This window comes from Nocardia sp. NPDC004582, from assembly GCF_053602115.1.
The window spans coordinates 1-44,730 of the sequence record NZ_JBSGCY010000044.1; the positions used below are offsets into that span (position 1 = coordinate 1).

A 44,730-nucleotide genomic window follows, 5' to 3' on the forward strand; every position below is an offset into this window, starting at 1 on the left:
GGTCACCGCCGAAACCGCCGCCGCCGAAGCCGCCCATCGGGGCCGGCGGGGGCGGCGGGTTGGCGTTGCGGCGGCGCAGGAAGATCACGACCGCCGCGATGATCCCGCCGATGACCGCGATCGGGCACAGCCAGCCCAGCCAACCCCAGCCACCGCTCTTGGACTCGTGGTGCGCGGGGGCGGGGGCCGGGTTGGGGGCCTTGGCATTACTGGGCGCGGCCTGGTCGGCCGCCGACTTCAGCGCGCCCAGGGCGGCGATGGTCGCGCCGGTGTAGTCGCCGCTGCCGAAGGCGTTCTTGAACGCGGTCCCGGCGGGACCGGTGTCGCGGATATGGGAGTTCGCGCCGGTGCGGATGGACAGGAAGTGCGACTTGGTGTTGACGGCCAGCACCACGTCCGCGGGATCCTTGACGTGGCTCTGGGTCTCCTGATCGAACTTGCCGTGATCGTCGGAGAACTTCTCGGTGGTGAAGATCTGCACCGGATTCGACAGCTGGTTGGCCGCATTCGTCACCTTGGCGACGTCCAGCACCTTGGAATCGTCGTGGATGGTGACCGGTCCGGCCGCCGCGGGCCCGGTGGCCGACAGCAGCAGCACCCCCAGCACGGCCGTCAGCAGCACTACAAAACGCTTGACCATCTTGCCTTTTCCTTCCCGGGTGGCCTCCCGCCACCACGGCACCCGCGACACTACGGGAGAATCACCGCAGGGGCAGGGAAGGAGAGCGGCGTGACAGTGGTCCGGGCGACCATCAAACCCGGCAGCAAGAAAGGCCCGCTCGTCGAGATCCTCGACGACGGCGCGCTGCAGCTGTATGTCCGCGCCCCCGCGGTGGAGGGCAAGGCCAACAAGGCCGCCATCGAACTGCTGGCCGCCCACTTCGGCGTCCCCAAGTCCGCGGTCCGCCTCACCGGTGGCGCGACCTCCCGCTTCAAACGCTTCGAGGTCGACGACTAGTCAGACCGCGCCCGGGAATCCCAGCTGCCGCCAGGCCTCGTACACCGCGACCGCGGCGGCGTTGGAGAGGTTCATGGAGCGGCGGCCGGGGAGCATGGGAATGCGGAGCTGGTCGGTGACGCGGGGGTCGCCGAGCACGTCCTCGGGGAGACCGGTGGGTTCGGGGCCGAAGAGCAGGACGTCGCCGTCGCGGTAGGTGATCTCGGTATTGCGGGTGGTCGCGGTGGCGGTGAAGGCGAAGACCCGTCCGGGGGTGATGGCCTCCCAGGCCGCGGCGAGGTTCTTGTGCACGGTGACGACGGCCAGGTCGTGGTAGTCCAACCCGGCCCGGCGTAGCTTCGGCTCGGATAGGTCGAAGCCGAGCGGTTCGATCAGGTGCAGGGCGCAGCCGGTACCGGCCGCCAGCCGAATGGCATTGCCGGTATTGGGCGGGATGCGGGGTTCGAAGAACACGAGATGGAACACGGGATCCAGCATTGCAGAGCGGCGGTTAAGCTCGTGCGGTGAGTCCAGCCCATGCCGCACCCCAGAGTCGCAGCAGTCGTGCGGGGGAGTTCGCCCGCGAGAATCTGCCCATGCTGCTGGTGGGCGCGGTCCTGGTGGTGGCCGTGGTCTTCCTGGCCTGGGATCGCTGGCGGCGCGGAACGTTCTTCTTCGGCGGCGCGACGCTGCTCGCGGCGGCGCTGCGGCTGACCCTGCCGACCGACCGGGTGGGTCTGCTCGCGGTGCGCAGCAAGGGATTCGATGTCGTCTGGCTGACGGTGCTCGGAGTCGCGATCATCGTGCTGGCGGCGACCATCAGCAGCCTCGGCGTCACGTAACCGGAGCCGGGGCGGGGCCTCGCGAATCGCGGGGCCGGGGCCGCGACCGGAGTCGCGGCGCTGGAAAAGATGAGCGATTGTGCTGCCGCCGGGGCGAACCGGCGGCGCTGGGGGATAGCTAGACCGAGGTTATACGGCGGCCGAGTTCGCGCCGCAACACTTCCTGGTCCGGGAGTCTGTGCAGGACACGGAGTATGGCCGGGCGGAGTTCATGCTGCTCGTCCTCGGAGAGCAGATCGACGAGATCGCGGAGATCCATGTCATCGAATGCGGCGGTCATGCCGAATAGATTACGGCGGATACGCCCGTTGCACACGCATTCCGGAACTCCGGTTACGGAGGCGTCATACGCGCGAAACCGGAAGCGCTTCATGACAATTCGCAGGAAACAGGCGCGATACGTCGCGTAACGCGGATCCGGCTGTGGCAGCGGCCGGGCAGCGGACATACGGCATTCGGGCAGGGCCTGCCCACCAACTCCGGGCGGCGAGACCGTCCGGTGGCGGCGGTACCGTCCGATGGCCGCGATACCGCCGTCGCCGGGGACAGTGCTGGTTCAGTGACCCGGCGCGCGCTGGGCGCGGGCCAGTTCCATGGTCTCCAGCATGAGTTTGCCGACCGCCTCGGTCTCGGTCAGGAACCCGTCGTGCCCATCCTTGGAGTGGATGACCTCGAGCCCCTTGGAGCCGGGCAGCAGATCGGCCAGCTCCTGCAGGGTGCGCAGCGGGTAGAGCCGGTCCGAGTCCACTCCGCCGATCACGCACGGCACCGGCGTCGAGGCCAGCGCCGCCGCGACGCCGCCGCGGCCGCGCCCCACGTCGTAGCGGTTGATGGCCTCGGTGAGCAGCACGTAGGTGCCCGGATCGAAACGCGCGATCAGCTTCTCCGCCTGGTACTCCAGGTAGCTCTGCACCGCGTAGCGGCCGCCCGCGAGCGGATCCTCGTCGCCCTGGCCGTGATTCTCGAAACGGTGGTCGAGCTCGCCCTCGGCGCGGTAGGTCAGGTGCGCGATGCGCCGGGCGATGCCCATGCCGGTCGTGGGTGCGCGCCCGGTGCCGTAGTAGTCGCCGCCCTGCCAGTCCGGATCGGCCTTGATGGCGGCGATCTGGGTGGTCTGGGTACCGATCTGATCGGCGGTGGCGCGTGCGCCGACCGCCAGCACCAGGGCCGCGCCGACCCGTTCGGGCCGGCCGATCATCCACTCCAGCACCCGCATGCCGCCCATGGAGCCGCCGATCACGGCGGCCAGGCGGTCGATGCCGAGCAGGTCGAACAGCTTGGCCTCGGCGGTCACCTGGTCGCGGACGGAGATCGCGGGAAACCTTGTGCCCCAAGGCTTCCCGTCCGGAGCTAGCGAGGACGGGCCGGTGCTGCCCTTGCAGCCGCCGAGCACGTTGGTGGCGATGACGCACCATTCGCGGGTGTCCACGGGCGCGCCGGGGCCGACGCTGCCGTCCCACCAGCCGGCCTGGTCGTGATGGACGTCGGCGGGGCCCACCACGTGCGAGTCGCCGGTCAGCGCGTGCTCCACGAGCACCACGTTGTCCGCGTTCGCCGACAGTTCGCCCCACCGCTGGACGGCCAGTGTGACGTCGGGGATCACGGCCCCGCTCTCGAGTTCCACGTCGCCGATGGCGATGCTCCCGAGCGTCCCGTCGGGCGGCGGCAGCAAGCGCTCCGCCGCGTGCCGGGACGTTCGCGATTCGATGTTCACGGTCAATGTGCCGCCGCCGTCAGTCCGGCGCGCAGGTCCGCCAGGATGTCGTCGATGCCCTCGATGCCCACGGCCAACCGCACCAGACCAGGTGTGACGCCGGAAGCCAACTGCTCGGCGGGCGTCAGCTGGGAATGCGTGGTGGAGGCCGGATGGATGACGAGCGAGCGCACATCCCCGATGTTAGCGACATGGCTGTGCAGCACCAGCGCCTCCACGAACTTCTTGCCCGCGTCGACCCCACCGGCCAGCTCGAAGGACACGATGGCGCCGACACCCTTCGGTGCCAGCTGTTTGCCACGCTCGAACCAGGGCGAGGCGGGCAGACCCGCGTAGTAGACCTTCTCGACGCCGGGCTGTCCGGCCAGGAACTCGGCCACCGCCTGGGCGTTGGCCACGTGCCGCTCGATGCGCAGGCTCAGCGTCTCGAGACCCTGCGCGATGAGGAACGCGTTGAACGGCGACACCGCCGCGCCCAGATCGCGCAGCAGCTGCACGCGGGCCTTGAGCGCGTAGGCCGGTGCGCCGAGATCGGCGAAGACCGCGCCGTGGTAGCTGGGGTCCGGGGTGGTGAAGCCGGGGAAGCGGGACTCGCCCGCCTCGTTCGTCACCGTCCAGTCGAAGGCGCCGCCGTCGACGATCACACCCGCGACCGCGGAACCGTGCCCGCCCAGGTACTTGGTGGCCGAGTGCACCACGATGTCCGCGCCCAGCCGCAGCGGCTGGATCAGGTACGGGGTGGCGACGGTGTTGTCCACGATGAGCGGCACCCCGGCGGCGTGCGCGACCTCGGCGATGCCCGGAATGTCGAGGACCGAGCTGCTCGGATTGGCGACGGTCTCGCCGTAGAACGCCTTGGTGTTGGGCCGCACCGCCGCGCGCCACTGCTCGAGGTCGTCGGGATCCTCGACGAAGCTGACCTGGATGCCCAGCTTGGGCAGCGAGTAGTGCAGCAGGTTGTAGGTGCCGCCGTACAGGTGCGGGCTGGCCACGATGTGGTCCCCGGCCTCGGCGAGATTCAGGATCGCGTAGGTCTCCGCGGCCTGGCCCGAGGCCAGCAGCAGGGCGGCCACGCCGCCCTCGAGCGCCGCGATGCGCTGTTCCACGGCGTCCTGGGTGGGGTTCATGATCCGGGTGTAGATATTGCCCGGTTCGGCGAGCCCGAACAGCGCGGCGGCGTGGTCGGTGTCGCGGAACGCGTAGGACGTGGTCTGGTAGATGGGCAGGGCGCGGGCTCCGGTGGCGGAATCGGGAGCCTGGCCGGCGTGAATCTGTTTGGTCTCGAAGGACCAGTTGGCCGGATCCAGGGCGTCGTCAGCGGGGACGGCCGCGGGTGCGGTCGAGTCACTCATGTGTTCTGCTCCAAAAACAAGGTCGCCGAATGGCGGAGGTTTGACGTTATCGAGAAGCGAATGGGCTTCGACAACAACACATCTCGGTAGACCTCCTGGTTGCGCTTGCGTTCGGCCTTCGAACGCCCGGTCTGCACCCGGAGCACCCCACCGCAGCTGGAGGGTTGCCGATCAGCAAGCCGGGGCCTTATCGCTGATGCTCTTGACCTAATGCGGGATTCTAGCGGCCGATCGCCCCGATCTACCCAGTGGGGTTTGTCGCATTCACAGCGGTATTTTCCCCGTTTACGGGGGGAAATGTCGTTGTCGCACCGCAACAGACCCGACGGAATTCGCTGAATGCGGCCTGGACGCTGTCGGCGAGCACGCGGGCGGTGGTGACCGTGGTGCAGTCGGCGAACTCGTCCCCGTCGTCGAACTCGCATTCCATGCCGACCCGCACGATGCCGTGCCAGGTGGTGGCGATGAGCCGCACGGTGAGGTGGTCCTCGGGCAGCCGCAGGCGTTCGGCCAGCACCTCCGACACCGCCCGGGTCTTGGTGTCGGCCGATTCCATGCTGAGCGCGCGCACGGCGACGCTGTCGCGGGAGATGCGCTGCATCTGCTGGAACCAGCGGAAGGGCACGGGCGCGTCGGAGTCGATGATCTGGTCGACCACCGCCAGGAACGCGCCGAGCAGCGCTTCCATCTCGTCGCCGGAGATCGGTTGGGCGCGCAGCTGGTCGGCGAGGGCCTGTCCCCAGCTCTCGATGGGGGCGATGACGATCGCCTCCTTGCTGTCGAAGTACCGGTTCACGGTGCGCGGGGAGACATCGGCGGCGTCGGCGATCTGCTCGACGGTGGTGGCGTCGAAGCCCTGTTCGTCGCACAACCGCAGGGCGACGTCGATGATCCGGGCCCGGGTCTGCTGCTTCTTGCGCTCACGCAGGCCGGGGCGGTGACGCGAGATCACACCGATGTGACTTGACAACTCCGACATGCCTCCATCGTAGGTCCTTGATGCGTTTTCCTGTCCCAGTATGACAACTGTCGTAGTGCGACATTTTTCCCTTGACGCCAATTGTCGGTGGGGGTCACTATGGTGATGCTGCCTTCGAACTCCAGAGGAGAGGCTCATGACCGTAGCGACGGACGCTCTCGGTACAGACGAAAAAGCAAGTCCCGCACAAGATTCCAGGCGTTGGTGGGCGCTCGGCGTGATCGCCATGGCGCAGCTGATGGTGGTCCTGGACGCCACGATCGTCACCATCGCCATGCCGTTCGCCCAGCAGGATCTGCACATCAGCGACGGTGACAAGCAATGGATCTTCACCGCGTACACCCTGATCTTCGGCGGTCTGCTGCTGCTCGGCGGCCGCCTCGCCGACTACCTGGGCCGCCGCCGGATCCTGATGGTCGGCCTGATCGGCTTCGCCGCGGCCTCCGCGCTGGCCGGTCTCGCGCAGAACCAGGCCGAACTCTTCGCCGGTCGGGCGCTGCAGGGCGCGTTCGGCGCGCTGCTGGCCCCGGCCGCGCTGTCACTGGTGTCGGTGACCTTCACCGAGGCCAAGGAACGAGCCCGGGCCTTCGGCGTGTTCGCCGGTGTGTCGGCGGCGGGCGCCGCGCTCGGCCTGATCGCCGGTGGCGCGCTCGTCGAGTACGCGAACTGGCGCTGGTCGCTGCTGGTGAACACCCCGGTCGCGCTGCTGGCCCTGCTCGGCGCGTTCGCCTTCGTGGTCAAGGATGTGCCCGCGCCGCGCACCGGCGGTTACGACCTGCCCGGCGCGGTCACCGTCACCCTCGGCCTGATCTCGATCGTGTACGGCTTCAGCCGCGCGGCCTCCGACGGCTGGACGGCCTCCACCACGCTGGCGTTGTTCGTGGTGGGTGTAGCACTGCTGGCGGCGTTCGTGGCCATCGAGAGCCGCACCGCGAATCCGCTGCTGCCACTGCGTATTCCGGGTGAGATCAACCGCGGCGGGTCGTATCTGATCGCGCTGCTGGTGCCCATCGCCATGTTCGCCATGTTCCTGAACCTGAGCTTCTACCTGCAGATCGTGGAGCACTACTCGGCGCTGAAGACGGGTGTGGCGTTCCTGCCGTTCCCGGCCGGCATCGTGGTGTCGGCGGGCATCGCCTCGGCGGTGCTGCCGAAGATCGGGCCGCGGCCGCTGATGCTGGCGGGTTCGGTGCTGGGCGCCGCGGGCCTGGTGTGGCTGTCGCGGCTGGAGTACGGCGACAGCTACGCGACCGCCCTGCTGCCCGCCATGATCCTGATCGCGCTGGGCATGGGCGCGCTGTTCGTGTCCATGCAGACCACCGCGCTGCACCAGGTCGACGCCGAGGATTCGGGCGTGGCCAGCGCGCTGCTCAACGCCGCGCAGCAGGTGGGCGGTTCCATCGGCACCGCGCTGCTGACCACCATCTCGGTGCAGGTGGCCGAACGGTACGTGCGCAACAACATGACCATCGACCATGTGATGGAGCGGGCCTCGATCCATTCCTACAACGTGGCGTTCCTGATCGGCGCGATCTTCTTCGCGCTGTGTGTTCCGATCGCGGCGTTCATGGTCCGGGACAAGCCGCAGAACCTGCTCGAGGGTGACGAGCACGCCGTGCACGTGGGCGTGTGAACCACCGCGGGTGAGTCCGCACCGATGCCCGTCGCGAATCTCGCGGCGGGCATCGGGTCGGTGGCAGCATGGGAGGTTGCGGGATCTCGATCCGACCGAAGGAGTGTCAGGACGATGAGAACCATGCGGTCAGTTGTCGCCGACACGGTGGGAGAACCGTCCGAGGTGCTGCACCTGCGGCCCCGCCCCGTCCCGGAGCCCGGTCCCGGCGAGGTCCGGATCCGGGTGTCGGCCGTCCCCGTTCATGCCAGCGATCTGCACACCGTCCGCGGCAGATACGGATTCACCCCGGAGTTCCCGGCCGTGCCCGGTATCGAATCCGTCGGTGTGATCGACGAACTCGGTAGCGGCACAGACGGTCTCACCGTCGGGCAACGCGTCATCACGGTCGGTGTCCGGGGAACCTGGCAGGAGTACGTCGTCGCCGACGCCGAGCGGGTCTGGCCCGTTCCCACCGGCATGAGCGATTCCACGGCCGCCCAGGTCCTCAGCAATCCGCTCACCGCGGTGATCTTGACCGGAGCGGAACTCGATGTCCGACCGGGCGAATGGCTGTTGCAGACGGCGGCCGGTTCGACCGTGGGCCAGTCGGTCATCCAGCTCGGCACCCACGTCGGCTTCAAGACCCTCAATGTGGTCCGTCGCCGATCCGCGGTCGAGGACATCCTCGCCCTGGGCGGGACGGCGGTGATCTGCACGGAGGATGAGGACCTGCGCGAACGGGTGGCCGACCTGGCGGGTCATGACGGCGTGTTCAAGGCGATCGATTGTGTCGGCGGTCAGGTGGGCGCGGATGTGTCGCGGGCGCTGGGACCGCACGGTGAGCTGGTCGTCTTCGGTGCACTGTCCACGCACCGCCAAACCGACCCCGACAAACTCACCATCCCCGTCTTCGCGCGCTCGCTGATCTACGAAACCAAGACCGTTCGAGGGTTCTGGCTGCTCCGCTGGTTCGCCGAGACCCCGAAGGATCGGATGAACGCGACGATCGACCGGACGCTGCGGCTCGTCGACAGCGGCGCGTTGCGGGTTCCGGAGGGCCGGCCGATTCCCGTCGAAAAGTTCGGCGAGGCGGTCTATTCGGCCGAAGCGCCCGCGCACGGCGGCAAACCGCTGCTGGTGTTCGAGCCGTAGCCCGCCACTCTGCTTCGGCTCGGGCGGTCGTTCGGTTCACCCTTCTCGCGTCGGGTTTCCGCCGCGGTTGCGCGCTTCGATGGCCTCGACGGACTTCTGGAACGTCTTTCCCAGGACGCGCGTGCCGAAGAGGCCGAGCACCATCGCCAGGAGCCGTCCTCTGAGGTTCTTGCCGTCGCGGACCACGACGGCGTCCACGTCGGTCCCGCCCGAGGGCAGCTGCGTGAGCGTGTAGGTGTGGCCTGAGGCGCCACCCCACAGGTTGGAGTCGGTGGTCGTCATCACCACGTGATGGGGGTCGGTCCAGTCGTAGTGCAGGCGTTCCCAGATACCGGCCGAGCCCTCGGTGACATCGGCGTCGTGGGGGCCTTCGTGATGCACCTCGAGGTAGCTGTCAGCGCTGTTGCCGAAGAGCTCGTGCCTGCCCGGCCCGAAGTCGGTGAGACCGGCAAGGAATTGCTCCGGCGTCGCGGTCGTCGTCTGATGGAGATGGATCGTCGTCATGGCGCGCCTTCCTCGGACACTTGGATGATCCGGCCCGGCCGGAAGGCCGGAGTCGGTGACGCACTATCCAGGACACCACTCGCGGGACCGCGAGGGAAGAGCCCGGCCGGCCGGCGAGGCGTATGCCCCGGCGGGCCGGGCTCGATGGTGGTCGGCATACTGGTGACTGTGGGCCCGGTCACTCGCACCCTACTTGTGAGTAACTGAGGGCGGGTTCCCGCACAGCGGGGGCTGCCCGCGCGGTGAGGTCCATAGCAGCAGTACGCTTGTCTTGCTTGACGCCACATCGGACATGGACCTGGTACCACAGGTCCGGTGCCGGGCGTCATGCGTATACGTTGTCTGTTGAACAGCTGGGGTCCGCTACAAGCGGTGCTCACCGGCCGTGCAATGGGAGCACCACCTTCCTAGGAGGACACGAAGATCCATGTCCAAGATCAAGGTTGAAGGGACCGTCGTCGAGCTCGATGGCGACGAGATGACCCGGATCATCTGGCAGTTCATCAAGGACAAGCTGATCAACCCGTATCTCGATGTGAACCTCGAGTACTACGACCTCGGCATCGAAGCGCGCGACAAGACCGATGATCAGATCACCATCGACGCCGCGAACGCCATCAAGAAGCACGGCGTCGGCGTCAAGTGCGCGACGATCACGCCGGACGAGGCGCGGGTCGAGGAGTTCGGTCTGAAGAAGATGTGGCGGTCGCCGAACGGCACCATCCGCAACATCCTCGGCGGCACGATCTTCCGCGCGCCGATCATCATCTCGAACGTTCCGCGTCTGGTTCCGGGCTGGACCAAGCCGATCATCATCGGCCGTCACGCCTTCGGTGACCAGTACCGCGCCACCGACTTCAAGGTGCACCAGGCGGGCACCGTCACCCTGACCTTCACACCCGAGGACGGCTCCGAGCCGATCCAGCACGAGGTCGTGCGCATGCCGGAAGACGGCGGCGTGGTCATGGGCATGTACAACTTCCAGGAGTCCATCCGGGACTTCGCGCGGGCCTCGCTGAACTACGGCCTGCAGCAGAACTACCCGGTGTACATGTCGACCAAGAACACCATCCTCAAGGCCTACGACGGCATGTTCAAGGACACCTTCCAGGAGGTGTTCGAGACCGAGTTCAAGGACGAGTTCGCCGCGGCCGGTCTCACCTACGAGCACCGCCTGATCGACGACATGGTCGCCTCCGCGCTCAAGTGGGAGGGCGGCTACGTCTGGGCCTGCAAGAACTACGACGGCGACGTGCAGTCCGACACCGTGGCGCAGGGCTTCGGCTCGCTGGGTCTGATGACCTCCGTGCTGCTGACCCCGGACGGCCGTACCTGTGAGGCCGAGGCGGCGCACGGCACCGTGACCCGCCACTACCGCCAGCACCAGCAGGGCAAGCCCACCTCCACCAACCCGATCGCCTCGATCTTCGCGTGGACGCGTGGCATCGCCCACCGCGGCAAGCTGGACAACACCCCCGAGGTGATCGGCTTCGCACAGACCCTCGAGGACGTCGTCATCAAGACGGTCGAGTCCGGTCAGATGACCAAGGACCTCGCTCTGCTGGTCGGCGGCGACCAGGGCTACCTGACCACCGAGGAGTTCCTCGGCGTGCTGGACGCCAACCTGGCGCGCGAGCTGCGCTAGCAGATCCCCGACGTTGTGCAGGGATGCTCTCGAGATTCCAGGTGAGTCCTGAAATCCCAAGGGCGAGAAGAACTCCGCTGGACGCTTCGACGTCCGGGGAGAACGCGCCGACGAACGTGAACAGCGCGAAGCGGTGAAGATGGCGGCCGGGACCACAGTCCCGGCCAGAACATCCACCGCGCCCAACGGGCACCTGCCCCCACCGGAACCGGTGGGTGGGCGGGTGCCCGAATTGTTTTCCGGGGGTGAGCGGACTCACGGGCGAGAGGGGATGCGGGACGCCGCGGATGGCGTTGCGCAATTCCATGGCGAACTCTGTATCCGCGACCGACGTGCCCGAGGCGGCTCCGGCCGACACCGCTCCCGCCACGGGTGCGGCTGCCGCCGCGGGCGCGGCGCGACGGTGGCCGGTGGCGGCGATGCTGGCGCTGGCGGCGGGCGGATTCGGCATCGGCACAACCGAATTCGTGACGATGGGCCTGCTCCCCGATATCGCCGGAGCCATGCGGGTGTCGGAACCGACTGCGGGACATATCGTCTCGGCGTACGCACTGGGCGTGGTGGTGGGCGCGCCGGTGATCGCGGCGCTGTGCGCGCGAGTGCCGCGCAAGCGTCTGCTGATGGCGTTGATGGTGGCGTTCACGCTGGGCAACGCGGCCAGCGTGGTCGCGCCGACGTTCGCGACGCTGACGCTCGCGCGGTTCGTTTCGGGTTTGCCGCACGGCGCGTATTTCGGGGTGGCGTCGCTGGCGGCGGCGTCATTGGCCCCGGTCGGCCAGCGGGCCAAGGCGGTGGCCGCGGTTATGCTCGGATTGAGCGCCGCCAATGTCGTCGGCGTTCCCGCGGCGACCTGGCTGGGTCAGAACCTCGGCTGGCGGGCCGCTTTCGCGGTGGTCGCCGTGATCGGTGTGGCGACCGTGGCCGCGCTCTCCCGTTTCGTGCCCGAGCTGCACGGTATTCGCATGACCGATCCCCGCACCGAACTGACCGCGTTGCGGCGTCCGCAGGTGTTGCTGACCCTGCTGGTCGGCGCGATCGGCTTCGGCGGCATGTTCGCGGTCTACACCTACATCACCACCACCCTCACCGATGTGGCCGGCGTGCGGATCGGCCTGGTGCCGCTGGTGCTGGCGTTGTTCGGGCTGGGCATGGTGGCGGGCAATATCGCGGGCGGTGTGCTGGCCGATCGCGGCGTGGATCGCGCGGTATTCGTCGCGCTGCTGGCGATGGTGCTGATTCTCGCGGGATACGTTGCGGCGGCGCACAATCCGTACACGGCGGCGATCGGGGCCTTCCTGGTCGGCGGGTCGGGCGCGGCGCTGGCCCCGGCGTTGCAGACCCGGCTGATGGATGTCGCCCATGACGCGCAAACCCTCGCCGCCGCACTGAATCACGCGGCCCTCAATATCGCGAACGCCGCGGGTGCGTGGCTGGGTGGCCTGGTGATCGCGGCGGGCATGGGCTACACCGCCCCGGCGGTGGTGGGCGCGGGGTTGGCGGTGCTGGGCGTGCTGCTCTTCGTGGCGACCGTGGCCCTCGCGCGACGGCCGGAGCGCCGGTAGCCGGGTATTTCCGGTTCGACCCCTTCGCCTTCTCGGGTCGCGGGTGGATCATGAATACGGCGCCGAATTACCAGTGAAAGTCCGTTTCCTGCACGAAAGGACGGGAACGACATGTCAGAGCAGAACAAAGCCACGGCCAAGCGTGTATTCGATGCCTGGAACTCCAGAGATCTCGACGTATTCGATGAAGTGATCGCGGCGGACGCCATCGATCACGATCCCCAGAACCCGCACGCGGACGTGCATGGTCCCGCGGCGCTCAGGCGGCAGGCGGAGATGTACCTGGCCGCGTTCCCCGATACGAGAATGCTGGTCAACGAGCAGATCGCGGAAGGCGATTTCGTCCTCACCCGCTGGACGGCGTCGGGTACCAACCAGGGCCCGTTGATGGGGATGCCCGCTACCGGCAAGCCGGTCGTCATCGCGGGCATGACCGTCACCCGCTTCCAGACCGACGGCAAGATCGGCGAAAGCTGGGCGAACTGGGACACGCTCGGCATGCTGCAGCAGCTCGGTGTCATTCCGGCGGCGCAGTCGGCGTCGGCCTGATTCGTCTGTTGTCCGGGCGGTGTGGCTCCGGTGTGCCGGATCACGCCGCCCGGATCCGGCGCGCGCCGGTCTTGCGGTGACCGGCGCGGATGTTGTTTGCTGGAACAGTGCTAGCAATCCGCTCGAGCGTCCGGTAAGGAGCGGGAGCACGCGTTTCTCCGAGCTGACATCGTTCTTCCACGAAGGGACTTCCCGTCATGCGCGCAGTCAGAACCGCCGTCCTCGCCGCGAGTTTGCTAGCCGGGCTGATCGTGCCCGCACTCGCCGTACCCGCCATCGCCTCCGCCGACGCCATCAGCTGCGGCCAGGACCTCAACGGCTGCGCCGCCGCGTGCCGGGAGCGGGTCGGCAATCCCTATGTCCGCCTGACCGACTGCGTCATGACCGACGGTGGCTGGAGCTGTTCCGCCTGCATGTACAACTCGGAGACCTGATCGGCGACGCCGCCGGGCGGACCCGGCAGCGGCCGGGTCAGACCAGGGCGTGTGCCGTGGTGAAGCCCAGCAGCGCCGCGCCCAGCCCGGCGATGACGCTGACCGTGACATTGAGGGCGGCGTACAGGTACGAGCGCTCCTCGGTGAGCCGGATGGTCTCGTAGCCGAAGGTGCTGTAGGTGGTGAGCGCGCCGCAGAAGCCCGTGCCGAGCAGCGCGTAGGTGGGGGAGGAGGCGGCCGCGCCGGTGAGCGCGCCCAGGATCAGGCAGCCCACCAGATTCACGGTGAGTGTGCCCCACGGGAACACGCTGTCGTGGCGGGTCTGGATCGCGCGGTCGGTGAGGTAGCGCACCGGTGCGCCGACCATCGCGCCGAGGATCACCAGCAGTCCGGTCATGCCGCCGCCTTCCGGTAGTCGCCCGCCGCGCGGGTGAGCCGCACCGCGAGCAAGGTGGCGAGCAGCGCGCAGCTCAGCGTGGCGGCCAGATAGGTGAATGCCGTTGCGACGGTGCCGGGTTCGAGCAGCGCGCGGGTCTCGTTGGCGTAGGTGGAGAAGGTGGTGAACCCGCCGAGGATGCCGACGCCCAGGAACGGCCGCACCAAGGGGTGGGGCGTGCGCAGTTCGGTGACGATCACCATGAGCACGCCGATCAGGAAGCAGCCCAGCACATTCGTGGCGAAGGTGGCCCACGGGAACCCGTGCGCGGGAGTCGGCCAGAGCTGGGCGAGGCCGTACCGGGTGAGCGCGCCGATCGCGCCGCCGGCCGAGATGACGGTCAGGATCGCGCCCTGCGAACGCAGCAGTTCCCGCCGTTGCTCGGGCTGATGCAGATCGATATCGGGGTCGATGGGTTCGCCCGCCTGGGCGGTCGCGTCCAGCTCTCGGGTCACACGGGTCTCCTACTCCAGCGCAGACTTCTGGTGTCTTGGTTGGGTAGGGACTGTTGGCGGCTGTTTGCCGCGGTTGTTCCGGGTCCGGAGCGGCGAGCCCCACCGCCGCATCGCTCAGGGTAACCAGATCGGCCGGTATCGCGGAACCGAAGTGGGTGACATCACCGCGCCCGTGCCGCCTGGCGGCCGGCGAACCCGGCGCGAACATACACGAGTGTATGTAAGTGTACGATTCCGGCATGACCAGCTCCGCCGTCTCGAAGCCGCCGCGCCGCACTCAGGAACAACGCAGCATCGAGACGCGGACGCGATTGCTGGACGCCACCATCGGGTGCCTGGTCGAGTACGGGTACGCCGGGACCACCACGCCGCGGGTGGCCGAACGTGCGGGCGTGACCCGCGGTGCGCAGGTGCATCACTTCGGCTCCAAGAGTGAGCTGGTGGTAGCGGCGATCAGTCATCTCGCGCAGCGGCGCACCGAGGCGGCCATGAAGGAGATCGGGCGGGTCCGCAGTACGGACGATCCGATCGCCGCGACCCTCGAGGCCATGTGGGAGCTGCATCAGGGCCCGCTGTTCATCGCGGCCATCGAATTGTGGGTGGCCAGCCGCACGGATCGGGTGCTGGCGGTGGAGATGGAGAAGGTCGAGCCGTTCGTCAACAACGCGGTGCTGTTGGCGGTGGCCCAGCTGGTGCCGAACGAGCTGGACCGCAAGAACGTTCGCGATTTCGCCTACACCGCGATGGACACGCTGCGCGGAATCCTGATCACCAATTTCATCTCGCCGGATCCGGAGCGGGCGCACCGGCGCTGGCTGCGGGCCTCGGCGCAGCTGCGGGCGGCGGGGGAGTCGCTGATACCCGATTTTCGGAAAGCCGATGAGTAGCTGACGGTCCTGCCGAAGGCCCTCACCGCTGTGTGCGGTGGGGGTCTTCGACGTCGACGGGGGCGCGGCTGCCACATCGCCGGTATGCCGGTTGTTGCCGCGCCCATCTGCTGATCTTGCGTATCCGGTGGAGTTTCGCGCCGCACCCTTGCGTGCTTACATACAGCTTTGTATGTTTGTTTTCGTCCCTACGTGAGGAGTTCGATGACGAACAAGGTCTACGTTGTCGGCGTCGGCATGACGAAGTTCGAGAAGCCGGGGCGGCGCAAGAACGAGGACGGCAGTGACTGGGACTACCCGGACATGGCCCGGGAATCCGGCACCAAGGCGCTCGCGGACGCCGGAATCGACTACCGCGAGGTCGAGCAGGCCTACGTCGGCTACGTGTACGGGGAGTCCACCTCCGGTCAGCGCGCGGTCTACGAGCTGGGTATGACCGGCATCCCGGTCGTGAATGTCAACAACAACTGCTCCACCGGCTCGACCGCGCTCTACCTTGCGGCGCAGGCGATTCGGGGCGGCCTGGCCGACTGCACCCTGGCCCTGGGCTTCGAGAAGATGCAGCCCGGCTCGCTGGGCTCCACCTGGGACGATCGCGAACAGCCCATGGCGCGCCACATCATGGCGCTGGCGGAGATCTCCGAGGTGCTGTTCCCGGTGGCCCCGTGGATGTTCGGCGCGGCCGGACGTGAGCACATGGCCGAGTACGGCACCACCGCCGAGCACTTCGCCAAGATCGGCCACAAGAACCACAAGCATTCGGTGAACAACCCGTATTCGCAGTTCCAGGACGAGTATTCGCTCGACGACATCCTGGGTTCGCGGATGATCTACGACCCGCTCACCAAGCTGCAGTGCTCGCCGACCTCTGACGGTTCGGGCGCGGTCATCCTCGCGAGCGAGGACTTCGTGGACCGCCACGACCTGTCGCGGCAGGCGGTGGAGATCGTCGGCCAGGCCATGACCACCGACTTCGGCTCCACCTTCGACGGCAGCGCCAAGAACCTGATCGGCTACGACATGAATGTCGAGGCTGCGCGGAAGGTGTACGCGCAAGCCGGTCTCGGCCCCGAGGACTTCCAGGTCATCGAGCTGCACGACTGCTTCTCCGCCAATGAGCTGCTGCTCTACGAGGCGCTCGGTCTGGCCAAGGCGGGCGAGGCCGGTCACCTCATCGACTCCGGCGCGACCACCTACGGCGGCACGTGGGTGGTGAACCCGTCCGGCGGCCTCATCTCCAAGGGGCATCCGCTGGGCGCGACGGGTCTGGCGCAGTGCAGCGAGCTCACCTGGCAGCTGCGCGGCACCGCCGACAAGCGGCAGGTCGACAACGTGACCGCCGCCCTGCAACACAATATCGGGCTCGGCGGCGCGGCCGTCGTCACCGCCTACCAGCGCGCCGAACGCTGACCACTGCCCCTTCTCCACCCCAATCCACAAGAGGTAATCCAATGGGACACATCGAAGCCGGCAAGAACCTCAACGCGACCCCCGACGCCCTGTGGGCGGTGGTCTCGGACCCGCAGACCTGGGACAAGTGGTTCTCCATCCACGAGCGCTGGATGGAGGAGCCCCCGGCGGTGCTCGCGCCCGGCGCGAAGCTGACCGCCAAGATCCTCATGCTCGGCATGGCCAACAAGATCGAGTGGGTGGTGGAGAGCGTCGAGACCCCGAACAAGCTGGTGCTCAGCGGCACCGGCATGGCGGGGGTGAAGGTGCAGTTCTCCTTCGACATCGCGCCCGAGGGCAGCGGCAGCAAGTTCTCGGTCGCCGGTGACTTCGAGGGCGCGCTGATCAAGGGCGCGCTGGGCAAGGCGGTCGAGAAGGACGGTCTGACCCAGCTGGACAAGACTCTCACCGCGCTCGACGCTTTGGCCACGGCGGTTTGATATGCCTTCGACGACAGTCGAATTCGACGAGTCCGGCCTGAACACCTGGTCGGACGAGGAGTCCTTCGAGGTCACCCGGGAGCGGATCGCCGACTACGCCGCCGCCACCAACGATCCCATCGCCGCGCACCTGAAAGGCGATGTGGCCCCGCCGGTCTTCGCCATCGTCCCGGTGTTCGACGCCATGATGGCCCCGGTCATCGACGTGGCGCCGATGAACATCTTCGGCCGGGTGGTGCACGGGGAGCAGGACTTCCACTTCCATCGCCCGATCCGGCCCGGTGACAAGCTGGTGGCCCGGGCCCGCGCCATCGGTTTCGAGGGCAAGGACAACGGGTCCACCATCACCATTCACATCGAAACCCGTTCCGGCGACGGAGAACTGGTCAACGAGCAGTATCTGACCGCGTTCTTCCGGAATGTCGACGCGGGCCGGCAGGTCGGCGCGGCCGCTCCGGCGCACCGTTTCGATGCCGCGCTGGCGGAGCAGCCGCCGCTGGCGACGGTCGCGGCCCACGTGGACGCGGACCAGACCTACCGCTACGCACCGGCTTCGGGGGATCCGGTGCCGTTGCACCTGGATGACCAGGTGGCCAAGGACGCCGGTCTGCCCGGCATCATCGCGCACGGCCTGTGCACCATGGCGATGTCGTCGTGGGGCGTGCTGTCGCAGGTGGCGGGTTCGGATGTGGCGAAGCTGCGCCGCTACGCGGTGCGATTCTCCAAGATGGTCTTCCCGAACGACGACCTGGAGACGCAGCTCTGGAAGGTCGGCTCCGAGAACGGGATCACCACTTACGCCTTCCGCACCGTGCGCGGCGACGACACCGTCCTGAGCGACGGCCTCGCCGAGATCGCCGACTGATCGAGAACTGAGGAGAGATTCATGGGCGCACTCGAGGGACGGGTTGCCATCATCACCGGCGCCGGGCGCGGTATCGGCCGGGAGCACGCGCTGCTGTTCGCCCGGGAGGGCGCGGCGGTCGTGGTGAACGACCTCGGCGGCAGCAATGCCGGTGAGGGGTCCGACGCCGGTCCGGCGCAGCAGGTGGTCGAGGAGATCATCGCCGCCGGGGGCCGCGCGGTCGCCAACACCGATAGCGTGGCCGACTGGCAGGGCGCGAAAAGCCTGGTGGATCAGGCTGTTTCGGAGTTCGGTCGGCTCGATGTCGTGGTGAACAATGCCGGCATCCTGCGTGACGCCTTCGTGGCGGGCATGGCGGAGGCGCAGTGGGATTCGGTGCTGGCCGTGCATCTCAAGGGGCACGCGGCGGTGCTGCGGCACGCGGCCGGGTACTGGAAGGAACAGTCCAAGATGGGCAATCAGCCCAATGCCGCGGTCATCAACACCGCCTCCGCGTCGGGCACCACCGTCCCCAACGCGGGGCAGGCGAATTACGGTGCGGCCAAGGCGGGTATCGCGGCGCTCACCCTGGTGGCGGCCGATGAACTGGCCCGTTACGGGGTGCGGGTGAACGCCATCGCGCCGATCGCCCGGACCCGTCTCACCCTGGCCACCCCCGGCATGGGCGAGATGATGGCGGCGCAGCAGGCGGGCCTGGAGGAGGGCGAGTTCGACGCCTTCAGCCCGGCCAATATCTCCCCGCTGGTGGCGTACCTGGCCACCGAGAAGTGCCCGATCACCGGCAAGGTGTTCGCGGTGCAGGGCGGGGCCATCTCGGAGCTGGCGGGCTGGCACGACGTGAAGACCATCGAGACCGAGGGCCCGTGGGCCATCGACGATATCGCCGGGCGACTGCCGTAATCAGGAAGGCGGACAACGATGTTCGAATGGTCCGAAACCGATGAGCTGATCCGCGACGCGGTGCGCGGCTTCATCACCAAGGAGGTGCGCCCGCACCTCGACGCCCTCGACAGCGGCGAGCTGCTCCCGTACCCGATCATCCGGAAACTGTTCTCCGAGTTCGGGATCGACGCCTTGGGCGAGGAGTCGATCACCAGACTGCTGGCCCGGCAGCGTAAACGGGAGGAGGCGCTCGCGGCGGGGGAGCCGCTGCCCGAGAAGAAGGAGCGTTCCGGCGACGGCAGCCCCTTCGCCGGCCAGGAGTCGATGATGGCGGTGCTGGTCAGCGAGCTGTCCGGGGTGTGCATGGGGCTGGTGAGCGCCATGGGCGTGAGCATCGGCTTGGGCGCGACCACCATCCTGGCGCGCGGCACCCTCGCGCAGAAGGAACGCTGGCTGCCCGACCTGGTGACCATGAGGAAGGTCGCGGCGTGGGCGATCACGGAACCGGATTCGGGCTCCGACGCTTTCGGCGGTATGAAGACCTACGTCAAGCGTGACGGTGAGGACTACATCCTCAACGGTCAGAAGACCTTCATCACCAACGGTCCCTACGCTGACACGGTGGTCGTCTACGCCAAGCTCGACGAAGGCGACGGCGCGGACAAGCGGGATCGCAAGGTGCTGACCTTCGTGCTGGACAAGGGCATGGAGGGTTTCACCCAGGGCAAGCCGTTCAAGAAGATGGGCCTGCACGCCTCACCCACCGGCGAATTGTTCTTCGACAACGTCCGATTGGGCCGGGACCGGCTGCTCGGCGAGACCGAGGAGCACACGGGCGGGGACGGTCGTGAGAGCGCCCGGTCGAGTTTCACCGCCGAGCGGATCGGCGTGGCCTTCATGGCGCTGGGCATCGTCAACGAATGCCACCGGCTCTGTGTGGATTACGCCAAGACCCGCAAGCTGTGGGGTCAGGAGATCGGCCGCTTCCAGCTGGTCCAGCTCAAGCTGGCCAAGATGGAGGTGGCGCGGATCAATGTGCAGAACATGGTGTTCATGGCCCTGGAACGCAACCGGGCCGGCAAACCTCCGAGCCTGGCCGAGGCCTCGGCCATGAAGCTCTACTGCGCGGAGGTCGCCACCGACGTGGCCATGGACGCGGTCCAGCTGTTCGGCGGCAACGGCTACATGGCCGAATACCACGTCGAACAGCTGGCCCGGGACGCCAAGTCCCTGATGATCTACGCCGGTTCCAACGAGATCCAGGTGACCCACGTCGCCAAGGGCCTGCTCGGCCGCTGATCCGGGTACCGACGAGAACGGTCCGCCCGGCGCGTGCCGGGCGGACCGCTCTGTGTGGCAAGGGTTTACGGCACCGAGACGGGCCGCAGGCAGTCGCCGAACGGGATGGCGACCGAGCAGAAGGCGGGCTTGCGGGTGGGGCGGTAGTCGGCGGCGACGCCGCCTCGCGCCGTGATGTCCTCGAGCGCCGCGACGGCGTCGGTGGGGCGGCGGGTCAGGGACGGGTCGGTCGTGGCGTCGACGGTGTAGAGGCCGAATCGCGGTGAGAAGCTGCCCCATTCGTAGTTGTCGGTGAGGCTCCAGTAGTTGTAGCCGATCACGTTCATGCCGTCGGCCTTGGCGCGCTGCAGCCAGTAGACGGTGTCGCGCAGGTGGTCGGCGCGGTCGTAGCCGTCGGCGCGCGGGGCGGCGTTCTCGGTGGGCAGGCCGTTCTCCACCACGTAGATCGGCAGGCCCGGGAACTTCTCGGTGTAGTTGCGCAGGTTGTAGTAGATGCCCTCGGGCTCGATGGCGTTCTTCCACAGTTCGTCGCCGAGCAGCGCGGGGCTGGGCAGATGCGTCAGGGAGGCGCCGTAATAGAAGTCGACGCCGATGTAGTCCATCTTGCCCTTGATGCGATCGGCGAACATCATGTCGGTCAGGTCCTGCACGATCGGGTACTGCGCGATATTGCTGGTGACCTTCGCGCCGGGCTGGCGCGCGTGGATGTAGTCGTAGATCGCGTTGTGCGCCTGGACCATCCGGTCGAACATGGGCAGCGCGTCGAACACGCCGATGTCACCGATCTTGATCGACTGCGCGACATAGCCCATCGGCTCGTTGATGGTGACCCACATCGGGTCGTAGCTCGCGTACCGGTCGACGACCCGGCGCATATTGGCGAGCCAGTCGGTGACGATGTCCTGCTTCTTCCAGCCGCCGCGATCGGCTTCCCAGCCGGGGATGACCCAGTGGTCCAGGGTCAGCATGGGGCGCATGCCGGCCGCGCGGATCTTCTGCAGGACCGTGTCGTAGAACTGGAAGTCGCGCTCGTCCCACACGCCCGCCTTCGGCTGCACGCGCGCCCATTCGATGCTGAGCCGGAAGACCTTCAGGCCCATGCCCGCGGCGAGATCGATGTCCTCGGCGTACCGGTCGTAGAAGTCGACCGAGTTCAGGTAGGGGTCGTGCGCCTTCCCGGAGTTGGCGTACCGGCTCCAATTGCTGTCGGGCGCACGGCCTTCGGATTGGAAGCCGGACATGGCGACGCCCCACAGGAAGTCGGGGCCGAAGGGGTTCACCGTGGTCGGCGCGCCCGAACTGCCGGTCCCGGACCCGCTGGCGCTACCGGATCCCGATCCGCTGGAGCTGCCGGAGCCCGCGCTGCCCGTTCCGGCGCTACCGGTCCCGGCGACGTCCGCGGGCGCCGAGAACGCCACGGCGGACCCGCCCGCCACGATGGCCACGGCCGACAGGATCGAACACAGGACGCGCGTAGGTCTCATCGCGGCGAATCTCCCAGAAGTGGTGCGGGCGCGGCGTGTCGCCGCTGGGTGGCCGCCCAGACTCTACTGGTCAATCGTCCAGAATGTGACCCTTTGACTAGAACTGGTTTCAGATTTGGACTCCCGTAGGTTCGGCCCCGTCAGGGCTTGCGGGCCAGGGCCGCCGAGATCAGCTGCTCCCAGACACTCAGGTCGTGGTGGTCGCCGCCGATGCGGGAGACGCCCTCGGCGGTCGGTTCGGGCCGCCACAGCGGGCACGGGACCAGGCCGGGTTCGAGGATCTCGAGATTGCCGACGAGCGCCAGGATCTCCTCGTCGGAACGCCAGCGGCCGCGGCCGAAACTGGCCTGCAGCTTCTGCTCGGCCAGGCGGGTCTCCTCATTGAAGCCGGAGCGGAAGTGCGAGATGTAGAGCATGCTGCCGGACGGGATCTGATCGGTCCAATAGCGGACGATCTGCTCGGGCTTCTCGTCATTGTTGAGGTGGTGCAGGATCGCGCTGAAGATCACGGCCACCGGCCGCGTGAAGTCGATGAGCCGCTCCACTTCCCGATGCCGGCGGATCTCCTCGGAGTCGCGCAGATCGGCGCGCAGCACGGTGGTGTTCTCGTCGGTCTCCAGCAGGGCGCGGCCGTGCGCCAGCACGATCGGGTCGTTGTCGACGTAGACCACGTGCGGCTCGCTCAGGTGCCGCTGCGCCACCTGATGCACATTGTCGGCGGTGGGCAGCCCGCTGCCGATATCGATGAACTGGGTGATGCCCGCCCGCGAGATCTCGCCGATGGCGCGCACCAGGCAATTCCGGTTGGCATAGGCGATATCCACCGATCCCGGGAGATCCTTGATGAAGAAATCCCCGATCTCCCGATCGGCGGCGTAATTGTCCTTGCCGCCCAGTAGATAGTCGTACACCCGGGCGATGCTGGGCTTGGACTGATCGATCTGTGTGTGTTCCATCATCCTCTTACCCCGTTCCGAGGGACGCCGTTGTGGCAGCAATCCTATGTAAGAGAACGACTTCCGGCGCGGGGTTCCCGGTCTCAGACCGCGCGCAGCCGGGTGCGGCTGGCGTAGACGTGTTCGGCGATGAGGGTGGCGATGCGGTCCGGGGCCTCCAGCATCGGGACATGCCCGACATTGTGGACCAGTATGCGGTCTGCGGATTCGGGGAGTTCCTCGAGAAAACGCTTCGCGTACAAGCGGTTCGGGATGATCCGGTCGTTCTCGCAGAGCAGCAGCCGCACCGGCGTGCGCAGGGTGGACAACTGCTCGAGAGCGGGGAAGCGCAGACCGCTCACCAGCATCGGCAGCATCGCCTTGCAGTGCAGGGCCGAGGTGATGGCCGCCTCCAGCCCGGACCGCGAAGCCGCCTCGGTGTTCTTGGTGAGCAGCATGGCCACCGCCTGCCGGGTGAGCCCGCTGTAGGTGATCACGTCCGGCAGATGTTTGCCGATCTCCACCACCGGCACCAGCGCCGCGAATTTCAGTCCCACCCGCAGCTGCAGCAGCGAGGGCGATTGCCAGCCGCCTGCCGGCGCGATCGCCGTGAGGGTGCGGGCCCGGCCGCGGCGGGCGAGTTCGAAGCCGACCCAGCCGCCGAGCGAATTGCCCGCGATATGGCAGGTGCGCCAGCCCATCTCGTCGAGCTGGTCCTCCACCTTGTCGGCAAGGGCGCTTATATCCAGGAACCAGCCGTCGAGTTCGGGGCCGCCCCAATGGCCGGTGAAGGCGGGAGCGAACACTTCGCAATGGCCGGCCATGCGTTGCGCCACCTGCTCCCAGCAATGCGGGGACATCATGAATCCGTGCAACAGGAGCAGCGGTTCACCGGAGCCGGTGTGCAGGGCCCCCATGGGCGCGCGCGGAGTGGAGGGCTTGGCGGTGCCTGACGTCATCGTCGTCACCCCTTCCTGGACCTCGATGTCCGTGAAGAGAGTCGGTAAGGCGCATTGTACGGTCGTGAAGTGGCGAAAATCATCAGTACGTGCAACGTGAACGGAGTGCGTGCCGCCTCGGGCAAGGGACTGCTCGAGTGGCTGGCCGCTACCGAGGCCGATATCGTCTGCCTGCAGGAGACCCGAGCGACCGATGAGCAAACGCGTAGCGCGCTAGCGCCCGCACTGGACGCCGGATGGTTCCTCAGCCATGCCGAACCCGGTCTGAAGGGCCGGGCGGGCGTGGCCATCCTGTCCCGGCACCAGCCGGACGCGGTGCGGATCGGGGTCGGGCTGCTCACCGACGGAACCTGGTCGCCCGTCGAGGAATTCGCCACCCTGGGCCGCTATATCGAGGCCGATTTCGAGGACCTCACCATCGCCAGCGTGTACGTCCACACCGGCGAGGCCGACACCCCGATGCAGGACGAGAAGTACCGCTTCCTCGACGCCATCGGCGCGCGCATGCTCGCCCACCCCGGCGAGTTCGTGATCATGGGCGACTGGAACGTCGCGCACACCGAACTCGATATCAAGAACTGGAAGGGCAACGTCAAGAACGCGGGCTTCCTGCCGCAGGAACGCGCGTGGGTGTCGTCCATGCTGGCCGCCGGGTACGCCGACGTGGTGCGCGACCTGCACCCGGGCGTGCCGGGACCCTACAGCTGGCACTCCTACCGCGGCCGCGCCTACGACAACGACGCCGGTTGGAGGATCGACTACCAGCTCGCCCGCGGTGAGATCGCCGGCCGCGCCAAGCAGGCCGTCGTGGAACGCGCCGCCACCTACGCCGAACGCTGGTCCGATCACGCGCCGGTGACGGTGCAGTACCGATGAAGAAGCTGTCGAAGAAGTCGAGCGCCTGGCTGACGCTGGGCGTCGCGATCCTGCTGTTGCTCGTGGCCTTCATCGCCAACAAGGCCAACGATCGTCCGCACGACACGGGCAGCGCCAAGCCCGTCGCCACCTCGACGATCCGGACCACCGCCAAGCCGGGCGGCGCGCCCCCGGCGCCGGCCGACCAGGCCGCGCCGCCGTCCAAGGTCGCGGGCGTGCCCGACCGCGCGTACACGACCCTGGTGGAGATCGACGCCGGGCGCTGGCCGGACTCGGCCAACTCGCCGGGCACCAAAGGCGGTGACACCTGGCAGAACCGGGACGGCAGCCTGGCCCGCAAGGACGCCGCCGGGAAGGCCATCACCTATCAGGAATGGGATGTGAATCCCAAGCAGCGCGGCCAGACCCGCGATGCCGAACGCATCATCACCGGCAGCGACGGGTCGGCCTATTACACCGGGGACCATTACAAGACCTTCACGAGGATGCGCTGATGATCGAGCCGATGCCGTTATCGCAGTTCCTCTCCGCCCCCGCCGCCGATGTCTCCGATGCCATCGCGCGCACGACCGCCCCCGCCCGCGTCCTGGGGGTGCTGCCGGTCGGCGCGGCCGAGTTCTCCGGCGTCCGCTACCGGATGCCGGACGGCTATCTGTGCCGGGAACTGCGCGGCCGCAAGATGCGCACGGTCACCGAGGTCTTCGACGAGTTCGCCGCGGCCTTCCAATTCCCGTACTACTTCGGGGAGAACAAGGACGCCTTCGACGAATGCCTGCGTGACATCGACGACTTCATCGGCGCCGCACCGGGATACGTGGTGGTCATCCGCAACGCGGCCCTCATGCTCGACCGGCAGCCGGACGAACGCGACTGGTTCGCCGAGGCCATGACCGACTGCGCCGCCATCTGGGCCGCCCGCGGCATCCCGTTCCGCGTGGTGTTGCAGGACGCCACCCCGCCCGGATTGCCGGTCATCCCACTGGCATTGGATCCGGAACCGCGGAATAGGTGATTCACCGGAGTTTCCCCTCCGGTTAACCTGCGGGCGAACCAAGCTGCCTCGGCTCCTGGGAAGGTTCCGATATGCGTACACGAAGCCGCGCCGCCGCCGCGTTCGCCGCGCTGGTCGCGTTGAGCGCCACCGCGTGTTCATCGTCCTCCGACCAGGCCGCCGGCGACACCGCGACCCCGATCAAGCACGTGGTGGTGATCTTCCAGGAGAACGTCTCCTTCGATCACTACTTCGGCACCTACCCGGTCGCCGCCAATACCGACGGCACCCCGTTCACGGCGTCGCCGAACACGCCGAAGGTGGACGGTCTCACCCCGGACCTGCTCGCCAAGAATCCCAACCAGGCTCAGCCCGTGCGCATGGGCGGCCCCGGCCAGCAGATCACCTGCGACCAGGACCACGAGTACAAGGACGAGCAGCTCGCCTTGAACGGCGGGAAGATGGATCAGTTCGTCCAGCACACCAATGTGTCCGAGGGCAAGTCCTGCAAGCCGCCGACCTACGGTCCGCAGGGCCTGGTGATGGATTACTACGACGGCAATTCGGTGACCGCGCTGTGGAATTACGCGCAGCACTACGCCATGAGCGACAACTCCTGGACCACCACCTTCGGGCCGTCCACGGTGGGCGCGCTGAACCTGGTCGCGGGCCAGACCCACGGCGTCACCAAGATGGAGCCGCCCAAGCCGGGCCAGCCCTTCCCCGAGGACACCGTCCTCGAGAACGCGGGCAACGGCCAGGGCACCGTGGTCGGCGACCCGCAGCCGTTCGGCGACGACTGCTCCAGCCGCGACACCGTGCAGATGAGCGGCACGAATATCGGCGACCTGCTCAACAAGAAGAACGTCACCTGGGGTTTCTTCCAGGGTGGTTTCAAGCCGACCGAGACCAAGGACGGCAAGGCCGTGTGCGGGGGCACCCACAATGTCGGTGTGGCGCTGGGCGGTACCGGCAAGACCGGCGACAAGGCGTGGGACACCAAGGGCGACTACATCCCGCACCACGAACCGTTCCAGTACTACCCGTCGACGGCCAACCCGCATCACCTGCCGCCGACCTCGGTCGGCCAGATCGGTAAGGCCGATCAGGCCAACCACCAGTACGACCTGACCGACTTCTGGGCCGCCGCCGACAACGGCGCCATGCCCGCCGTCAGCTACCTGAAGGCCGCGGGTTACCAGGATGGCCATGCCGCCTACTCCGATCCGATCGACGAGCAGCAGTTCCTGGTGGAGACGATCAACCACCTGCAGCGGCTGCCGGAGTGGAAGGACACCGCGGTGGTCGTGGCCTACGACGACTCCGACGGGTGGTACGACCACGCGGCGCCGAAGCTGGTCATGAATTCCGCCTCCGAGCAGGACGGTTACTCCGGCCCGGGCGTGTGCGGTGACGCCAAGGCGAATCCCGCGAAATACCAGGGTCGTTGCGGCTTCGGCCAGCGGGTGCCGCTGCTGGTCATCTCGCCGTACGCGAAGGCCAACTTCGTCGACCACGGCACCACCGACCAGACCTCGATCCTGAGGTTCATCGAGGACAACTGGAAGACCGGCCGTCTCGGCGACGACTCCTTCGACGAGCGGGCCGGAACCCTGGACGCGCTGTTCGACTTCCACGCGACCGCCCAGCCCGCACTGCACCTGGACCCGAAGACGGGCGCCGCGAGCTAGCCCGAATCCGCGCGACCGCCCGGCCCTTTCGCTTCGAAAAGGCCGGGCGGTTTCGTATTCGGGCGGGGCCGGTTGGACCTATAGTCGCTGACATTGTGTCGAGCGAGTAGGGAACGGTGTGATCGAGCGTCGGAATGTGTTGCGGGGCGGCCTGATTCTCGCGGGCGCGAGCATGCTGGCCGCGTGCGGGACACCGCGACGGGCGACCGCGACCGCGGCGTCGGGCAGCGTGGCCTGGGAATACCGGGCCGACAGCGCCGTCAGAGGGGTGCGGTACGGGTCCGGCGCGGTGGTGGCCGAATCCGAATCCGCCCTCACCGGAATCGACGCCAAGACCGGACGGGAGATGTGGCGGCTGCCGATCACCACGCCCGGTATCGGGCAGCGGTCCTGCCTGTGGAACGGGGCGCTGATGGTGCCCGGCACCGAACCCGACGCCGCCGGTGACCGCGTGGTCGCCGTGGATCTGGCGTCCGGGCAACGGAAATGGGTCTTCGACGCGCCCGAAGGCGTGAGGCTCACCGGTGTGTACGGGGTCCGGGACCAGGCGTTGTACCTGATCGCGGCCGACCACGGCGGCAAGGGGCGGGAAGCGTGGGCCGTGGACATGTCGAGCAAGACGGTCCGCTGGCGGGTGCCCTGCGAGAGTGACGGGCTGACCGTGCCCGAGGGCGGTTCGCTGCTGTACAACCAGAAGCCGGGCAGCGGCGGCGATCTCGTCGCGCTCGACCGCGAGACCGGCGAGACGGCCTGGTCGCGGGCGGGCGACACTGCGGTCTCGGCGAGCACCATCGCCTCCGGCCTGGTCAAGGGCGCGGTGCTGGCCAGCGACGGCGCGCACACCGTGTCCGGCCTCGACCCGAGCACCGGCGCGGCGCTGTGGACCACGCCCGCCCTGCCCTACGCGGCCGGCACGGTCTTCGGCTCCGGCGACGCCTACTTCCTGTGCGACGGTTCGAGACTGCACGCCATGAGCCCCGGCGACACCTCCGCGCTGTGGAGCCTCACCGTCTCCGACAAGGGCGAGGCCGTCGACGCGGCGGGCTACGGCTCCGCGGGCTCGTTCTACCTGCTGGCCGCCCGCACCTTGCGCGCCATCGACGCCCGCACCAGCAAAACCCGCTGGATGCAGGCGATTCCGGACAAGCCGGGCCAGGAGATCCACTTCGCCCTCGGCGACACCCACTGCTACGTGGAATCCACCGCCGACCCCGCGACGATCACGGCTGTCGCGCGCTGATCAGGGTCGCGGTCCGCGGGCCAGGTCCTCGCCGAGCAGGACGAAGATGTCGGTGGTGGCGTCGACCAGGTCCGCGCGGGTCATGGGGAGATCGCCCGCGAGCCAGGCCGAGAGGGTGTGGACCAGGCCGCCGACCAGGTAGTTCGCGCGGAAGCCGATCAGGGGGTCGGGTTCGGCCTCGGCGAGGCCGTAGAAGTCGATGCCCTCGGCGGCCACCAGATTCGCGAAGGCCTTGATGGTGTGGGTTGTGCGGGTGCGCAATTCGGGGGTGGCGGTGCTGACGATCAGGGCCACCCGGGCCTTGCGTGGGTCGTCGGTGAGGACGCCGACACCGGCGGTGATGGCGGCGTGCGCCTTGGCGCGGGTGTCGTCGGGGGCGGTGTGCAGGCCCGCGATCAGGGCGGCGGCCAGTTCCTCGGCGATGGTGTCGAACAGGGCCGACAGCACGGCGTCGCGGCTGTCGAAGTTCTCGTAGTAGTAGCGCTCGTTGAGGCCGGCTCCGGTGCACAGGGCGGAGACGGTGAGTTTGTCGAGGCCCTGGGTGCCGAGGATGTCGAGGGCCGCGCCGATCAGGGCGGTGCGGCGCTGGGTGCGCCGTTCGTCGGCGGACACGCCGCCGTAGGTCCGTTGCCCGGTCACGAACCGATTCTGGCATGGCGGCGATTCTGGTAGAAGGTCTTGCCAGAATCTGCGATCTGGGGGAATCTGTTTCCAGATGTGGTGGCGGCCATCACACCGGACCGGGAGGCAACGATGCCTGCACAGCGTGGCTACTTCTCCGACGACTCGATGATCCGGCGGGTCATGCGCAAACGGGCGGTCGGCGTCACCTACGGCCAGCGGGCGCTGGTCATCGGCGCGGTGCACCCGCTGCTCTATGTCGGAACCGCCGAGAACACCCAGCACCGCACCACCCCGTACACCCGCCTGGCCCTCACCGGCCGCCTGTTCGAGGCAGTCTCCCTGGGTACCCGCGAAGAAGCCGACCGCGCACGGGAATTCACCCGCAAACGCCACGCCCCCGTCCGGGGCGCGATCCCGGAGGACGCGGGCGCGGCCAACCCGGCGGGCTCCCGCTACTCCGCCAACGATCCGCATCTGATGTTCATGACCATGGCCTTCACCTTCGACTCCGCCGAGGTCATGCACGATCTGCTGGTCCGCCGCCTCACCCCGACCGAGCGCGAGGGCCTCTACCAGGACTACGTGCGCTGGGGCGAACTGTTCGGCATGCCGCGCACCGCCGCCCCCTACACCTACCGCGAATTCCGCGACTACTTCGACGCCTACCTGGCCTCGGACGAACCCCATCTCACCGACGAGGCCAAACTGGTCGGCTCCTACCTGATGGGCCAGCGCGTCGCCCACCCCCTCCCGATGCCCGCCCAGCAGGCCCTCTCCGGCTTCTCCCTGCTCGTCCAGGGCAGCCTCCCCAAGCGCATCCGCGACATGTACGACCTCTCCTGGGGCCTGCGCGAGGAGGTCGCCTTCCGCGGCCTGGCCCGGGCCGTCCGCACCGCCCACATCACCCCGCCCCTGCTCGGCAACCCCCTCAACGCCCCCATGACCGGCCCCAGCTACCCCCTGTACAAGCTGGTCACCCGCCGCGAACAGCGCCTGATCGGCTCCGGCCGCTCATCGATGCCGGGCGTCGACCCGCGCTCGCTCGCGGACCGCCTCGGCGCCTAGGCCCCCGCGGCCCCTGCTCGTCCATGACCGCCGAGCAGGGGGATCGGCCCGTCGGTCGTCGACGTCGGTGGCGTCGGCGAGGTGCTCGGAGGTTCGGCCGCGGCGACCGGCCGCGCGCCGACCAGTCCCGCGACCACGGCCACCGTGGCGAGAACCCCTCGTATCCCGCATCGCATGGCTAACCTTCCGAGAGTTGGGTCACCCGCGAACCGGCGCCCCGACATCGAGTCTGTACCGGTCGTGACCTGCGCACCCGAGTACTCGACTACCTGTCTCGACGGCCCGATCCGGCGCTGCTACCCGCACGCCCGCCGCCGGCCGTGAACCCGATCCGGAGGGTGGGGGAGGCGCGAATTAAGCTCGACCCATGTCGAGTGTTGAGCCGGCCGCTGAGCGTAAGCAGCGGGTACTGTCCGGAATCCAGCCCACCAGCGATTCCTTCCACCTCGGCAACTACCTTGGCGCGCTGCAGTATTGGGTGCGGCTGCAGGACGATTACGACGCCTTCTACTTCATCCCGGACCTGCACGCGATCACCGTGCCGCAGGATCCCAAGGAGTTGCGCCGCCGGACCAAGGTGTCGGCCGCGCAGCTGCTGGCGCTGGGCGTCGACCCCAAGAAGTCGACGCTGTTCGTGCAGTCGCAGGTGCCCGAGCACGCCGAGCTGACCTGGGTGCTGAACTGCATCACCGGGTTCGGTGAGGCCAGCCGGATGACCCAGTTCAAGGACAAGTCGGTCAAACAGGGGGCCGACAACGCCACGGTCGGGCTGTTCACCTACCCGGTGCTGATGGCCGCCGACATCCTGCTCTACCGGCCCCAGCTGGTGCCGGTCGGCGAGGATCAGCGCCAGCACCTGGAGCTGACCCGAAACCTGGCGCAGCGCTTCAACACTCGCTACAAGAAGACCTTCGTGGTGCCCGAGCCGCACATCGTGACCGGCACCGCCAAGATCTACGACCTGCAGGACCCGACCTCGAAGATGAGCAAGTCGGCGGCCTCGGACTCGGGCCTGCTGAGCCTGCTCGACGACCCGAAGGTCTCGGCCAAGAAGATCCGCTCCGCGGTCACCGACACCGAACGCGAGATCCGCTACGACCCGGAGACCAAGGCGGGCGTCAGCAATCTGCTGGTCATCCTGAGCTCGCTCACCGACACTCCGATCGTCACGCTCGAACAGGACTACGCCGGCAAGGGCTACGGTGACCTGAAATCGGATACCGCCGACGCGCTCATCGAGTTCGTGACACCGCTGCGCGCGAAGGTGCAAGAATACATGTCTGACCAGGGTGAACTCGATCGTGTCCTCGCCGCGGGAGCCGAGCGGGCGCGGGAGATCGCCGGGCGGACTCTCGCGCAGGTGTACGACCGGGTGGGGTTCCTCGCCCGCTGACCCGGCCGCCGCGCGCCCAGGTGTGCGGAGGTGGCGGTGTTCGGGAATCTCGTCGACAACGTCGAGACGTGGATCAGGACCCAGGTCCAGCGGCGACCCTGGCTCGACCATATGGTCCGGGCCGGGGGCCGGTATCAGCGCCAGCGCGGCGACTACTACGCCGCGGGCATCACCTATTTCACGGTGCTGTCGCTGTTCCCGCTGCTGATGGTGGGCTTCGCGGTGGCGGGCTTCGTGCTGTCGCGGAATCCGCAGTGGCTCACCGACATCCAGGACAAGATCGTCGAGAACATTCCGGGGTCGGCGGGCGGTTCGATCAACGATCTGATCAACCAGGCGGTGCGATCCCGGGCCGGTGTCGGCACCTTCGGTCTGCTGGCCGGCGCGTACGCCGGGCTCGGCTGGATCGGCAACCTGCGGGCCGCGCTCACCGAGCAGTGGGATCAGCCCAGTAAGAAGCGGAACTGGTTCCTGGCCAAGGCTTCCGACCTGCTGGCGCTGATCGGGCTGTTCCTGGCCATCCTGGTCTCGCTGGGCCTGTCGGTGCTCGCCTCGAGCGGATTGATCTCCACCCTGCTGGAGCGGCTGCACATTCACGAATCGACCTGGGTGAAGGCGCTGCTCACCATCGCGTCGCTGGCGCTGGCGGTGCTCGCCAACTGGGCGGTCTTCGTGTGGATCATCGCGCGACTGCCGCTGCACCCGGTCACCTTCCGCAGCGCGGCCCGCGCCGCCCTGATCGCCGCGGTGGTGTTCGAGGCGTTCAAACAGCTGGCCTCGATCATCCTGCGGTCCGTGGTCAACGGCCCGGCGGGCGTGGTGTTCGGGCCCATCATCGGGTTGATGGTGTTCAGCTACTTCACCGCCCGGATCATCCTGTTCGCCACCGCCTGGGCCGCGACCGCCACGGAAAACGAAGTGCTCGAGGACATTCCGGCGCCCGCCCCGGCGGTCATCCGGCCCCGGACCACCGGGGCCGGACTGTCGGCCGGAGCGGGTGCGGCTTGGTTCGGCGCGGGAGCCTTTGCCGGAGTGCTGCTTTCGGGGCTGCGCCGCCGTTGAACGGGCGACTCAGCAGTGGTTGTGCAGGTTCATCTTCGCGACGAGCGGGTACAGGTTCCGGTTGAACTCGCCCTCGGCGAACCAGCGGTACTGCTTGTGCTTGTCGGGCAGGTTGCGCGAGAACTTCGCCTGGTCCTGCGGGTCGTAGAAGTGGACGTTGCGCAGCGTGGTGAGCACCGCGCCGTGGTCGTCCTGCAGCTCCGCCCACATCAGCCAGGCGTCGTTGTTGCTGGACGAGGTGACGGTGCCGTCGAACCAGGCGTGGCCGTCGGAGTCGATGGTCCACTTCGCGCCGCCGAACATGGTGCAGTCGCCGTGGTGCAGGTCGTGGTCCCAGGAGTACCACTTCTGCGCGGCCGCGGACGCCGGGCCGGCGGAGGTGGTGGCGCCGAAGACGCCGAGGGCGAGCACCGCGGCGGCCAGCGGGGCCAGGCGGCGCAGGCGGGAGTTGCGGTTGGATTTCATGGTGGGGTCCCCTCCAGAGTCGACGCCGGATTTCCGGCGTGCGACCACTGTGCGGGGACCCACCAACAAGGAACCAATGGCGGACCAATGGCGGTCAGCGGCGGCGGCTCAGCCTTCGCGCCGCCAGCAGCAGCACCAGGACCAGGAAGACGCCGCCGACGATGAGCACGGTGCGCAGGTCCTGGTGGTCGTTGTCCGAGGCGGCCGGCTGCGGGGAAGCCTCGGTCTGCGGGGCGGGCGGGCTGGCCAGCGCCACCGAGGGATTCGCGTCCGTGGTCCCGCCGGGCATGGCGCCCACACTCGACCCGGCCGGCAGCGCGTAGGCCCAGTCGAGCAGTTTGGCCGCCTGCTCCCACGGCCGGAACGGCCGCACGTCCGCCTTGAGCAGGCTCACCACATAGCGGTGGCCATTGCGCTCGGCGGCCGCCACGAAGGTCTGCCGGGCGTCGTCGGTATAGCCGGTCTTGCCGCCGATCGCGCCATCGTACTCGAAGAGCAGATGGTTGTCGTTGGCGATGGGGAAGCCCGGATGATCCTTGTCGCCGGGGATCTTCGGGTCGGCGGGGAAGCCGGGAAAGTCCACCTGTTCGGTGTGGATCAGCTCCGCGAACAGCGGCAGCGTCATCGAATGCCGGAACAGCATGGCCAGGTCGTAGGCCGAGGTGCTCATGCCCGGACCGTCCAGCCCGGACGGGGTGGCGGCGCGAGTGTCGAACGCCTGCAACTGTTTCGCCATCGCGTTCATCTTCGCGACGGTGGCGTCGTCCCCGCCCAGCTGGGCCGAGATGGCATGCGCCGCATCGTTTCCCGACGCCATGATGAGCGCCTGGAACAGCTGCTTGTTGGTGTACTTGCCGCCCGGGCCGATGCCCACCCGGGTGCCGTCGGCGTTCGCGTCGTCCTGGGTGCCGGTCACCACGGTGTCCAGGTCCAGGGCCGGGATCGCCACCGCCGCCAGCAGCACCTTGATGGTGGAGGCGGGGCGATACCGGCCGTGTGGATCCTTGGCCGCGAGGACCGTGCCGGAGTCCAGGTCCGCCACCGTCCACGCCGTCGCCGAAATCCCTTCCGGCAGCGGCGCGGCCCCCGCCGGCAGGATCACCCCGCACCCGCTCAGCCGCTTGCCCCCGATCGGCGGATCCGGAATCGGCAGGGCCGCCGGAGCCTTCTGTCCGGGTTCGGGCACCTCGGAGGAGTCGATGGGGGACGGCGGCGTGGTCTTGTTCGGGCAGGTGTCGGTGTTGGGGGTGGTGAACGGCGTCGTGGTGGTCGACGGCTCGGCCACCGCGGTTCCCGGTAACACCGGCCCGAGGGCGATGCCCGAGAACACGGTGAGGCCCGTCGCGAGCGTCGCGGCGGTGAGAAGGCGCGAATACCTGCGATTACTCATCGCGCCCGACTTTATCGCCTAGTTGGCGGAGTGGTTGACAGGGCAGCCGTGGGCGAGCGGGCCGAGCAGCTTGTTGTTGTCGTAGAAGTGCTCGAGCTCGACGATGCGCAGGTCCTCGGAGACCTTGGCGATGGTCACGCCGGTCATCTCGATGAGTTCGCCGGTGGGCTGGTGGCCCTTGTACTCGCCCTCGTAGCGACCCCAGTGCCGCCACTTGAAGGTGACGGTCGGCGGGCCGGACAGCACCTCGAGGACCTCCCAGAAGAAGCCGCCGGGGAAGGCGGTGTGGAAGATCTTGTGCGAGGACTCGAAGTCCTCGCCGGCGACGTCGTAGAAGGGGTTCTCGCCGATCAGGATGTTGTAGGACCCGATGCGCGCGAATTCCTCGGCGTCCTGCCACTGGCCGCCGTTGACCCGGCCGCGGTAGTGCTCGGCCACCAGGGAGACCCACTTGGCGGGGTCCTTCTTGTGCGAGACCTCCATCTCGAAGACCTTCACCAGCTCTTCGACGATGTGCTCCAGCGAATCCGGCGCGTGCTGGGTGGTGCGCTCGACCGGAATGACTTCCTTGCTGAGGTGGTAGTCGGGTGCGCCCTCACGCCAATCCTCCGGCGCGGCAGCGGCGATGACGGCGTCGCGGCCCTGCAGGTGCAGGGGGGTCTCGACGGATTCGGTTGCTTGGTCGGTCATTTCGTGCCTCACGTGTCCAGACCCCTTGGGGGGTCGTCGATCTCGAAAACGGACCGCATGACGGTAACAGCAGGGAGATGCCGTGTCGCGACAAGTATTTGAGACATCGGTACCAAAGGGCGGAATGGTGACACACCCCATTGCGGCCCCTCCGGACCCATGACACGACAAGAATTGACAGTCTCTCCAAAATGAGAGACGCTCTCATTATCGAGAAGCACTCAAATGATTGGAACTGTCATGAAGGCTGAAGGAGTGCGCCGCTGGCTGGCGCTGGGAGCCCTGGCCATCGCCATGCTGACCATCGGGCTCGATGTCACCGTCCTCACCGTCGCCCTGCCCACCCTGGCGACCGACCTGCACGCCGACACCTCCGCGCTGCAGTGGTTCAGCAGCGCGTACACCCTGGCCCTGGCCGCCTTCATGCTCCCGGCGGGCGCCCTCGGCGACCGGTACGGCCGCAAGAAGTTCCTGCTCGGCGCCCTGCTGCTGTTCGGAGTGGCCGCCGTGGCCTGCGCCTTCGCCACCAGCTCCGGCCAGCTCATCGCCGGGCGCGTGGTGCTCGGCCTGGCCGCGGCGATCATGATGCCGCTGTCCATGGCCGTGCTGCCCACGCTGTTCCCCGAACCGGGGGAGCGGCAGCGGGCCATCACCATCTGGATCACCTCCACCGCCATCGGCCTGCCGCTGGGCCCGATCGTGGGCGGCTGGCTGCTGCAGCACTACTGGTGGGGCTCGGCCTTCCTGCTCAATGTGCCGCTGGTGATCGTCGGCGCCATCGCGGTGGCCCTGCTGGTGCCGGAATCCAACAGCGCGAGCGCCTTCCGCATCGACCTGCCCGGCGCGCTGCTGTCCGCGGCCGGAATGCTCGGCGTCACTTACGGTTTCATCCGCTGCGGTCAGGAGGGCTGGGGCGATGCCGTGGCCTGGACCGCCATCGCCGCGGGCGTCGCGCTGGGCGGGGCGTTCGTGCTCTGGCAGCGCCGCACCGCGCACCCGCTGGTCGACCTCGGCCTGTTCGCCGAGCCCGGATTCCGGTGGGGCACGGTCTTCATGATCCTGGTGAACTTCGCGATGTTCGGCCTGTTCTTCACCATGCCGCAGTACTTCCAGGCGGTGCTCGGCTCGGACACCCTGGGCAGCGGCCTGCGTCTGCTTCCGCTCATCGGCGGGCTGGCCGTCGGATCGCGGCTGGTGGACCGGCTGCTGCCCAAGGTCGGGGTGCGGGCGGTGCTGGTGGCCGGATTCGCCTTGCTCGCCGCCGGTCTCGGCCTGGCCGCGATGATCACCGTGGACAGCGGCTACGGGTTCGCGGCCACCGGCCTGGTGCTGCTGGGCGTCGGGATGGGCTTCGTCATGCCGGCGGCCATGGGCGCGGCCACCGATGATCTCACCCCCGAGCGGGCCGGGTCCGGATCGGCGCTGCTGCAAGCCCTCCGGCAGGCGGGCGGCACCATCGGCGTCGCCATCCTGGGAACCGTGCTCTCCACCCAGTACCGTTCGGGTCTGGGCGATTTCGACCGCGAGCCGATCTCCGACGGCGTGAATGCCGGGGTCGGCGTGGCCCGCAAGCTCGGCGACCCCGCGCTGCTGGCGCACGTGCAGAGCGCGTTCGTCGACGGCATGAGCGCGATGCTGTGGGTGTGCACCGCCATCTGTGTGGCCGCCGCCGTGCTGGCCGCGTTGGTGATCCGCCGCAAGGATCCGGTCGTGCTCACCGATCTCGATGCGGGACAATCGGTCCATGTCGGCTGAGACTGCCTCCGCGACGCCTCCGGCCCCGGCGAAAGCCGCGGCCGGAGGTGGGCTGCGTGAACGGAAGAAGGAACGCACCCGCCGGACCATCCGCACCGAGGCGTTCCGGCTCTTCCGGGAGCAGGGGTACACCGAGACCACGGTCGAGCAGATCGCGGCCGCCGCGGACATCTCGCCGAGCACCTTCTTCCGCTACTTCCCGTCCAAGGAACAGGTCGCCCTCGCCGACGACCTGGACCCGCTCATGATCGCGTCCATCGAGCGACAGCCCCGAGACATGACGCTGCTGGCCGCGTTCAAACAGGCCACTCTCGACGCCTTCGCCGCGCTCAGCCCGGAGGAGTTCGCGTTCGAGAAGGAACGCGTCGAACTGCTCTACTCGGTGCCCGAACTGCGCGGCGCGGTCGCTCAGGAGGTTCAGCGCAATCTGCTCATGGTCGCCGAGATCGCGGCTCGTTGGACCGGGCGCGCCTCCGACGACTTCGAGGTGCTGGCCTTCGCGGGCGCGCTGACCGGCGCCATGATGGCCTTCCTCGACCGCGATCCGTTCTCGCGGGACCAGATCATCCGGGTCATCGACTTCCTCGAGGGAGGAATCTCCTCGCTCTAGACCGGCTTCACACCCACCAGCCGCGCCACCGTGTCGTCGGTCATGGTCTCGAAGAACCCGCCCACCACGTCCTCGATCTCGGTGACCGACTCGGCGCAGTACAGCACCGGCTGATAGTGCGTGATGTCGTAGACGATGGTGCCCATGGCGTGGATGTCCAGCGGACGCAGGTCGGCATCGCGGAACTCCTCGATCTCCCCGTACGAGGACAGCAAACCCGCACCGTAGCAACGCACTTCGCCGTGCTCGCGCAGCACCCCGAACTCGAGCGAGAACCAGAACACGTCGGCCAGGAACTTCAACGCCCGCTCGGTCTCCAGCCGGGCCACCGCCGCGCCGACCGTCTCGTACAGGGCCGCGAACCGCGGGCTGGCCAATTGATTGGCGTGGCCGAGGATTTCGTGGATGGCGTCCGGCTCGGGCGTGTACAGCGGCGCGGAGTGATGGCGAATGTACTGGGTGGAATGGAAGGTCCGGTCCGCGAAGGAGCCGAAGAACTCCCGCAAGGGCACCAGCCCGGCGGCGGGCGCGTACCGGAATCCGGTGAGCGGCACCAGTTTCGCGGACACCTCGTCCAGCTGCGGAATGTGGTCCGCGGGCAGCGCCAGCCGCTCGGCGGCGTCGATCACCTCCGCGCACGCGTACCTGGCCCGCTTGCGGGCCAGCTCGGCGGAGACGATCCGCCACACCTCCTGCTCCTCGGCGGTGTACTCGACCCGCGGCACCGGATCGCCCGGCCGGTACTCCAGGGCCATGGCCGCGATGGCATTGCGGCGGGTCCGGTACACGGGATCGTGCACGCCGGGATGCTCGTCGCTCAAATGCACCGTCACATCGCCGTCCGCCCCCTTCGTGACCGGCGAGTACAGCTGAGCTTCGGTGAACATACCTCGATGCAAGCACCGCCTGGTGATCTAGACAACGAACGGTGGCCCAGCTGGTCAATATGACCAGCTGAGCCACCGTTTTGTCCGTGAATTCCGGACGCTGCTTCGCCGTCAGCTAGGCATTCGGTCCCGTTTGCAGCCGGGCCGAACACCGCGCCGGTGTCAGCGGGCGGCGTTCGCCGGGTCGAGCAGCGCCGGCACCCGGGTCTCCCGGTCCGGACCCTTGGCCTCCACCAGGAACTCCCGGCTGAACATCGCCGACAGGATCGCGATGCCGCCGCGGTGAATCCGGAACTCGCTCTTGGCGGCGGTACCGGTCAGCCGGATGACGCGGCCCTCGGCGCGCGGCGGGCGGGTCATGTCCTTGACGCGGCCCCGGCCGGTCCACTCCAGCTCGGCGGCGTCGATGACCGCGTCCTCGGGGACCAGCAGCTTGACCATGGCGTGGTCGAGCTCGGCGTGCACCACGATCTCCGACTCGCCCTCGATCCGCGGCGAGCGCAGGTCGATGACCACGCTGCCGTAGCGGGCCTTCACCTGGAAGGTGTTGGCGTCGGTCCAGTCGCCCAGGTGCTTGGTGGTGTCGTGATCGGTGTGGATCTTCACGGTGTCGGTGGTCTTCATGGCCTTGGTCCCTTCGGGGAGTCGGTGCTGGTCGGGTTCGCCTGCTCCTCAATAGTGACATAGAGACTAGTTGCAAAGCAACTAGTTCGGAGAAACTAGTTTTCAGGCACCTAGTAAGGTGGTTGACATGACAGCCTCGACTCCGGCCGCGCGGTTCAAGCGCTCGCCCTTGGCCATGGCGGTGCTCGGCATCCTGCACCTGGAACCGATGCACCCCTACGCCATCCAGCGCCGGATCAAGGAGTGGGGCAAGGACAAGGTCATCAACGTCGGGCAGCGGGCGCAGCTCTACAAGACGATCGCGCGGTTGCAGGACGCCGGACTGGTGGCGGTCCGCGAGACCGGCCGCGACCAGCAGTACCCCGAACGCACGGTCTACGAGATCACCGACGACGGCCGGACCGCCTGCCTGGCGTGGATCAACGACATGGTCGCGACACCGCGCGACGAGTTCCCGGAATTCCCCGCGGCACTGTCGTTCCTGATGCTGCTGCCGCCCGACGCCGCCCGGATCGAGCTCGCGCGGCGCGCCGACGCCGTGCGCACCGCGCTCGACGAGATAGAGGCGGGCCTGACGGGTGCCACCGAGTTCGGCATCCCGCGCGTCGCATTGCTCGAGGACGAGTATCAGCGCGCCGTCACGGCAGCCGAATTGACGTGGCTGGAGAGCGTTCTCGCGGAACTCGCCGACGGCGGCCTCACCTGGTCCTGGGAGATGCTGGCGCCGTTCCAGGATCGGTCCCCGGCCTGACGAACGAAAGCCGCCCGCATCCGAAGATGCGGGCGGCCTTGGTATTTCGGCTCAGCCGGAGTCAGCGGGCGAACAGCAGCGCGCGCTTGACCTCCTGGATCGCCTTGGTGACCTCGATGCCACGGGGGCACGCGTCGGTGCAGTTGAAGGTGGTGCGGCAGCGCCACACACCCTCGACATCGTTGAGGATGTCCAGACGCTCGCGGGCGCCCTCGTCACGGCTGTCGAAGATGAAGCGGTGCGCGTTCACGATCGCGGCCGGGCCGAAGTAGCTGCCGTCGCTCCAGTACACGGGGCAGGAGGTGGTGCAGCAGGCGCACAGGATGCACTTGGTGGTGTCATCGAAACGGGCGCGGTCGTGCTGGGACTGGATGCGCTCGTAGGTCGGCTCGTTGCCCTTGGTGATCAGGTAGGGCTTGACCGCCTTGAACGCGTCGAAGAACGGCTCCATGTTCACCACGAGGTCCTTCTCCACGGGCAGGCCGCGGATCGGCTCGACGGTGATCGTCAGATCCTTGCCGCCCTTGGGCAGCATGTCCTTCATCAGGATCTTGCACGCCAGGCGGTTGACGCCGTTGATGCGCATGGCGTCGGAGCCACACACGCCGTGCGCGCAGGAGCGACGGAAGGTGAGCGTGCCGTCCAGGTAGGACTTGATGTAGATCAGCACGTTCAGGAACCGGTCGGTCGGCAGCACGGGGACCTTGAACTCGTCCCAGTGCTGGCCCTGCCCGTCCTCCGGGTTGAAGCGGGCGACCTTGACGGTGATCAGGGTCGACCCGTCCGGCACCGGAGCCGGCTTCTGCGGCGTTTCAGCGACAGCAGTCATCAGTACTTACGCTCCATCGGCTCGTAACGGGTCTGCACAACCGGCTTGTAGTCCAGGCGGATGTCGGAGATGAGCTCCGGGCTGGACTTGTAGGCCATGGTGTGGCGCATGAAGTTGACGTCGTCGCGGTCCGGGTAGTCCTCGCGCGCGTGGCCGCCGCGGGACTCCTTGCGGTTCACCGCACCCGCCACGGTCACCTCGGCCAGCTCCAGCAGGAAGCCCAGCTCGACGGCCTCGAGCAGGTCGCTGTTGTAGCGGCGGCCCTTGTCCTGCACGGTGATCCGCGAGTAGCGCTCCTTGAAGACCTGGATCTCCTCGAGCATCGACTTGAGCGACTCCTCGGTGCGGTACACACCGGCCTTGTCGTCCATCGAGTTCTGCAGCTCGGTGCGGATGTCGGCGACGCGCTCGTTGCCGTGCTCGCCCAGCAGGTTGGCCAGCCAGTCCTGGACCATCTGCGCCGGGTTCTCCGGCATCTCGACGAACTCGGCGCGCTGGGCGTACTCGGCGGCCGCGATGCCCGCGCGCCGGCCGAACACGTTGATGTCCAGCAGCGAGTTGGTGCCCAGACGGTTGGCGCCGTGCACGGAGACACAGGCGCACTCACCGGCGGCGTACAGGCCGGGCACGATGTCGGTGTTGTTGCGCAGCACCTCGCCGCGGATGCGGGTCGGGATGCCACCCATCACGTAGTGACAGGTCGGCATGACCGGCACCGGCTCCTTGACCGGGTCGACGCCCAGGTAGGTGCGGGCGAACTCGGTGATGTCGGGGAGCTTCTCCTCGAGCACGTCCTCACCGAGGTGGGTCACGTCGATGAGCACGTAGTCCTTGTTCGGGCCCGCGCCGCGGCCCTCACGGACCTCGAGCACCATGGAGCGCGCGACGATGTCACGCGGCGCCAGGTCCTTGATGGTCGGCGCGTAGCGCTCCATGAAGCGCTCACCGGAGGCGTTCCGGAGAATGCCGCCCTCACCACGCACGGCCTCCGAGATCAGGATGCCCAGGCCCGCGAGGCCTGTCGGGTGGAACTGGTGGAACTCCATGTCCTCCAGCGGAAGTCCCTTGCGGAACACGATCGCCATGCCGTCACCGGTGAGGGTGTGGGCGTTGGAGGTGGTCTTGTACATACGACCGGAACCACCGGTGGCGAAGATGATCGACTTCGCGTGGAACACGTGCAGCTCGCCGGTGGCCAGCTCGTAGGCCACCACGCCGGTCGCGATCGGGCCGTTGGGGCCGTCGGACAGGATCAGGTCGAGCACGTAGAACTCGTTGTAGAACTCCACGTCGTGCTTGACGCAGTTCTGGTACAGCGTCTGCAGGATCATGTGGCCGGTGCGGTCGGCGGCGTAGCACGCGCGACGGACCGGGGCCTTGCCGTGGTCGCGGGTGTGACCGCCGAAGCGACGCTGGTCGATCTTGCCCTCGGGCGTGCGGTTGAACGGCAGGCCCATCTTCTCCAGGTCGAGCACGGCGTCGATGGCCTCCTTGGCCATGATCTCCGCGGCGTCCTGGTCGACCAGGTAGTCACCACCCTTGACGGTGTCGAAGGTGTGCCACTCCCAGTTGTCCTCTTCGACATTCGCGAGCGCGGCGCACATACCGCCCTGCGCCGCACCGGTGTGCGAGCGGGTCGGGTAGAGCTTGGTCAGCACGGCGGTGCGGACCCGAGGACCGGCCTCGATCGCCGCACGCATTCCAGCGCCACCGGCACCGACGATCACGACGTCGTAGCGGTGCTCCTGAACGGGTCGGGATTCACTCATCGAGGTGGCCTGTTCCTAACTGATGTTGGGGTCGAAGGTGAAGATCACGTAGGTGCCGGTGACCATGACCAGGATCATGGACACGACCAGCGCGGTCTTCAGCCAGAAGCGGGTGGAATCCTTGCGCGCGTAATCGTCGATCACGGTGCGCAGGCCGTTGCCGCCGTGCAGCTGGGCCAGCCACAGCATGGTGAGGTCCCAGAGCTGCCAGAAGGGCGAGGCCCAGCGGCCGGCGACGAACGCGAAGTTCAGGCGGTGCACGCCGCCGTCGAGCATCAGCATGATCGTCATGTGGCCGATGACCAGGATGACCAGCAGCAGGCCCGAGGCACGCATGAAGAGCCAGGCGTACTTCTCGAAGTTGTTGCCGCCGGCGCGGCGGGGAGCGCGGGGGGCGTCGAGCGAGGCGGGGCGGTCGTAGGACTTACCGAGAACAGGTGCGGTCATGTCGGCTCTCAATTCGTCAGCAGGTAGAAGAACTGGCGGCCGACACCGGCACCGGCGACGACGATCCAGATCGCGAGCACGATCCAGAGCATCTGCCGCTGGTAGCGCGGGCCCTGCGACCAGAAGTCGACGAGGATGATGCGGATGCCGTTGAACGCGTGGAACAGCACGCAGACAACGAGACCCATCTCCATGAGGGCGACGACGGGGTTCTTGTAGGTCTCGATCGCGCGGTCGTAGGTGTCCGGGCTGACTCGCACCAACGCGGTATCGAGGACGTGGACGAACAGGAAGAAGAAGATCGTCACGCCGGTGATGCGGTGCAGTGCCCAGGACCACATGCCGGGGTCGCCTCGGTACAAGGTTCGCTTCGGCTTGGCCGGAGCTTCTAGCGTGGTCATAGAGTGCGGTGCCTCCAACGTCGTTGATGGACCCGGTCAGAATCCGGCCGCGGAGCCTTCGGACTGTCGAAACCACCTGCTCACGAGCGGAATCAACATCCGGTGGCAGTGCTGCAGGCCCGTTGTCGGGAACCTGAACCGATCTGTCGTGAACTCTAAACCCAGCTTTGGAGGGGAACTAATTCGGCGTGCCGCTCGTTGGCTCAAATTGTTGTGAGTTAGGTTTGCCTTTCCTGATTTTCGCGACCAGGCAGAACGTGTAACACGGGGGTGCTGTCACATCCATAGGAGGATGGTCCGAAATGTCCGATATTGACTGGAAAGTCCTGCGCAACAAGGCTTTTGAAGTTATGCAGGGGGCCTATGCCCCCTATTCCGGATTCCCCGTCGGGGCCGCGGCTCTCACCGTCGACGACCGCGTGGTGAGCGGCTGCAATGTGGAAAATGTCTCATACGGTTTGGGCCTCTGCGCCGAATGTGTACTGGTCGGTAACTTGATTTCGGGCGGCGGCGGGCGACTCCGGGCGGTCTCGATCTGCGACTCCCGGGGTGCGGTGCTCATGCCCTGTGGACGCTGCCGCCAGATTCTGCTCGAGCACGGCGGCGGCGATTTGCTCGTCGATCACCGCGACGGTCCCGTCACCCTGAACACGCTGCTGCCGGACTCCTTCGGACCCGACGACCTCGCCGCCGGACAGCGGTAGACCGCCGCTATAACGGCTGATCATCGTGGCGCGCGCGGGAATCCGTGGAAAGGCGGCCGGGCCCGTGCCAGGGTGGAGGACGTGACGGTGCACTCGGCGGTGGACGTGATTCGGGCCAAGCGCGACGGCGGCCAGCTCAGCGACGCGCAGATCGATTGGGTGGTGGACGCGTTCACCCGCGGCGAGGTCGCCGACGAACAGATGTCGGCGCTGGCCATGGCCATCGTCTGGCGCGGCATGACCCGCCGCGAGACCGCCCGCTGGACGCGGGCCATGATCGACTCCGGGAAGCGTTTGGACTTCACCGATCTGGGTCGCCCCACCGTCGACAAACACTCCACCGGCGGGGTCGGCGACAAGATCACGCTGCCGCTGTCGCCGCTGGTCGCGGCCTGCGGGGCCGCCGTGCCCCAGCTCTCCGGGCGCGGATTGGGCCACACCGGAGGCACACTCGACAAGCTCGAGTCGATACCCGGCTGGACCGCCGATATTCCGGTCGGGCGCATGCGGGAGCTCTTGTCCGATCCCGCCATCGGCGCCGTCGTCTGCGCCGCCGGCGCCGACCTGGCCCCCGCCGACAAACGGCTCTACGCGCTGCGTGACGTCACCGGGACCGTGGAATCCATCCCCCTGATCGCCAGCTCCATCATGAGCAAGAAGATCGCCGAGGGCACCGGGGCGCTGGTCCTGGACGTGAAGGTCGGCCGCGGGGCGTTCCTGCGGGAAGAGTCCCAGGCGCGCGAACTGGCCACCGCCATGGTCGAACTCGGCACCGACGCCGGGGTGCGGACCGTGGCCCTGCTCACCGCCATGGACACCCCGCTCGGCCACACCGCCGGAAACGCCCTGGAAGTCTGCGAATCCCTCGACGTACTGGCCGGCGGCGGCCCCGCCGACGTCGTCGACCTCACCCTCGCCCTGGCCCGGGAGATGCTGGCGCAGGCCGGGATCACCGACATCGACCCGGCCGACGCGCTCGCCGACGGCCGCGCCATGGACCAGTGGCGGGCCATGGTGCGCGCCCAGGGCGGCGATCCGGACGCCCCGCTGCCGCAGGCCCGCCACACCGAAACCCTGCGCGCGGCGGCCG

At 67.9% G+C, this 44,730-nt stretch carries 49 protein-coding genes and 1 riboswitch; of the genes, 27 read left to right on the forward strand and 22 right to left on the reverse strand.

Features of this window, described 5'->3' with window-relative positions:
• The coding region (locus tag ACWELJ_RS14985) for a hypothetical protein (protein ID WP_452366724.1) at positions 1 to 640 on the reverse strand (640 nt) is incomplete at its 3' end.
• Between the two features lie 90 nt (positions 641 to 730).
• On the opposite strand from ACWELJ_RS14985, the gene ACWELJ_RS14990 reads away from it, so the two are divergent.
• The gene (locus ACWELJ_RS14990) at positions 731 to 958 is read left to right on the forward strand and encodes a DUF167 domain-containing protein (RefSeq protein WP_357098257.1); all 228 of its coding nucleotides are present in this window, start codon (positions 731 to 733) and stop codon (positions 956 to 958) included.
• On the opposite strand, the gene ACWELJ_RS14995 is transcribed toward ACWELJ_RS14990, so the two are convergent.
• The gene (locus ACWELJ_RS14995; RefSeq protein ID WP_452366725.1) at positions 959 to 1,423 is read right to left on the reverse strand and encodes a tRNA (cytidine(34)-2'-O)-methyltransferase; all 465 of its coding nucleotides are present in this window, start codon (positions 1,421 to 1,423) and stop codon (positions 959 to 961) included. It abuts the gene before it with no gap.
• A gap of 110 nt (positions 1,424 to 1,533) precedes the next feature.
• Here ACWELJ_RS14995 and ACWELJ_RS15000 point away from each other — a divergent pair, with 110 nt between their 5' ends.
• Positions 1,534 to 1,779 (forward strand): DUF3017 domain-containing protein, encoded by a 246-nt coding sequence (locus ACWELJ_RS15000; RefSeq protein ID WP_357098372.1) that lies wholly within the window; start codon positions 1,534 to 1,536, stop codon positions 1,777 to 1,779.
• 118 nt (positions 1,780 to 1,897) lie between these two features.
• Here ACWELJ_RS15000 and ACWELJ_RS15005 read toward each other — a convergent pair whose 3' ends face one another.
• From ACWELJ_RS15005 to ACWELJ_RS15020, 4 genes are all read right to left on the reverse strand, one after another.
• Positions 1,898 to 2,059: a hypothetical protein gene (locus tag ACWELJ_RS15005; RefSeq protein ID WP_452366726.1), complete on the reverse strand. Its 162-nt coding sequence runs from the start codon at positions 2,057 to 2,059 to the stop codon at positions 1,898 to 1,900.
• A gap of 276 nt (positions 2,060 to 2,335) precedes the next feature.
• The gene (metX, locus tag ACWELJ_RS15010; RefSeq protein ID WP_452366727.1) at positions 2,336 to 3,499 is read right to left on the reverse strand and encodes a homoserine O-acetyltransferase MetX; all 1,164 of its coding nucleotides are present in this window, start codon (positions 3,497 to 3,499) and stop codon (positions 2,336 to 2,338) included.
• Complete coding sequence (locus ACWELJ_RS15015; RefSeq protein ID WP_452366728.1) at positions 3,496 to 4,845, reverse strand: bifunctional o-acetylhomoserine/o-acetylserine sulfhydrylase; 1,350 nt, start codon at positions 4,843 to 4,845, stop codon at positions 3,496 to 3,498. The genes metX and ACWELJ_RS15015 overlap by 4 nt, the downstream gene beginning before the upstream one ends.
• Positions 4,846 to 4,941: 96 nt before the next feature.
• Positions 4,942 to 5,053: riboswitch (SAM riboswitch) on the reverse strand.
• A 33-nt stretch (positions 5,054 to 5,086) separates the two neighbouring features.
• Positions 5,087 to 5,824: a TetR/AcrR family transcriptional regulator gene (locus ACWELJ_RS15020; RefSeq protein ID WP_452366729.1), complete on the reverse strand. Its 738-nt coding sequence runs from the start codon at positions 5,822 to 5,824 to the stop codon at positions 5,087 to 5,089.
• Positions 5,825 to 5,960: 136 nt separating this feature from the next.
• Between ACWELJ_RS15020 and ACWELJ_RS15025 the strand changes: the two genes are divergently transcribed.
• Together ACWELJ_RS15025 and ACWELJ_RS15030 are read left to right on the forward strand one after the other, a co-directional pair.
• Positions 5,961 to 7,457, forward strand: a complete 1,497-nt coding sequence (locus ACWELJ_RS15025; protein WP_452366730.1) for an MFS transporter — start codon at positions 5,961 to 5,963, stop codon at positions 7,455 to 7,457.
• Positions 7,458 to 7,571: 114 nt separating this feature from the next.
• The gene (locus ACWELJ_RS15030) at positions 7,572 to 8,591 is read left to right on the forward strand and encodes a zinc-dependent alcohol dehydrogenase family protein (protein ID WP_452366731.1); all 1,020 of its coding nucleotides are present in this window, start codon (positions 7,572 to 7,574) and stop codon (positions 8,589 to 8,591) included.
• Positions 8,592 to 8,627: 36 nt separating this feature from the next.
• Here ACWELJ_RS15030 and ACWELJ_RS15035 read toward each other — a convergent pair whose 3' ends face one another.
• The gene (locus ACWELJ_RS15035; RefSeq protein WP_452366732.1) at positions 8,628 to 9,095 is read right to left on the reverse strand and encodes a hypothetical protein; all 468 of its coding nucleotides are present in this window, start codon (positions 9,093 to 9,095) and stop codon (positions 8,628 to 8,630) included.
• A 427-nt stretch (positions 9,096 to 9,522) separates the two neighbouring features.
• Between ACWELJ_RS15035 and ACWELJ_RS15040 the strand changes: the two genes are divergently transcribed.
• From ACWELJ_RS15040 to ACWELJ_RS15055, 4 genes are all read left to right on the forward strand, one after another.
• Positions 9,523 to 10,740 (forward strand): NADP-dependent isocitrate dehydrogenase, encoded by a 1,218-nt coding sequence (locus tag ACWELJ_RS15040; protein WP_452366733.1) that lies wholly within the window; start codon positions 9,523 to 9,525, stop codon positions 10,738 to 10,740.
• A gap of 305 nt (positions 10,741 to 11,045) precedes the next feature.
• Positions 11,046 to 12,302 (forward strand): MFS transporter, encoded by a 1,257-nt coding sequence (locus tag ACWELJ_RS15045; RefSeq protein WP_452366766.1) that lies wholly within the window; start codon positions 11,046 to 11,048, stop codon positions 12,300 to 12,302.
• A gap of 111 nt (positions 12,303 to 12,413) precedes the next feature.
• Positions 12,414 to 12,851: an ester cyclase gene (locus tag ACWELJ_RS15050; protein WP_452366734.1), complete on the forward strand. Its 438-nt coding sequence runs from the start codon at positions 12,414 to 12,416 to the stop codon at positions 12,849 to 12,851.
• A gap of 197 nt (positions 12,852 to 13,048) precedes the next feature.
• Positions 13,049 to 13,285 carry a hypothetical protein gene (locus ACWELJ_RS15055; protein ID WP_452366735.1) on the forward strand — a complete coding sequence of 79 codons (237 nt, stop codon included), beginning with the start codon at positions 13,049 to 13,051 and terminating at the stop codon, positions 13,283 to 13,285.
• 37 nt (positions 13,286 to 13,322) lie between these two features.
• Here ACWELJ_RS15055 and crcB read toward each other — a convergent pair whose 3' ends face one another.
• Together crcB and ACWELJ_RS15065 are read right to left on the reverse strand one after the other, a co-directional pair.
• Positions 13,323 to 13,682, reverse strand: a complete 360-nt coding sequence (crcB, locus tag ACWELJ_RS15060) for a fluoride efflux transporter CrcB (RefSeq protein WP_452366736.1) — start codon at positions 13,680 to 13,682, stop codon at positions 13,323 to 13,325.
• Complete coding sequence (locus ACWELJ_RS15065; protein ID WP_452366737.1) at positions 13,679 to 14,176, reverse strand: fluoride efflux transporter FluC; 498 nt, start codon at positions 14,174 to 14,176, stop codon at positions 13,679 to 13,681. Before ACWELJ_RS15065 ends, crcB begins: the two co-directional genes overlap by 4 nt.
• A 239-nt stretch (positions 14,177 to 14,415) precedes the next feature.
• Between ACWELJ_RS15065 and ACWELJ_RS15070 the strand changes: the two genes are divergently transcribed.
• The 6 genes from ACWELJ_RS15070 (at position 14,416) to ACWELJ_RS15095 (ending at position 19,998) form a co-directional block, all read left to right on the forward strand.
• The gene (locus tag ACWELJ_RS15070; protein WP_452366738.1) at positions 14,416 to 15,063 is read left to right on the forward strand and encodes a TetR/AcrR family transcriptional regulator; all 648 of its coding nucleotides are present in this window, start codon (positions 14,416 to 14,418) and stop codon (positions 15,061 to 15,063) included.
• Positions 15,064 to 15,267: 204 nt separating this feature from the next.
• Positions 15,268 to 16,473, forward strand: a complete 1,206-nt coding sequence (locus tag ACWELJ_RS15075; RefSeq protein ID WP_452366739.1) for a lipid-transfer protein — start codon at positions 15,268 to 15,270, stop codon at positions 16,471 to 16,473.
• 41 nt (positions 16,474 to 16,514) lie between these two features.
• On the forward strand, positions 16,515 to 16,952 hold the full coding sequence (locus ACWELJ_RS15080) for a type II toxin-antitoxin system Rv0910 family toxin (protein WP_452366740.1): 438 nt from the start codon (positions 16,515 to 16,517) through the stop codon (positions 16,950 to 16,952).
• Between the two features lies 1 nt (position 16,953).
• Positions 16,954 to 17,817 carry a MaoC/PaaZ C-terminal domain-containing protein gene (locus tag ACWELJ_RS15085; RefSeq protein WP_452366741.1) on the forward strand — a complete coding sequence of 288 codons (864 nt, stop codon included), beginning with the start codon at positions 16,954 to 16,956 and terminating at the stop codon, positions 17,815 to 17,817.
• Positions 17,818 to 17,838: 21 nt separating this feature from the next.
• On the forward strand, positions 17,839 to 18,717 hold the full coding sequence (locus ACWELJ_RS15090) for an SDR family oxidoreductase (protein ID WP_452366742.1): 879 nt from the start codon (positions 17,839 to 17,841) through the stop codon (positions 18,715 to 18,717).
• A gap of 18 nt (positions 18,718 to 18,735) precedes the next feature.
• A complete protein-coding gene (locus ACWELJ_RS15095; protein ID WP_452366743.1) occupies positions 18,736 to 19,998 on the forward strand; it encodes an acyl-CoA dehydrogenase family protein in 1,263 nt (420 codons plus the stop codon).
• Positions 19,999 to 20,063: 65 nt separating this feature from the next.
• On the opposite strand, the gene ACWELJ_RS15100 is transcribed toward ACWELJ_RS15095, so the two are convergent.
• The 3 genes from ACWELJ_RS15100 to ACWELJ_RS15110 form a co-directional block, all read right to left on the reverse strand.
• The gene (locus ACWELJ_RS15100) at positions 20,064 to 21,482 is read right to left on the reverse strand and encodes a family 1 glycosylhydrolase (RefSeq protein ID WP_452366744.1); all 1,419 of its coding nucleotides are present in this window, start codon (positions 21,480 to 21,482) and stop codon (positions 20,064 to 20,066) included.
• Between the two features lie 140 nt (positions 21,483 to 21,622).
• On the reverse strand, positions 21,623 to 22,441 hold the full coding sequence (locus ACWELJ_RS15105) for an SAM-dependent methyltransferase (RefSeq protein ID WP_452366745.1): 819 nt from the start codon (positions 22,439 to 22,441) through the stop codon (positions 21,623 to 21,625).
• 80 nt (positions 22,442 to 22,521) lie between these two features.
• Positions 22,522 to 23,376, reverse strand: a complete 855-nt coding sequence (locus ACWELJ_RS15110; protein ID WP_452366746.1) for an alpha/beta fold hydrolase — start codon at positions 23,374 to 23,376, stop codon at positions 22,522 to 22,524.
• Between the two features lie 69 nt (positions 23,377 to 23,445).
• Here ACWELJ_RS15110 and ACWELJ_RS15115 point away from each other — a divergent pair, with 69 nt between their 5' ends.
• The 5 genes from ACWELJ_RS15115 (at position 23,446) to ACWELJ_RS15135 (ending at position 28,174) form a co-directional block, all read left to right on the forward strand.
• The gene (locus ACWELJ_RS15115) at positions 23,446 to 24,252 is read left to right on the forward strand and encodes an exodeoxyribonuclease III (protein ID WP_452366747.1); all 807 of its coding nucleotides are present in this window, start codon (positions 23,446 to 23,448) and stop codon (positions 24,250 to 24,252) included.
• Complete coding sequence (locus ACWELJ_RS15120) at positions 24,249 to 24,746, forward strand: ribonuclease domain-containing protein (protein ID WP_452366748.1); 498 nt, start codon at positions 24,249 to 24,251, stop codon at positions 24,744 to 24,746. Before ACWELJ_RS15115 ends, ACWELJ_RS15120 begins: the two co-directional genes overlap by 4 nt.
• Positions 24,746 to 25,264: a barstar family protein gene (locus ACWELJ_RS15125; protein ID WP_452366749.1), complete on the forward strand. Its 519-nt coding sequence runs from the start codon at positions 24,746 to 24,748 to the stop codon at positions 25,262 to 25,264. The genes ACWELJ_RS15120 and ACWELJ_RS15125 overlap by 1 nt, the downstream gene beginning before the upstream one ends.
• Before the next feature lie 71 nt (positions 25,265 to 25,335).
• Positions 25,336 to 26,934, forward strand: coding sequence for a phospholipase C (locus ACWELJ_RS15130; protein WP_452366750.1), 1,599 nt, complete (start codon positions 25,336 to 25,338; stop codon positions 26,932 to 26,934).
• A gap of 118 nt (positions 26,935 to 27,052) precedes the next feature.
• On the forward strand, positions 27,053 to 28,174 hold the full coding sequence (locus tag ACWELJ_RS15135; RefSeq protein ID WP_452366751.1) for an outer membrane protein assembly factor BamB family protein: 1,122 nt from the start codon (positions 27,053 to 27,055) through the stop codon (positions 28,172 to 28,174).
• Here ACWELJ_RS15135 and ACWELJ_RS15140 read toward each other — a convergent pair whose 3' ends face one another.
• Complete coding sequence (locus tag ACWELJ_RS15140) at positions 28,175 to 28,813, reverse strand: TetR/AcrR family transcriptional regulator (protein ID WP_452366752.1); 639 nt, start codon at positions 28,811 to 28,813, stop codon at positions 28,175 to 28,177.
• A gap of 114 nt (positions 28,814 to 28,927) precedes the next feature.
• Between ACWELJ_RS15140 and ACWELJ_RS15145 the strand changes: the two genes are divergently transcribed.
• The 3 genes from ACWELJ_RS15145 to yhjD all read left to right on the forward strand — a co-directional run bounded on the left by ACWELJ_RS15145 (position 28,928) and on the right by yhjD (position 32,318).
• Positions 28,928 to 29,863, forward strand: a complete 936-nt coding sequence (locus ACWELJ_RS15145; protein ID WP_452366753.1) for an oxygenase MpaB family protein — start codon at positions 28,928 to 28,930, stop codon at positions 29,861 to 29,863.
• Between the two features lie 367 nt (positions 29,864 to 30,230).
• Positions 30,231 to 31,256 (forward strand): tryptophan--tRNA ligase, encoded by a 1,026-nt coding sequence (trpS, locus tag ACWELJ_RS15150; RefSeq protein ID WP_452366754.1) that lies wholly within the window; start codon positions 30,231 to 30,233, stop codon positions 31,254 to 31,256.
• A 30-nt stretch (positions 31,257 to 31,286) separates the two neighbouring features.
• Positions 31,287 to 32,318, forward strand: coding sequence for an inner membrane protein YhjD (gene yhjD / locus ACWELJ_RS15155; RefSeq protein WP_452366755.1), 1,032 nt, complete (start codon positions 31,287 to 31,289; stop codon positions 32,316 to 32,318).
• 9 nt (positions 32,319 to 32,327) lie between these two features.
• Here the strand turns inward: yhjD and ACWELJ_RS15160 are convergent, their stop codons facing one another.
• From ACWELJ_RS15160 to ACWELJ_RS15170, 3 genes are all read right to left on the reverse strand, one after another.
• Positions 32,328 to 32,783 (reverse strand): DUF6294 family protein, encoded by a 456-nt coding sequence (locus ACWELJ_RS15160; protein WP_452366756.1) that lies wholly within the window; start codon positions 32,781 to 32,783, stop codon positions 32,328 to 32,330.
• Between the two features lie 94 nt (positions 32,784 to 32,877).
• Positions 32,878 to 34,173, reverse strand: a complete 1,296-nt coding sequence (locus ACWELJ_RS15165) for a D-alanyl-D-alanine carboxypeptidase family protein (RefSeq protein ID WP_452366757.1) — start codon at positions 34,171 to 34,173, stop codon at positions 32,878 to 32,880.
• Positions 34,174 to 34,191: 18 nt separating this feature from the next.
• Complete coding sequence (locus ACWELJ_RS15170) at positions 34,192 to 34,863, reverse strand: ester cyclase (protein WP_379271872.1); 672 nt, start codon at positions 34,861 to 34,863, stop codon at positions 34,192 to 34,194.
• 240 nt (positions 34,864 to 35,103) lie between these two features.
• Here ACWELJ_RS15170 and ACWELJ_RS15175 point away from each other — a divergent pair, with 240 nt between their 5' ends.
• Both ACWELJ_RS15175 and ACWELJ_RS15180 read left to right on the forward strand, forming a co-directional pair.
• Entirely contained in the window at positions 35,104 to 36,618 is a 1,515-nt protein-coding gene (locus ACWELJ_RS15175) for an MFS transporter (protein WP_452366758.1), read from the forward strand.
• Positions 36,608 to 37,228 carry an acyl-CoA-like ligand-binding transcription factor gene (locus ACWELJ_RS15180; protein ID WP_452366759.1) on the forward strand — a complete coding sequence of 207 codons (621 nt, stop codon included), beginning with the start codon at positions 36,608 to 36,610 and terminating at the stop codon, positions 37,226 to 37,228. The genes ACWELJ_RS15175 and ACWELJ_RS15180 overlap by 11 nt, the downstream gene beginning before the upstream one ends.
• On the opposite strand, the gene ACWELJ_RS15185 is transcribed toward ACWELJ_RS15180, so the two are convergent.
• Together ACWELJ_RS15185 and ACWELJ_RS15190 are read right to left on the reverse strand one after the other, a co-directional pair.
• Positions 37,225 to 38,115, reverse strand: a complete 891-nt coding sequence (locus ACWELJ_RS15185; protein WP_452366760.1) for a phenylalanine 4-monooxygenase — start codon at positions 38,113 to 38,115, stop codon at positions 37,225 to 37,227. The two genes, ACWELJ_RS15180 and ACWELJ_RS15185, sit on opposite strands and share 4 nt — an antisense overlap.
• A gap of 162 nt (positions 38,116 to 38,277) precedes the next feature.
• A complete protein-coding gene (locus tag ACWELJ_RS15190) occupies positions 38,278 to 38,739 on the reverse strand; it encodes a hypothetical protein (RefSeq protein ID WP_452366761.1) in 462 nt (153 codons plus the stop codon).
• A 127-nt stretch (positions 38,740 to 38,866) separates the two neighbouring features.
• On the opposite strand from ACWELJ_RS15190, the gene ACWELJ_RS15195 reads away from it, so the two are divergent.
• A complete protein-coding gene (locus ACWELJ_RS15195; protein WP_452366762.1) occupies positions 38,867 to 39,490 on the forward strand; it encodes a PadR family transcriptional regulator in 624 nt (207 codons plus the stop codon).
• A 61-nt stretch (positions 39,491 to 39,551) separates the two neighbouring features.
• On the opposite strand, the gene ACWELJ_RS15200 is transcribed toward ACWELJ_RS15195, so the two are convergent.
• The 4 genes from ACWELJ_RS15200 to sdhC are packed head-to-tail and all read right to left on the reverse strand — an operon-like array spanning position 39,552 to position 42,936.
• The gene (locus tag ACWELJ_RS15200; RefSeq protein WP_357282196.1) at positions 39,552 to 40,319 is read right to left on the reverse strand and encodes a succinate dehydrogenase iron-sulfur subunit; all 768 of its coding nucleotides are present in this window, start codon (positions 40,317 to 40,319) and stop codon (positions 39,552 to 39,554) included.
• Positions 40,319 to 42,088 carry a succinate dehydrogenase flavoprotein subunit gene (gene sdhA / locus ACWELJ_RS15205; protein WP_452366763.1) on the reverse strand — a complete coding sequence of 590 codons (1,770 nt, stop codon included), beginning with the start codon at positions 42,086 to 42,088 and terminating at the stop codon, positions 40,319 to 40,321. The genes ACWELJ_RS15200 and sdhA overlap by 1 nt, the downstream gene beginning before the upstream one ends.
• Positions 42,089 to 42,103: 15 nt before the next feature.
• Complete coding sequence (locus ACWELJ_RS15210; RefSeq protein ID WP_379105440.1) at positions 42,104 to 42,535, reverse strand: succinate dehydrogenase hydrophobic membrane anchor subunit; 432 nt, start codon at positions 42,533 to 42,535, stop codon at positions 42,104 to 42,106.
• 8 nt (positions 42,536 to 42,543) lie between these two features.
• Entirely contained in the window at positions 42,544 to 42,936 is a 393-nt protein-coding gene (gene sdhC, locus ACWELJ_RS15215; RefSeq protein ID WP_213557854.1) for a succinate dehydrogenase, cytochrome b556 subunit, read from the reverse strand.
• Between the two features lie 302 nt (positions 42,937 to 43,238).
• On the opposite strand from sdhC, the gene ACWELJ_RS15220 reads away from it, so the two are divergent.
• Together ACWELJ_RS15220 and ACWELJ_RS15225 are read left to right on the forward strand one after the other, a co-directional pair.
• Positions 43,239 to 43,640 (forward strand): cytidine deaminase, encoded by a 402-nt coding sequence (locus tag ACWELJ_RS15220; protein ID WP_452366764.1) that lies wholly within the window; start codon positions 43,239 to 43,241, stop codon positions 43,638 to 43,640.
• 81 nt (positions 43,641 to 43,721) lie between these two features.
• Positions 43,722 to 44,730 (forward strand): thymidine phosphorylase (locus tag ACWELJ_RS15225; protein ID WP_452366765.1); only part of this gene is annotated, 1,009 nt, incomplete at its 3' end.

Bases quoted from the DNA above. Each gene is read 5' to 3' on its own strand.
- ACWELJ_RS15000 (WP_357098372.1), top strand. From the start codon at position 1,534: ATGCTGCTGGTGGGCGCGGTCCTGGTGGTGGCCGTGGTCTTCCTGGCC.
- ACWELJ_RS15005 (WP_452366726.1), bottom strand. From the start codon at position 2,059: ATGACCGCCGCATTCGATGACATGGATCTCCGCGATCTCGTCGATCTG.
- ACWELJ_RS15015 (WP_452366728.1), bottom strand. From the start codon at position 4,845: ATGAGTGACTCGACCGCACCCGCGGCCGTCCCCGCTGACGACGCCCTG.
- ACWELJ_RS15020 (WP_452366729.1), bottom strand. From the start codon at position 5,824: ATGTCGGAGTTGTCAAGTCACATCGGTGTGATCTCGCGTCACCGCCCC.
- ACWELJ_RS15025 (WP_452366730.1), top strand. From the start codon at position 5,961: ATGACCGTAGCGACGGACGCTCTCGGTACAGACGAAAAAGCAAGTCCC.
- ACWELJ_RS15030 (WP_452366731.1), top strand. From the start codon at position 7,572: ATGAGAACCATGCGGTCAGTTGTCGCCGACACGGTGGGAGAACCGTCC.
- ACWELJ_RS15035 (WP_452366732.1), bottom strand. From the start codon at position 9,095: ATGACGACGATCCATCTCCATCAGACGACGACCGCGACGCCGGAGCAA.
- ACWELJ_RS15040 (WP_452366733.1), top strand. From the start codon at position 9,523: ATGTCCAAGATCAAGGTTGAAGGGACCGTCGTCGAGCTCGATGGCGAC.
- ACWELJ_RS15045 (WP_452366766.1), top strand. From the start codon at position 11,046: ATGGCGAACTCTGTATCCGCGACCGACGTGCCCGAGGCGGCTCCGGCC.
- ACWELJ_RS15050 (WP_452366734.1), top strand. From the start codon at position 12,414: ATGTCAGAGCAGAACAAAGCCACGGCCAAGCGTGTATTCGATGCCTGG.
- ACWELJ_RS15055 (WP_452366735.1), top strand. From the start codon at position 13,049: ATGCGCGCAGTCAGAACCGCCGTCCTCGCCGCGAGTTTGCTAGCCGGG.
- crcB (WP_452366736.1), bottom strand. From the start codon at position 13,682: ATGACCGGACTGCTGGTGATCCTCGGCGCGATGGTCGGCGCACCGGTG.
- ACWELJ_RS15070 (WP_452366738.1), top strand. From the start codon at position 14,416: ATGACCAGCTCCGCCGTCTCGAAGCCGCCGCGCCGCACTCAGGAACAA.
- ACWELJ_RS15075 (WP_452366739.1), top strand. From the start codon at position 15,268: ATGACGAACAAGGTCTACGTTGTCGGCGTCGGCATGACGAAGTTCGAG.
- ACWELJ_RS15080 (WP_452366740.1), top strand. From the start codon at position 16,515: ATGGGACACATCGAAGCCGGCAAGAACCTCAACGCGACCCCCGACGCC.
- ACWELJ_RS15085 (WP_452366741.1), top strand. From the start codon at position 16,954: ATGCCTTCGACGACAGTCGAATTCGACGAGTCCGGCCTGAACACCTGG.
- ACWELJ_RS15090 (WP_452366742.1), top strand. From the start codon at position 17,839: ATGGGCGCACTCGAGGGACGGGTTGCCATCATCACCGGCGCCGGGCGC.
- ACWELJ_RS15095 (WP_452366743.1), top strand. From the start codon at position 18,736: ATGTTCGAATGGTCCGAAACCGATGAGCTGATCCGCGACGCGGTGCGC.
- ACWELJ_RS15100 (WP_452366744.1), bottom strand. From the start codon at position 21,482: ATGAGACCTACGCGCGTCCTGTGTTCGATCCTGTCGGCCGTGGCCATC.
- ACWELJ_RS15105 (WP_452366745.1), bottom strand. From the start codon at position 22,441: ATGATGGAACACACACAGATCGATCAGTCCAAGCCCAGCATCGCCCGG.
- ACWELJ_RS15110 (WP_452366746.1), bottom strand. From the start codon at position 23,376: ATGACGTCAGGCACCGCCAAGCCCTCCACTCCGCGCGCGCCCATGGGG.
- ACWELJ_RS15120 (WP_452366748.1), top strand. From the start codon at position 24,249: ATGAAGAAGCTGTCGAAGAAGTCGAGCGCCTGGCTGACGCTGGGCGTC.
- ACWELJ_RS15125 (WP_452366749.1), top strand. From the start codon at position 24,746: ATGATCGAGCCGATGCCGTTATCGCAGTTCCTCTCCGCCCCCGCCGCC.
- ACWELJ_RS15130 (WP_452366750.1), top strand. From the start codon at position 25,336: ATGCGTACACGAAGCCGCGCCGCCGCCGCGTTCGCCGCGCTGGTCGCG.
- ACWELJ_RS15145 (WP_452366753.1), top strand. From the start codon at position 28,928: ATGCCTGCACAGCGTGGCTACTTCTCCGACGACTCGATGATCCGGCGG.
- trpS (WP_452366754.1), top strand. From the start codon at position 30,231: ATGTCGAGTGTTGAGCCGGCCGCTGAGCGTAAGCAGCGGGTACTGTCC.
- ACWELJ_RS15160 (WP_452366756.1), bottom strand. From the start codon at position 32,783: ATGAAATCCAACCGCAACTCCCGCCTGCGCCGCCTGGCCCCGCTGGCC.
- ACWELJ_RS15165 (WP_452366757.1), bottom strand. From the start codon at position 34,173: ATGAGTAATCGCAGGTATTCGCGCCTTCTCACCGCCGCGACGCTCGCG.
- ACWELJ_RS15170 (WP_379271872.1), bottom strand. From the start codon at position 34,863: ATGACCGACCAAGCAACCGAATCCGTCGAGACCCCCCTGCACCTGCAG.
- ACWELJ_RS15175 (WP_452366758.1), top strand. From the start codon at position 35,104: ATGAAGGCTGAAGGAGTGCGCCGCTGGCTGGCGCTGGGAGCCCTGGCC.
- ACWELJ_RS15180 (WP_452366759.1), top strand. From the start codon at position 36,608: ATGTCGGCTGAGACTGCCTCCGCGACGCCTCCGGCCCCGGCGAAAGCC.
- ACWELJ_RS15185 (WP_452366760.1), bottom strand. From the start codon at position 38,115: ATGTTCACCGAAGCTCAGCTGTACTCGCCGGTCACGAAGGGGGCGGAC.
- ACWELJ_RS15190 (WP_452366761.1), bottom strand. From the start codon at position 38,739: ATGAAGACCACCGACACCGTGAAGATCCACACCGATCACGACACCACC.
- ACWELJ_RS15195 (WP_452366762.1), top strand. From the start codon at position 38,867: ATGACAGCCTCGACTCCGGCCGCGCGGTTCAAGCGCTCGCCCTTGGCC.
- ACWELJ_RS15200 (WP_357282196.1), bottom strand. From the start codon at position 40,319: ATGACTGCTGTCGCTGAAACGCCGCAGAAGCCGGCTCCGGTGCCGGAC.
- sdhA (WP_452366763.1), bottom strand. From the start codon at position 42,088: ATGAGTGAATCCCGACCCGTTCAGGAGCACCGCTACGACGTCGTGATC.
- ACWELJ_RS15210 (WP_379105440.1), bottom strand. From the start codon at position 42,535: ATGACCGCACCTGTTCTCGGTAAGTCCTACGACCGCCCCGCCTCGCTC.
- sdhC (WP_213557854.1), bottom strand. From the start codon at position 42,936: ATGACCACGCTAGAAGCTCCGGCCAAGCCGAAGCGAACCTTGTACCGA.
- ACWELJ_RS15220 (WP_452366764.1), top strand. From the start codon at position 43,239: ATGTCCGATATTGACTGGAAAGTCCTGCGCAACAAGGCTTTTGAAGTT.